This is a genomic window from Spiroplasma kunkelii CR2-3x, from assembly GCF_001274875.1.
Classification (GTDB): Bacteria; Bacillota_I; Bacilli_A; order Mycoplasmatales; family Mycoplasmataceae; genus Spiroplasma; species Spiroplasma kunkelii.
In genome coordinates this window covers 922,741-980,411 of the sequence record NZ_CP010899.1, presented here as the reverse complement: position 1 = coordinate 980,411, position 57,671 = coordinate 922,741, and the positions used below count along the sequence as shown (strand labels likewise).

Below are 57,671 nucleotides of genomic sequence, written 5' to 3'. Positions count from 1 at the left end.
AAAAGATAAATCTTTATATAAAAAATTACCTAATAAGGAGGTGAAATAAATGAGTGATATTGTAAAAAATACAGTAAATAATATTACATTTCATTTTCCTTTAAAAGTAGATGATTTTAAAAATGAAAGTATTTTAGCATATAATGTTCAAAAATTTAAAGAAGAAAATAAACAAGAATTAACTGAGTATATTTTTAGACATATTAATCATTATGCTTTAAATGGTTATCAAAATGTACATTTAAAAGATATTCCAAGTGCTATTACTAAAAATAATTTTGTTTTTAAAGAATGATTAGAACTTATTCAAAAATTATTAGATGAACATAATAGAATTGGAAAAATAATTACTAATTATAGAAATTATATTGAAAGATATAGAGTTGAAATTAATAATAATATGACGCAAATTCTACTCATTTTTTAATCCTCCTTAATTTCTGTTCTACCTTGTAAGGCATTTTGATTATTACCAGTTTCATCATATTCTAGTAATTTATTATTATGTTCTATTTCTTTGGTTTGCATTTTATCTTGTCATTTTTCAATTTTTTCATAATATTTAGTTGCTTCTAATTCATCAATATTATCATATTCAGTAATTGCTCTTATTGGTTCCATTGTTCCATTGTCTAATCTAGCAGTAATTAATTCATTTTGTCGCATTTGGTCAACTAAACTAGCACTAACAAAATCAAAACCATAAGGCCGTTCACCATTACCATCTTATAAACCATAATATTTTAAAACAATATCAAACATCTTAGTATAATATTGTTTACGATATGATTGTAAATATGCTTGTTTTTCTAAGTCTTTTGTTTTTTTTATTAATGATTGTGTTTTATTTTCTTCACTATATGAAGCATCGCCAAAAGGACTAGAAAAATTACATGCTATATATACTTGTTCAATAATAGATTTTTGGTCTTGTGTATATGTTTCTAAAATTGGTGTACCTGGATAACCTCTAAGCATCAATTCATTTAATTTATTAATAATTTTTTTATTTAACTTTTTCATATTCCACATCCTTACTAGGTAATTTTTTATATAAAGATTTACACCTTCTAAATTAGCATCTTCTAAATCTAATCTTTCACTTTCTAAATATTGATTTAATTTTTCTTTTTCAACAGTAACTCCTGTTAAATCTTTAATCATATCTTTTAATGTTTTCATTTAATTTTTTTCCTTTCTGTAAAAAAAAACATAATATTCCTTTATTAGTTAATATTTTTATATTTAGTAAATAATTTATTTTATTATTTACTTACTTCGCCGCCCGCTTCACTTTGTGGGTGAGCGGGGGCGGTAGAATATTTTTATAGAGTTTACCCCTCCACGGAAATAAACAAACAATTTACCCAGTTATTAATTACGCTTCATCCATCCCTACACAACTTTATATAAAGAAAATAACCTTTTGGAGCTCCTCCCTCTTGTTTTTTTAGTGTCCGATATTGTTTTTTTAGGTTTAACAGCACTCTTTTTATGAAACAAGCAAAAACACACGCTCTGACATTTCGCGGGCGACTAACCCCGCTGAGAATTAAAAAAATAAATATGGGTAAATCCAATCGCTTTCACACTTTCTTTAAGGCTTCGTGCCATAGATGAGTTATTCATCTTTAAGCATTCAAAATATTAATTTTTAGTATTGCATTATTCATCAGATAGTACCTTTATTAAAAATGATATTATTAGTTGTTAAACCAAAAAAATATAATAAATCACAGAAAGGAAATTATAAAAATTAACTAATTGATGGAGAAAATAGGTTAATTTTTAATTTTAAAGATACTATCTGATGAATAATGCAATTAAAAAAAAATCGCTCTAATAAGCGATTACTTTAATTTGTATTTAATTACTTTATTTATAATTTTTATAAAAAATAAGCTTTTTTCCGACTATCATTAAATACTTAATTTATTTTTTGTTGAATAACATTATTAAAATCAGTTCCCTGAGGAAATCAGTGTCTTAATTCAATATTCATATATTCAATTAAAGGTTTTTGGCGATATTTACCAGCGTCACAAAAATATACTTGTGTTTCAGCCTTGTGTTTCAGCAAAGATTTCCATTTCTCTTCATTTATAAAATTATCTTCCTCTATCATTTATTATTACTTTAATTTTCCCAATTAAATTATTATTTATAACTTAATATGGATAAAATAAAAGAAAAATTAAAATATTTAATGTTAGCATGATATTAATTCTTTTTAACACTTTTTAATTTTATCATTTTTTTCCTTTGAATCAAAATATATGAAATACACAAAACAATATTTTAAATTTTTTTTATTTTTTTGATATAATTAAAATAGTTTATGTAAAAATATCAATAAATATTCTTATATAGGAAACGAAACATAAAAAGATGAGGAGTTTATTTATGGAAATAAAAAAGAAAATTGTTATGCAAGAAGAATTACCAGTAGTTGATTTAATAAATCAAATTATTGATGAAGGAAAAGAGTTAACTACTAAAACTGATATAAAAGCAGCAAAAGAAAAACTAATGCATGAAGAATGAATTAAAAAAAATAATGAAGCATGTGCTATTGCAGCAAAAAAATGAGAAGAAAAAATTAAATTAGCAAAGGAAAAAGAACTTAAAGCAGCATCAAAACTTAAAAATGTTGATAAGATTGAACAAGAAAAAATTGCTTTATTAGAACAAAAAAGGAAAGAAGAAATTGCTAAAAATAATGTTTTATATGAAGAACGTGCTAAAAAACAAGCTCGTTTGACAAATATTTCACGTGTTAAAAAAGCAATGCGTGAGAGAAAAATGATTTTATCAAAAGAATCATGAGAAAAAGAGTCACAAAAATGACAAAAATTATTAGATCAAGTTTCACGTTAATTAAATAACTTGCACTGATTTTATCAGTGTTTTTTTAAAATAAAATTGTTAAGTCACTTAATTTAGTTTTAAATAAAAATAAAATTAACTTAAACTTGGCAAATAAATTGTTAAAAACTCATGTCAAAATTCTCATGCTTTGGTTTTTAATGTATCATTTGTTAAAAATCAGTATGAAAATCCTTCGGCAAAAAATTCAAAAGAACTTTTAAAAGAATATTCGCTAAGATGAAATAATTGAAAAATTTTTTCTCTATCCAAATTGCGGGAATTATTAATTTTTTTTACTAAAAATTCTTTTAGATGTTCAATAGGATTAATTTTCCTAGAAAGAGAATAAAAGTGAATAATATGACCAATTTCATGAAATAAAGTTTTAAAAATACTATTTGATGTTTTAAACCCACTTGTTCATTCATAAATTGCTGTGTTTGCATAGTTACATTTTAAAGTGGTCGAATTAAGAACAACTTGTTTATTACCTGAATTAGCATATCCTCAAACATTATTTAAATTTTCAACTTTAATTTGTCTTAAAATATCATTTACATTATTTTTGTTAAAAATATTTGCAAGAATATTATAGAATAATAATATTAGTTCTTTTAGTTGTTCTTTATAAGTATTACAAAAATTCTTAATAATGTATTCTCAGGAAGCTTTAATATTTTGGTTTAAAAAAGTTAATAGTTCTTGAAAAGAAGTAAATTCTTGGTTTTCATAAAATGGTAAAGCAGAATTTTGTGTTTGACTTAAGAATGCATTAGTTAAGTTTTCCTCATTTGCTGTAATTTGTTTATTATTAATTCATAAACCATTATAATGGCGTTGTTGCATTCAAATTTGATTTGGGATATATTGTTGATTTAAATTAATTTGATTAGCAATGGATTTATCAAGAATATAATTAATTATAACTGATCCATTATAAAATTTATAGTCATTAGAAATAATTGTAGCATTAGTAGCACTAATATTGTCTCTAATTTTAATTTTATTGACATTTAAATTTGGAAATTGTTGTTTTAATGTTGTTTTAATTTGAACTGCGGTTGGAACATGATAACCATTGGTTTTAATTATTTGCACATTAGGATTATTAATAATTGAATTTAATAAAATTGGTTTTTGGTTTAAATAAACACAGTATAGAACATATAAAATAAAACTTAATAGAAATAATACTACCCAAATTAGTGATATATTAACTATTAAAATTAGTTTTTTTCGTTTTTTCATTAATATATAATAACCTTACTATTTAATAATTTTTAAGTGCGGAATTAAATCGTTGACTATTCCTTATTTATTATAATAAAAATTTAATTAACAAAAATAAATTTAAAATTTATCAAATTATTTTCAGAATTATTAAAATAATTGGCAAATAATTTGATTATTTTTTTTATTTTGTATCGTGTATATTCAAGTTCCAAATTTATCTCTTGTTATTTGGTAGTAATAAAAAAGCTTAGGTTTTGTATTGTAAAGATGCAAGTAGGTAATTCAAACCTTGTTAATTTGATAATATACTTTTTATTTTAAAATGTAATATTTTTCAAAAAAAATTATTTTTTTTAAATATAAGTTAATATTTAAGCACGACAAAAAAAGTTTGCTACAAATATATAATTCATATTTAAAAAAATTAAATATTAATATTTTGTAAAAATTGTAGAAACCACACATATTTTGTATTTTTGGTTTTTACAGTTTTGGAAAGTAAATTTTTTTTTAATATTTTTAATTATAGGAGGTTGAAATTATGCAAACAAAGCAATATTTTATTTTGCGGTCGCTAGTGAAAAAGTATGGTAAAGATAATGTTATTAATAATGCTAATAAGATTGCAAAAGATATTGAAATTAAAAAGTAAAAGAATAAATTATCCGCTAATAAATTACGCGGAATAATTTATTCAATAATGTTTTTTAATGGAGTGGAGCTAGTTTGTAAATTTCAATTTTTTAATTTTTAGAAAGGAGATATATTATGCCAACTTGATTAACAACAATACTTAGTATTATTATTTTATTGGCGATTTTTGCTTGAATTGGTTTATCAATTTATCAAAAAATTAAACAAATTCAAGGAAAGAAAAAAGAAAAAAAAGAACTTGAAAGAAAGGAGGATAAAAAATAATGTTAGGTATGTATTTAACAACAGCAGTTAATTTTTTAGCAAATACACCTAAAACTATGACTGAGGGCATGACTAGTATTTGAACTGGTTTAATTAGTGTATTATGAAAAGTTAAAGAAGGTATAACAAATATTTTACCTGAGATAATGGTTTTTTTAGGTGATACGTGAATTATTTTAATTCCGCCCCGCCTTATGATAGTGTTATTTTATTTGATTAAAGTTATTTGTATATTGATGGAACTAGTCCTCACGATGAGAAAAAAGTTAATAGTGGTAAAATACCGTGAATTGTTTTAGCGAGACATTTTGGTAATCGTGCGTTGTTTACTGCTCAGCGTGAGGGTATGATTTGAAATAATATTAACCAGTTAGCAAGTGGAATTATTATTCCAATTTCATTGAAAAAACCTGTTGCTAAAAAAGGATTTAATTTTTTTAATCGTTTCTTTATTATGCGAATTGGAATTTTCCAAGATATAACCGATTATGAAATTTGAAAAACAAAATCAGTAGAACGAACAGCAGAAGGTAAACGAGTAAAACATAAGTTGGATGTTGGATTAGGAATTCGGTTTTTTAAAATAATTATTCCGCTTGAATTTGCCAATAAGTATGATAGTCAATGATTAAAATTTGTGCGTGATTTCAAAAATGATGAAATTGTTAATAAAAAAGAATATTATTGGTCATAAATTACAAAATTAAGTGTTAAAGAACGATTGGAGTTATTTGATATTGATATTTTGAAAAAGAATTTAAAACCTAAAAAAGAGAAAGGAAATAGGAAAGATGATTAATTTATTAGTTGAAAATAATAATAGTAATTGAGACAAGATTTTTAGTTTTGTTTTTGATATATTTTTGTTTATTTTTGATGTAGTTTGAAATACAAAATTACCGATGACAAATACGTCAATTTCTTATTTTTTAATCTTTTTTATGGTTATTAAGTTATCAATTTACGCAATTCACGGCACATCAACACAATATAATAATTTAGGTTCAACAGTACAAACGGGGGTGTCAAATATTTATTCTGCTACTGTTCGTGGTGTTTTTGATACTAAACAAGGTATGCGAAAACATATTAAAGAGCGTAAACAATTTAAAATTAATCGTAATAAAAAACAATTATCAAGTTTAGCAAAACAAGCAAAAACAAGAGAACAAGGATGTTTATATTTTTTCTTTTTCACAAGATTTAGCCAACCTTTCTGAAAATATTTTTATCATAAAAATAAAATTTTGTTGACATTTTTTTAAAAGATGTTAAGATGGTGATGTAATTTAATACAAGTAAGATTTTCCAACCTTAAATCTCTTGTTTAAAAATTACTAAGAATAAAGACTTGCAAAAGTCTTTTTTTATTTTACTTTTTGATATTTTTTTGTAGAATGGTGATGACAAAAGAGGTAAAAAAGATGGCAAAAGTGGGAATTAATTGGTGAAAAGATGAAAAAAAGCGGAATATTGATGTAAAAATAAGTAAATTTGATGATTATTGTATACAAAATAATTACAAACTTGCTACAAAAGAAACCTTATTTGTGAATTAGAAGAAGATGAATATGAAAACCTTAAAAATAGCAATATTATTGCTTATAATACCTTAAAAAGAAAATACGAATATTAGAAAATAATATAAAATTACATCTCTTAAACGAAACTAAGGGTATCCTCCCCTTATCGTCATCATCATATCATATTATTTTAATTAAATATTATTTACATATTTTTTCTTTACATATTCAACAAATATTATAATTTTTAACAAAATTATTATCATTAAAAATTAAATGATTTAAATCTAAAAAGGCAGTCCGCCTTGATGACTGTAGAAACCACACACATTTTGTATTTTTGGTTTTTACAGTTTTGGAAAGTAAATTTTTTTTAATATTTTTAATTAAGGAGTTGAAATTATGAAAACAAAGCAATATTTTATTTTGTGGTCCTTAGTAATTAAGTATGGAAAATATAATGTTATTAATACTGTTAATAAGATTGCAAAAGATATTGAAATTAAAAAGTAAAAGAATAAATTATTCCGCGTAATTTATTAGCGGATAATTTATTCAATAATGTTTTTTAATGGAGCGAAGCGACAACGAGCGGAGCGAGTTTGCAAATTTCAATTTTTTAATTTTTTAGAAGGGAGTTATATTGTGCCAACTTGATTAACAATAATATTTAGATGGACGCTAAATATTTTGTACCAAGTAAATTTCCAGTTGATAAAAAGTATTATGTTTATGATTTTATTGATGAAAAAAAAGATTAGCATTAGGATATGTTTATGATAAATTAAGTATTGATAATGCTATTGATTCTGTTAAAAAAGCAATTAGTGATTTTAAAAATATATTTGGTGTTAAAATAACACGGATTAGAACTGATAACGGTTCTGAATTTATTAATAATTATCGGAATAATCAAAAAAATAATGTTAAAGAAACTAATTTTACTCAATTTTTAACAGATAAAAATATTTTTCATCAGACAACACCCGTTCGTTCTCCACAGTCAAACGGCAAGATTGAAAGATTTTATCAAAATTATACTAAATTATTTGTATTTGAAGAAAAAATATTAAATGTCGTTAGTTTACAGAATAAATTAAATGATTATTATTATTTTTATAATTTTGAAATAGTTCATAAGTCTTTAAATTTTCAGACACCATTTAACTTTTTGAATAGTTTAATTAAATAATTTTAAATTATTAAGTTTTTGTATTTAAACTAATTTTTAGTTTGTTTAATTTTATATTTTTTATTTATTTATTTTATGATATTTTTATATTATAAATAAATATTTTTATTATTTTTGTTATTTTCTTGTAATCTTTAAAATGTATGTGGTATACTACAGTTGTTATTATAATAGTAATATTGATTGATGATAATCCGAATGAAACCATTTACTATGTTAGTGGTGATGCTTTTGATTGCACTACTAATAAAACTTTTACAGGCCATAATTTAATAAATATGTTTACAATAACATCTGCTAATCTTGACGCCATTGTCACTCCTCTATAAATTTAATAAGTTTTATGTTAAATTTTTTATGATAACATTAAAACTAGCCAAAATATGATAATTATTGTTCTTTTAAAAATGTTTTAATTTTTTCTTGTAAAGTTGTTCGCCGTTTTTGTGGTAAATTATTAACACCATATAAAAATGCTGATGGTTCACCAATTAAATATAATTTAGTTTTAGCACGAGTAATTGCTGTATAAATTAGATTTCGTTTTAACATCATTCAAAAACTTTTTGTTATTACAAAAATAATATTATCATATTCACTACCCTGCAATTTATGAACACTACAAGCATAAGCCAAAGTAATATCATAATAAAGTTCTTTACTATATGGAATTACATTATCGTATTTTACTAAGATTACATCATTTAAATTTTTATCTTTTTTAATATCAACAATAATGCCAACATCACCATTATAAATTTCTAATTCAGGTCGATTTTTAAGTTGCATAACTTTATCATTAACTCGGAAAAAACGATGCCCAATCTTAATTTCTTTTTGACCACTTGCATGATTCATTCGATTTTGTAAATAAGTATTTAATGCATTAATTCCAACTGGACCATTATACATTGGGGCAATTACTTGAATAGCATTATAATCTGCTTCATATTCATCACTAAGTTTTTGATATAAATTACCAACAATTGTTAATAATGTTTGTGAATCAGTTTCATTAATAAAAGTAAAATCTTTTTTGTCAAATAAATTATTACCTTCAAAATGTTCTTGTTCAATTGCATAAGATAGTTCTAAAATGTCATTTCCAGCTTCTTGACGATAAACTTCTTCTAATTTAATAACATTAAAAACATCACTTTGAATAATATCTCGTAACAAATCGCCACAAGCAACTGACGGTAATTGATTTGGGTCACCAATTAAAATTAATTTACGCGAATTAACAGTAGCTTTTGCAATTTGTGATAATAACAAACTATCAACCATACTAACTTCATCTAAAATTAAAATATCATTTTCCAAAGGATTATTTTCATTATAAAAAAATTTATTAGTTAAAGCATCATATTTTAATAATTTATGAATTGTTAAAGCTTTTTGCCCAGTTTTTTCTCATAATCGTTTGGCTGCTTTTCCTGTTGGTGCTGCTAATACAATTTTTGATTGTTGGTAAACTTTTTTTAAAAGACTAACAATACCATCAACAACTGTTGTTTTACCCGTACCAGGTCCTCCAATAATAACTAAAAAATTAGAATGCACAGCAGCCTTAATTGCTTTTGTTTGATTAATATTATAAGTAATTTGTTTTTTATTCTTTAACTTTTCTAACTCTTCTGTTAATTTTTGATCATCATATTGATCAATCGTATTCAAACCAACTAACATTGCAGCAATATTAATTTCACTATGATATATTTCTGCAACATAAATTTTATCATCCTTAAAAATTAATAATTTAATTTCTTTACTATATTTTAATCCGACTAACAACTGTTCTTTTGTTAAAAAAGGAAAATTCTTTTGTAATATTTTTGTTAATTCATTTAACGTTAAATAAGTATCACCATTATTATTACAAAATTCTTTTGCTAAATATCAGGCATAATAACCTATTCGAATGTTAGTAAAAGGCTCTTGTTTAAATGCTAAATAAATCTTATCAATTGTTTTAAAAGCAATATTATCTTTTAATAGTAATGAATAAGGGTCTTTTTTTAATAAAGTATAAATCTGATCAACATTATATTTTGTTTTTAATAAAGATAAAACTTCTAATGATAATCCTTTTTGATTAAATTGATGATTTAATTCATCATCACGGCTCATTGACTTAAATACCTTCGCAATAATATTAGTTTGTTTAACACTAATACCTGGAATTTCATGTAAGACTGATAAATTTTCTTTAATCTTGGTAATCACATCGGTTTGATAATAATCAATAATTATTTGTGCTGCTTTTTCACCAATTGTGGGAAATAAACTACTAGTTAAATATTTTAAAACCTCATCATTACTTAGTGGGGAAAGTTTATGAATTTCCTTAACTTCAAAATTTTCACCATAGCGTTCATTATAGACAAAGTCTCCTTGTAATTCATATAATTGTTCTGGCTGTAAAGTTGATAAAAATCCCTTAATAAAAATAAAATGTGTTTTATCATTTTCTAATTGAAATTTGCAAATCCGATAACCATTATTGGACTCAAAAACAATTAATTTTAAATAACCCCGTATTTTTTCAGCCATTTTAGTGATCCTTTCTTATAAATATCATAATTTTTGATTATCTAAATAAACATCATTAATAACTCCGCCCCCAAGGCAAACTTCATCATCATAAAAAACAGCAGCTTGTCCTGGCGTAATCTCTTTTACTTTTGTTGCAAATTGCACAAGACATTTATTATCACTTAAAACTGTTACTTTAACAGGAATATCTTTTTGACGATAACGAAATTTAGCTGTACAATTAAATTCTTTTTCATGTAAAGTATGAATTCAATTAACATCAGTAATAATACAACTCGTTGAATATAGTCATTTTTCTTCACTACTTTTTGCAACATATAAAATATTGTTTTCTACATTTTTACCAGCCACAAAATATGGTTCATTCATCCCACCTAAATTTAAACCACGACGTTGACCAATTGTATAATATATCACCCCATTATGATGACCAACAACTTCTTTTCTTTCAATATCAACAATATTACCATTTTGATTTGGAATATAATTTTGTAAAAAGTTTTTAAAATCACGTTCTCCAATAAAACAAATTCCTGTTGAATCTTTTTTATTAGCTGTGCTTAAATTTTGTGCACTTGCAATTTCTCTAACTTCTTTTTTTGTTAAATTTCCTAATGGAAAAAATGTTTTTGATAATTGTCCTTGGTTCAATTGACTTAAAAAATAAGTTTGATCTTTATCCCGGTCAATTCCCCGTAATAATTGATATTCTTGTAATTTTTCATTAAATCGTATTTGAGCATAATGTCCCATAGCAATAAAATCAGCATGATAGTTATTAATTGCATAGTTTAAAAAATAGTCAAATTTAATATACTTATTACATAAAATATCTGGATTAGGAGTTCGCCCTTTTTTATATTCATTAATAAAATGTTTAAACACATATTCTCAATATTCTTTAATAAAATCAACACGGTGCAATGGTACTTGTAATGTTTTGCTAACATTAACAGCATCATTATAATCAAGTTCTTGTGGACAAATTACATTATTAATTGTTTTATTTCCTAAAATATCATTATTTAATTGACTATCTCAATTACGCATAAAAAGACCTTCTACATCATAGCCTGCTTGTTGTAATAAATATAAACTAACTGAAGAATCAACTCCTCCAGATAATCCGACAACAACTTTTTTCATTGTACATAACTTCCTTTTTTATAAATAAATAATAATTAATTATTAGTTAATGACTTTTTAAATTTTTCTTGATATTTTTGCATTTGCATTATTTTTTGAGCAACAGCACGAGCTTGTATTTTAACTTTTGTATGATCAATTTTAACTTCAACATGTTCATTGTTAAATTGAGGATCATTATTTTTCTTATTAAAATTTAATAAATCAATGTTTTTTGTAATAGTAGGTCGCTCATATAAATGTTCTTCATTATCCAATTGAATTTTTTCATCAAAAGTTGATTTAATTTTATTTAATCGGTGATGAAAACTTGTTTTTTCTTGTTGTAACTTTTCAGTTTGATGATGTAAAATTTTTAATGCATTTGGATTATCTAAATTTAAAATCATTTTTCGTGGTTGTACAAATGAATTTAAAGTACTATTTTGATTAATATTTTGGGTTTTAGTAAAAAAATAATTATTTTTAAAAAAATGACTATTTTCTTGTAGAAAAAAAGTTGCATCATTATTTAAAGTAAACTCTTGCTGTTCAATGCTTTGATCATTATGCGCACTTTGCTTAATTGGTTTAATTTTTAAAATTTTAATATCATTACTCTTCATTATCAACACCCATTTCAAGAAAGCTCAAAACTAATATATATTAATTATATCCTAAAACAGTTAAAAAACAAAAGAAATATTGGGTATTTTTCGTAATAACAAAGAAACAATAAAAAGCAATTAAAATTTTAATTGCTTTTTATATTTGTATCATGTATATTCAAGTTCCAAATTTATATCTCTTGTTAATTTAATGATAACATCATTTAAAATAAATGCAACTCTTTTTTAAAAAATTAAAATATTTTATAAATATAGTTTAATTTAACCATATTTAAGCACACTAAAAAGGATTTATTAAATTTAATTAATAAATACATATTTTATTATTTTAATGACATATTTTATGAATTAATGTACATTTTTAAATATTTGTTGTTTTTAAATAATAGCAATTTTAATATGCAAAAAGGAGTAAAAAATGAAAGAATTTAATCCAAAAACAGCAAGTTTAGCAACTTTTTATCGTAAAATAGAGCAATTTTGAGAAAATAAATCATCTGATAAACCATATACTTTAAATGATTTAACCAATGAATTCAATCTTTCTCGCAAGTGAAGATATGATACTTATGCGAGCGAAAAGATAGTTCCTTTACTTGAACGACAAGTTGATAAAATTGAAAGTGAATTAATTAAAGCAATGGTTAAAACACCTGATGGAGTAAAAACATATTGACAACGAGCATTTAATTATAAATATTCACTACAAGAAAAACAATTAGAACAAGAATTAAACTTAAATAATCAACAGCCAATAATAGTTAATTTACAAACTGATATTAGAGATATTAAAAAAGAGAGTGATAATGAATGTGACCAATTTCAACAAAAAGATTTAAGTGATTTAGAATTTGCTATTCGTGGTTATCAAAATAAAATAACAATTAATACTTGTAATCCTGAAAGTTTAAAAAGATATATTGTTGGTTATTGTAATGAATTATTACCTTTTAATGAAGAAATAATGCGTAGTAAATATGAACAAATTAAATACATCGAAAAATGAAATATGAAGATTATTATTCATTATTCTAGTTGAAGACTTAATTATGAATTACCACAAGATAAAGTTAATGAACAATTAAGATTAGAACAATTAGATATTGAAAGAGCAAGAGTATGAAGTTGAGGTTTACCAGGTAATACTAGTGGTTCAATTTTTGCAAGATATATTTATATTATGCAAGCAACAGATATTATTCAACCAACAAAATTATTGGGTGGAGTTGACTTAGCAAACTCTACTAGTCCAAAAGGACATACAACAGCAGCTAGTTTTTGACTATATAATTTATTTGATAAAAAAGCATATAAAGTCGCAGAATATACTCATTCAAATGCTACACAACAATTTAAAGGACCATTAGAACAAGTAAAAGATATTTTAGAGTTTTATAATAATCAATTAAATCAATATTTTAATTTAATACAACAAGGTATATCAATTAATGTTGATGATAGTGCTTATGCAATATTAGAAAGTTTAAATCGAGAAAAATATAATTATAGTTTTGGTCAATATATGACATTTAAACCAGCACAAAAACAAAAATTTAAAGTAAAGCATCGTATTGAAGCATTTACAATGTTAATAAATACTAATCAATTAAAATGATTATGAGAAAAATGTCCTGTAAGTAAAAATCAATATGAATTAATTCAATGAGAAGATAAAGAAGATTCAAGGGAAGAAAGAATGCTAGACTTATATTTTGTTATTGGAAATGGAGTAGCAAACTTAACAAAAGAAGGACATTTATTATTATCAGCACAAGAAATGAGAGTAAAAGATATTTTATCAAATCCTGATTATTATACTTTTCATCGCTTAACAGCAACAGCACAATCAAGTCCTAATATGGAAAGTGCACCACCTTACTTAAAAGGGCAAAAGTCGCGGAGCGACTTAGAGGAGCGAATTCCCTGTCCCAAATAGTTTTTAAAAAAAATTGACAAAAGAAAAATAATAAAATATAGTTAAATTATGTATAGAAAATACATATAAATAAAAAAAAGAAAGGAATAATATATTATGAATATAAAAAAATTATTAAGTTTAATCGGCGCAACAGCAATAACAACAAGTGGAGCAGCCCCATTAATGGCAATGAGTCCAAATCAATCTGAATATAAATTAAAATTAGAAAATGAAGCACTTAAAACAGAAAATGAAAAATTAAAATTAGAAAAAATATTTTCAATAAGTAAATTAGAAAAAATAATTAAAAATTTAAAAAAAACAGGAAAAGATTTATTTTTAGAGTTTTGTGATGTTTTTCCAATTTTTATTGGACTTAAAACACCAGATTTTGACAAAAGAGAATATGAAGAATTTCATAGAAATATAATTGAAAGATTTAAAACCGTTAGAAAAATTGAAAGAGAAGAAAAATTAAAAAATGAAAATATTTTTAATGAACAAGGAATTACAATTGAAGATTTTATAAAACAAAAAAAAGCATCATTTCTTGTTTAAGATTAAATAAAAAAAATATTAAATAAATTATAATAAAAAACATTTATCAAATGTTTAATGTATTCAAACAAAAATAAAGGTTTTCAGGTGGGAAACTTTAAATATAAGTAAATGTTTTTTTATTTATATTTACATTCATTTTTTAAAATAAGTTTTTATAATTTTCAAAAAATAGCTTTTGTTCTTTTCAATGTTTCTAATATTTTTAGTTGTTTTAATTTTATTCAATTTATTCAACATTTATAATTATTTAAAGTTTTAAATTATATGAAACCTTTATTTTATAATATTAGAGAAGAAAAGAAATGTTAATTATGTTTAAAGTATATTTAAGTTAAATTAAATATAATTAAGTTATTAAAGATAAATAAAATAAAGAAAATTATTATGATGTATATACATTTTACGAGTTAAAGGTAAAAAAATAGTTGGTAAAGAATACCAAGATAAATGAGTTCGTAAAGATAGTTAATTTCAAAATAGTTTGCCCGAAATTATTGAAGGTATTTTTTATAATGTAGAAATTGGTTTTAAAGGTAAAATATAAAAAATATTGCCTTTTGAAATATAACAAGATTTTATTAACAAATATTTTAGTAATTCATCAATAACAGAAATCAATAGTTAATATGCAACAAAAGAGATAATGGTTTAATATTTAAGTTGATAAACAACTTTAAACATTCACAAATAATTAAATAATTTTCTCTTTTTTTAATTTACTTTTATTTTGTAAATTAAATTATAATTTTTTGTTATTTAAGTTTGTTTATCAGTAGAACAGATAATATTTTTTATTAATTTTATTAAAAACAAATAATTTATATAAATGTGTGCGTCTTAGCAAATTATTTGTATTGTAAAAAACAATAAACACTATTTATAAGTCTGATTATTATATTATTCAAAAATAGAAATGTGGTGAATAAATAATATGAACGACCGTAGCAAAAAGATTAATATTGATGAATATGAAGAAATTTTTAAAATTGATTAAAACTTTAAAGACAAAAATATTATATCGTTTTACTTACCAATGTCTTTAAAGCATTATTCTAAAATAATTCAAATAAGAGATAAGATTAAAACTTGGTCTTTTTCTGAAGCAGTAAGATATTTAATTGATAATTGAGATATTAACGATGTCTTAGAAATTGATAAGTCATTTTATAAAAAATTAGTTTCTAAAACAATAAAAATAACTCCTATTCAATATAATAAATTGCTGCATTTACAAGATACTTATAATTTACAATCTTTATCTAGTGTAATGTGTAAATTAGTAAACAATTACAATATATAATTTAACATAAAAATTAAACAAAATAATAATGGTTAGAATAATATAAAAATTTTGCTTCTCTATCACTGTTAAATATTGGCGTGTTAAATGATATTTAATAAAGCAAAATGTAGGATAAATAAATGTGTGTGAATCTTAGTGAATGTGATTTTTTTAATTATTGATTAAATAAATGTAAATTAATTTAATGAATAGTTGGAAAAAGGAAAATATGATATATAATAAAATCATAAAAACTAAATTATGCTTTGTACTAGTCCTATAAAGTGTTATAATTTTCACGATAATAAACATCAAAAAAATATCAATATTAAGACATAGATTATTAATCATCTAATCTATGTCTTTTTTGTTTATATAAAGCGTTTTAAGGGGCAAATTAGACCTTAAAAGTAAGCAGTGATAAAAAAATCTCTCTCTCTTTAAAAACTTACCTACCCTAAAAGTAAAAGCAGATACAAATACAAGTAGAACAAAGACAGACACAGACAAATAAACAAGTAGCAAACACCACGGTGCAAAAAGTTTATCTTTGCCCGTGTGTTGTTTGCTGGGTGAATGTTGAAAATGTCCAAGATATTAAAAAAGCAAACCATCATTTTAGATTATTTATTAGGAGATTAAATTATTATTTTTCTAAATATAAAAAAAGTAAATATAAAGACTTAAAATATTTAGTTGCTTATGAATATCAAAAAAAGGAAGAATACATTTTCATATAATATTTAGTGAATATATCCCTAATAAAGTAGTTAGAAAGTGTTGACCTTATGGATATAATAAAAATTTATCAGTTAAAACTGGTACAAATTAATTTGTTAGTAAATATGTTGTTAAATATATTGTAAAAGCACAAAGTGAAGAAAAAAGTAAAAATATTTATGACTTAAATACCAAAGCATATCGTTTTAGTGCCAATTGTGTTGACATAATTATTAAAGTTGGTGTTATTTAAATATGTGAAATGGAATTAATCTCTTCATTAAAAGGGACAAAACATAATTTTATGTTTAATAATAAAGATGGTTATTTAATGGGTGTTAGCATTGATAGTTATTGAAATAAAGACTATTTTTGACAAATGGAAAAATTAAATCTCTTTTTTATTTAATTAAATTAAAATAATATGGTATGATGGTGACAACAAGGGGGATAATTCTACAATGAAAAAATGATTAAGTTTATTATGTGCAATTACATTAATAGGAGCAAGTACAACAAGTCTAGTTGCTTGTAATACACCACAATATAGCGAAGAAGAATTAACAAAACTTAAAGCAGAAAATAAAATAAACACCGTTAATCAACAAATTAAAGACAATTTAGAATGAATAGCACCACAAGAACAACCATTTAATAAGGTTGATAATAAGTATTATTTTGTTGTGTGTCGTATTAATAAAATTGATAATTGAGAAATTTTTAAATTTCAAAATAAAGAAATTAAACCTGGATATATTATGAAAACATCAAATCCTAAAATAAATATGTCATATTGATTAGCATCGAATTATTATACCATTGGAATTAATAAAGATGATGACTGGTCAACATTTCAAGGTTGAATAAAAGAAAATAAAAACTTTAATTCAGTTTATTGTTGAAATCAATTAGATAAACCAGAGCCTGATTTAGTTATTGATGATAAAGGTATTTTAAAAGTTAAAGGAGAGTAAAAAAAGAGATAATTAAATTTCTTTTTTTTATCTGGGTTTAAATATAATTTTAATAGGATTATTACTATTATTTTTAATTCCTAATGAGCTCAGTTAGAAACATTTAATTTTATATCTTAAATATTACCGAAAGAATTAAAAGATGTTTCGAGAAGACTAAACAATAATTTAGGTAGTAGTGTTTTTGAAAATCTAATTTTTAATTTTAAATCATTAGTTAGTTTTGTCAAAAGATTTAAACAAATTATCTATATGTTATCAAATTATACATATAGAAAATATGCAATTAATAAAGGTTATAATGATGATGTTAAATTATTTGCACCTTATTATTTAGAATTAGTTTCTAATCCAAGAGAGGTAGAAACTGGATATTGAGTTTTTGAAAGTTGCAAAGTTGAATTAAATTCATCATATTTTAATTTTAGTGGCAGTGTCCCTTTTTCACCAAAACCAGTAAATTATTGACAAGAAGTATATGAAGATGATAAACCATTTAAAAATAATGTTTATACCGTCAAATTATTATCGTTATTTACAAGCAAAAACTTCATTAATAAAAGCCGAAGAAATTAATAATTCATTTATATCAAGGCTCAATTTATACTGCTACAGAATAGTGTGAAACCTTCTATAACAATTATAATACGCAAAATAAAAGACATAATTATTATTAAAAAATATATTAAATTTTATAATACAACTAGGGTATCATTAAATAAATAAAATTTTGTCCTATTTAATGGGTACACTCCCTAATAAAAATTATTTTCTCATAATAGATTTAATTGTTCCATCTACTGTTGATTTTAAAGTTAATTCATAAATTATAGTATCATTTTGCTGATGAGGAACAACTAATATAATTTCATATTCAATTCTATTATCTATAATTCGATCACCAACTTGATAAATAGATTTTATTTCAAGGGAATTATTTTGTTCATTATTGGTATAATCATAATTATTTAGATTAAAACCAACCTTTTCACGAAATGTTTGATTTTCTATTATTGTTGGGTCATCAAATTTTATCGAAAAAGTATTAATTTCTTCATTATTTTGTTCTTCATCTTCAATTTTATCTTGTTCTAATTCAGTTTGAATTTTTTTTCGATCAAAAATTGCACTTAATGAAAGTTTCTTTTCATTTTTTGATTCATATAACATTTCTGTTGACAAAAATTGTTGCGTTGGAAAATTATTAACAAAATTTTCATCACGTTTTGGCATAATATACTCTGTAGGATTAACTAAACTCTTTGGGCGTTCAATACCACTAGTTATTTGATGCCGTGATGTTTGCTTTGCTTGAATAAGGTCTAAATCTTGGCTTTGATAATAAAATGGATTATCGTTCATTTGAGTCAAACTTGGAGCAACTGGTTTTGGCGTAATTATTCCAGTAATTTTTTTTAATGTCTTAACATCTTTATGCAAATTAATTAAATATTCTTGAATTTGATTCATATTTGTTTTTAAATCATCTAAGAATTGCCCTTCATTATTACCTGATGAACTTTCTGATTTTAATGTTGGTATTTTTTGTTTTAATAAAAACACTAAAATACTAATAAAAAAACCTAAACCACAAACTGGAATCATTACTACTAAGAAAAAATAACCAATTTGATATAAAAGAATAACATTTACGGAAAAAACTTCGCCAGCAGCATTTTTAATTTGCATTGTAAAAATAAAATTAAAACCATATTGTATGATAAAAAACACGTATGGAAAATTTTGAACACCTTTTTCAACACCAAAACCACTAGTACCAACTAATCCTAATTGATGATTATTTGAAAGAATATAATAAATTTCTTTATTGGCAATAATAATTAGTAACAATGATAAGAATAGAAACAAAAGCATGAAAATAAAAAAGATAATAATAAAAATTTGTGTTTTTGTTAATTTTGTTTTCATTAGCTTAAATTAAAATTAATTCACGTTTTGCTTCTGTTAAAAGATGAAATCCATTTTCGGTGACTAAAATATCATCTTCAATACGAACACCACCTAAATCAGGAATATAAATTCCTGGCTCAACAGTAATAACCATTCCTGGTTCTAATAAGACATCGCAAAATGGTGATACGCGAGGAAATTCATGGATTTCAATCCCAATCCCATGTCCTGTTGAATGTGTAAAATATTCGCCATAACCTTTACTTATGATATAATCACGACAAATTTTATCAATCATTACTGTTGTAACGCCCGGTTTAATTGCATGAATTCCTAAACTTTGTGCTTCATAAACAACATCATAAATTTCTAACATTTTAGATGATGGTGTTACCAACCCAATTGTTCGTGTTGTATCAGAACAATAACCATTATAAATACAACCAAAATCAATTGTAATTAATTCATTATTCGCAATTTTTTTATCAGTTGCACGTCCATGTGGCAATGCTCCTCGTCATCCAGAAGCAACAATTGTATCAAAACTAGGTTTATCAGCACCAGCTTCAACAAAACTATTAATAATAATTTGTTCAACTTGGCGTTCTGTCATTCCAACTTTAATTTTGTTAATAACATTATTAATTGCAATATCACCAATTGCACATGCTTGCTTTAAAGCTTTAATTTCAGAATTTGTTTTAATTGCTCGTAATTCTGAGAAATCAACTGGTTTTAAAGTAACGGATGATAAATTTGTTGTTAAATTTTGATAAGTCAAATATGTTAAGTAATCACTTTCAAAAGCTAAAGTTTTGACCTTATTTTTAACCAAATCACTTTGCAATATTCCAAAAAATCCACCAGGATGATTGGTTTTAATTTCAATAACATTTGTAACATTTTTTGTTTCCTTCTTACCAGCAGTAATATATCGTCCATCTAAATACAAGATTGATTCAGTTTTTGTGAATAACAAATAACCTTCGGAAGAAGCAAATTCAGATAATCAAAAACGGTTAACAGTTGAATGAAATAAAATCCCATCAACTTGATATTTTTCTAAATATTGCTTTAATTTTGCTTTTTTATCTAATTTTACTTTAACATATTCCATTAGCATTATTCTCCTTTTCTTATATATAAATTTAACTCTTATTTTTTCATAATACAAGGATATTTCTTAATTAATTAAGTTTCTTAAAATTTCTTCAAGATTATTCATCTCTTTTTTAATTAAACCAGTTTCATAACCATAATGTGAAATTGTTGCATTATGATTAATTAATAAATCAATAATCTTTGCATATAAACCAGTTTCTTTGATAACTTCTTCAAAAATAATAATTTGTTTATATTTTTCCATGTTAATTTGTTTTATAATTTCTCTATCAACTGGATTAATAAAGCGAGCATTAATAACATTAATTTTTTTTGTTTCTAATTTTGTGATAACTGTTTTTGCTTTAATTACATTATTCCCATATGTTATTAATAAAATTCGCGCTTTAGGATTTTTAATAACATATTCTCACTGTCCAACTGAGAATGCTACTGACAAAACTTGCCGCGTAATTCCCACTTTTGGATAACGAATAAAAAAAGGATCTTTTTTATTAATTAAAGCTAACTTTAATAACTGATCAAACTCACTACTAGTTGCTGGTTGACTAATAATTGGTAAATCACCCATACTATTTAAAAACCCAATATCATAAATTCCATGGTGACTATCCCCATCTGCAAGTGCTAAACTAGCTCGATCAATTAAAAAAACAACTGGCAAATGATTACGAACAACATCATGTAAAACTTGATCATAAGTTCGTTGTAAAAAACTAGCATACATATTCACAATTACTTTTTGATGATCTAAAGCAAAACCAGCAGCTAAGGTCACAGCGTGTTCCTCTGCTAAACCAACATCCAAACAATATTGCGGATTTTGAAGCATAAATTCTTCTAAATGAACTGAAGCTTGCATTGCGGCAGAAATCAAATAAAATTTTTCTGATGCTGTTTGAAATACTTTTTCCAACGTTTTTGCAACATAATAACTTCATTCATTATGTTTATTATCAGTTAAACTATAAGAATGATATTTTTCTTGTTCTGCTTGGGTTAACCCATAACCATAACCTTTTTTTGTTTTAAGGTGCAGAACAACACTTGTATTTTGTTTTTTTGCTTGACGAAGACTTTTTGCTAATTTACGAAAATTATGGCCATCCACTGTCCCAATATAATCTAAATTAAAACCAGCAAATAATCCTGGAATTGCAAAACTACGAATAATTTTTTCAACTAATAGGTGGCCTAATCATAATAATGTTAATGGGGGAATATAACGTAAAGCTTTTACAACTTTACTAGCACTACGATATAGTCATCTAGTTCGAACTTTACTAACTGTTTTATGTAAAATATTAACATTTTTAGAAATACTCATTCCATTATCATTTAAAATAACAATAATTTTATTGGAAATTGTTCCTAAATAAGTTAAAGCTTCTAAAGTTAAACCATTAGTAAATGTTGCATCCCCAATCACACAAATAATATTATTATATTTTTGATTATAACTATAAGCAATTGCTGTAGATAAACCAGTTCCCGCATGGCCATTAGAAAGATGATCATATTTACTTTCGTTAATATGTTGAAAAGCCGCTAAGCCATCAGGTAAGCGAATCGTTGAAAAATGTGCTTTACGATCAGTTAAAATTTTATAAGCATAAGTTTGATGACCAGTATCAAAAATAATCAAATCATTATTGTCAATGTCAAAAGTTTTTAATAAACTAATTGTTAATTCAACTGCCCCTAAATTACTAGCTAAATGCCCCCCATTTTTGGTAACTGTTTCAATAATAAGACGACGAACATCCGCTGCTAATTCAATTAAAGCTTTTGTTTTTAATTTTTTTAAATCAGTATGATGCTGATAATCTTGTAATTTCATCTTTTAACCCCACTTAATACTTTTGTAAAAAATAATTAATTTGTTGAACAAAATTATTAAAATATAATGGTGTAATTTTTCCAATCAAATAATGACAGTAAGCTGTTACATCTAATTTTATTTTATAAATTTCAACATTACTACTATCCTTTAATAACTTTATCATTACTGTTAAATAAATTAAAAAAACAAGATAATAACCATAATTAAAATATAATTCATGATTTGGAAGGTTAACAAAAGGTTGATAAAAAACATTAGCAATAAAATTATAAAGTAAATTAAAATTATAATACATCTTAATTTTTGAATTTATAATTTCATTATTTGCAAAAATTATTTCCTCATAATTATCATCTAGGTAATTAACAAAAATTTTGTTTTTTAATTCCTTAATTACTTTTAAAATTTGTTCTTGTTCACGTTTTACACCAGTATGACGAATATATTGAATATGATAATAAATTAAAACTAATTTAATTAAAATAATACTATCAAAATATTCTTGCTCATCTAAATTATTTAATCGTAATAAATAAACAAAATTTTTAATTAAAATATCTTTTTTATCAAAAGTTTTAAAATCTTTTAAAATCACCCGACTTAATTTTAACTCATGAAATTTTTTTCAAATTTTAATATTATTTTTTTTAACTCAGCCACTACGTTCAAAAATTTGCCCTGCCATAATAAATTATTCTTCATCAACTTTAAAATCAGTTGTGTTATTATCCTTAACAATTTTAGTGACTTTATCTTTAATATCTTGTAATTTAGTTTCCGCTAATTTTGTTAATTTAATGCCCGTTTCAAAAGCATCAATTGCTTCATCTAATGGCAATTGATTATTTTCTAAATCATTAACAATTTGCTTTAATTGTTCTAAAATTTGTTCAAATGATTTATTATTTGTCATTTTTTTCACCATCCTTATTAATTGCTTGTACAATTGATTGAATAATTCCATCTTGCACACGTGTCGTTATTATATCATTATTCTGAACATCATTGGTTGCTAATATCACATTTTTATTTTCATTGTAAGTAATACTATAACCACGAGTTAATGTTTTTAAAGGACTTAATAAGTCTAATTTACTTATTAAATTATTTTTATTATGTTCAATTGTTAAAATTTGTTGTTGAATTGTTCTTACTAATTTTTTATAATAATTTTGAATCATATTTTTATTTGCTATAAAGAATTTTTCTTGTAAAACATTAAACTGCTTTAATAATAATTGATAAGACTGTTCAGATTGTGTATATAATGCTTGGGGTTTTGTTAAAACATAACTATTTTTTAATTCGCTTAGTTTATTTTGCATCTTATCAACTTTGCCTTTAATAAAATTAATTAAATGACGGCTTTGTTGTTGCAAATAATTAACTAATTCTTTCTGATCAGGTGTTGCTAATTCAGCCGCCGCCGTTGGTGTCGGTGCTTGTAAATCACTAACAAAATCAGCTAAAGTAAAATCAATTTCATGACCAACAGCTGAAATAATTGGGATAGTTGCTTGATAAATTGCTTCAACAACTTCAAGTTCATTAAAAGCTCATAAATCTTCAATGCTGCCCCCACCACGACCAACAATTAATGTATCAAGCTGCGGAGTAAATGCCTGTGCTGCCTTAATTTTTGCTCTAATATCATGTTTTGCGTCACTTCCTTGCACTAAACTTGGAAATAAATAAATGTTTGCTTGGGAAAAACGACGATGAATTGTAGTAATAATATCACGAATGGCAGCACCAGTTGGAGCTGTTATTACACCAATATTATTTGGAAAACGTGGAATTGGTTTTTTTAAAGATTGATCAAACCAACCTTTTTTAATTAATTCTTGTTTTAAGGTTTCATATTTTAAAAACAAAGTACCAACACCTTGTAAAGATAAAGTAACTACTTGTAAACTATATGTTCCTTTCGGCTCATATAGTTTAATAGAACCTGTTGCAATAATTTTTAAACCTTCTTTTAATTTAAATTGTAAGTTTTTTGCATTAAACGCAAACATAATTGCCCGAATTTGGGCTTTTTCATCTTTGATTGTAAAATAAACATGTCCTGAAGAGTGATTTGTAATATTAGAAATTTCTCCTTGTAGAGAAATATTAATTAAATTTGGTTCTTGTTCAATTATTGTTTTTAAATAATAATTAATCTCACTAACTGTATAAATATTTTTACTCATTTTCCCCTCCATTATCAATATCCTCCAATTAATAATATCATTGAAACAATAAAATAATTAAAAAAGAAATGTTATTAAAATAACAACATTTCTTTTCTTCAAAAGCAATTAAAGTGTTAATTTTTCTTTTACATCTTTTTTATAAATAAAATAATATAAAAATGGTAAGAAAATCCCTCCACTTAAGAAATTTCCAATTAAAGTTGGTAATTGAACATTGTAAGCAAATTTTCCAAAATCTGCTAAACCACCACCACTTGTTCCAAAAATTTTTAAAAATGGTTGTAAAAATCATAAATATGAATTAGCAACTACATGCGAAAATCCAGAAATTGCAAAAGCCATAATAATTAAATTTACAACAAAGAATTTAGCAACGGCTGTTTTAGTTGTATGTGCAGCATAAATCGAACCAGCAACTAAAAAGTTACATAAAATGGCACTCCCAAAGTTTTCTCATCATTTGTGCTCTAATTTTCCATTAATTAAGATTACCGCATTATTATAAAAATCAGTTTCAGAACCAGGCATATGATTTAAAAAACCACTTCACGCTGTTAAACCAGCCATCACTAAACAACCTAGGAAATTACCACTTAAAACAATAAATAAATTACTAACAAATCTTCCAATATTTAATTGTTTTTTAAAAACAACAATTAATGCTAAAGAATTTGATGTAAACATTTCTCCTCCAAGAAAAACAATCATTGTAATTGCAACAGTAAAGACAAGACCAAATACTAAACTTTTTAAACCAATTGGGATATTATCTCATTTTCCCTTTATTGCCGTAATTGCAGCAATATAACCAAATCCAATAAATAAACCAGCGGCTAAACCCATTAAAAATGTTTTATAAAATGGACTATTTCCTTTTTTTAACGCATACTTATAAATATTTACAAAACTATCCTCATTGCTATAACTATCGGAATTATCTACTTTTTCTTCTTTTTTAATTTCGTCCCTCATTTTTTCTCCTCTTTTTCACATTTTATTTCTCTATAAATAATACTTTATTATTCTATCATAAAAAATAAAAACCTAAATATAATCTAAACTTAAAATAATTAATAACCAGTATTTTTAAATAAGAAACTTTTTAATGTCATTTATCTTACAATAATTGTTTTTATCATCCACCATATTAAACAAGATTCAAAATTTTTAATATATAAAAATTAGGTAAGACAAAAAGTAAATTACATAAATCCTTCTTATTTTCTTACAAATCGTTTTTTATTACCCTAAGGCAAATGTTTTACAATTTCATTATAAAAAAATTGATATAATTTACCTGTTAAGGTAATGAATGATAAATTTTACAACTTAGAAAGGGTAAAAAAAACTATGTTATTTTTAACAAATATAACAAAATCACAAGAAATTTTAAACAAAATTATTTCAATTGGAATGCCATCAACAATTGCTGTTATTATAATTATTTTATTATGTTTAATTATTAAATATCTTAAAATTAAACGAATTATTTATACAATTATTTTATTAGTAATTATTACTTTAATTTGTATTGCAATTTGATATTTTAAAGATGATATCTTAGGAATTGTTTCAGAATATATTAAAGTTGAAAACATAAAAACATTATAAAGCTAATAAAATAAAAATAAATTTATAAAAAGACTGATTGAAATCAGTCTTTTTATAATGTTTCTTTAATTAAATTTCTAAGTCAGGATAACTTGGTGCTTTTGGTTGTTTGTCTTCATCATTATTTACTACAACAGCTTCCGTTGTTAACAACAAAGCACTAACACTACCAGCATGTTGTAAAGCATAACGTGTTACTTTAACTGGATCAACAATTCCTGCCTCAATCATATTTTCTCATGTATTTGTTGCAGCATTATAACCAAAATTGTCATTTTGTTCTTTTAATTTATTAACAATAATTGAACCATCAACGCCAGCGTTAGCAGCAATTTGACGAACTGGTTCTTCAATTGCTCGTAACACAATATTTAATCCTAATTTTTCTTCATCATTTAATTTTAAATTTCCTAATTTTTTCCCAACTTGTACTAATGCCGTTCCACCACCAGCAACAATACCTTCTTCAACAGCAGCTTTAGTTGAATTTAAGGCATCTTCAATTCGTAATTTTTTTTCTTTCATTTCTGTTTCAGTTGGTGCACCAACTTTAATGATTCCAACACCATTTGCAAGTTTAGCTAATCTTTTTTTCAATTTATCTTGCTCAAATGTTGATTTTTCATTTTTAATTTGATTACGAATAAATTCTTTACGATCTTCAATTTCTGCACGTGTTGCTTTTCCTTCAATAATTGTTGTCGTATCTTTTGAAACAATTACTTTTTTTGCCGTTCCTAAATCATCTAAAGTTAAAGTTTTGAAATCCATTTTTAAATCACTATTAATAAATTTACCTTTTACTAGCATAGCAATATCTTCCAATAAATCTTTACGGTTATTCCCAAATTCTGGCGCTTTAACAACACAAATATTGAAAGCACCACGCATTTTGTTTAGTAATAATGTCGGTAAAACATCACCATCAACATCATCAGCAATAATTAATAATGGACGTCCTTCTTCAACAATTTTTTCTAAAATTGGTAGAATTTCTTTCATATTACTAATTTTTTTATCAGTAATTAAAATATATGGATTTTCAAATTCTGTTAACATTTTTTCACTATCAGTTACCATGTATTGTGATAAATATCCCTTATCAAATTGTAATCCTTTAGTAACACTTGTTTCAGTATTGATTGTTTTTGATTCTTCAATCGTAATAACCCCATCATTACCAACTTTAGTCATAATTTCAGCAATTAAGGCACCAATTTCAGGATCTTTTGAACTAACACTCGCAACTTGTGCAATTTCTTCTTTTGACTTAATTTCTTTTGCTGATTCTTTTAATAAAGCCACAATTGCTTTAACTGTTTTTTCAATTCCATTACGAATAGCTACAGCATTTGCACCAGCAGTAATATTTTTTAATCCTTCTTTAACAATTGCTTGAGTTAAAACAATTGCCGTTGTTGTTCCATCACCAGCAACATCATTTGTTTTATTAGCAACTTCAGCAACTAACTTAGCTCCCATATTTTCAAAATAATTTCTTAATTCAATTTCCTTTGAAATTGTAACACCATCATTCGTAATTAATGGTGAACCATAAGTTTTTTCTAATAAAACATATTTTCCTTTTGGTCCTAAAGTCACTTTTACTGTATCAGTTAATTTATTAATTCCATTAAGTAATTTCATTCTTGCTTCTTCAGCAAATTTAATTGATTTTGACATATTTCTATTCCCCCTTTAATTTTATTATTCAATTACGCCTAAAATATCTTCATTAGAAATTAATACTAATTTTTTATTATTAAATTCAATTTCAGTTCCAGCATATTCGCGATAAAGAACTTTATTATTTATTTTTCCTTCAAAGGTCCCATCTTTATTAACTTCAGTACTAATTGCAATTATTTTTCCAATATGGCTTTTGCTTTTTTCATCTTCTGGTAAATAAATTCCATTAATAAATGTTTCTTTTTTTTCTTCTTTTTCTAAGACAATATTTTTTCCTAGTGGTTTAATCATATAACTTTCCTCCTTATTAACATAACTATTAGCAAATGGCATATTTAACTGCCAATAATATATTTAACAAATTTTATTAAAAAATGCAAGTATTTTTATAGTAATATAAATCAACTTTTTGCTAATTTTATTTTAATAAACCATTTCATCTTAATCATATATAATATTAGTTGAAAGATACTCATATAAGATTCTTTTTTCATGTTTTCTATGATAAGTTTCTCAAACAATAATGTTTGATAATATTTTTGCAACAATTCGTATACGATGTTTTTTGTCACTATCATTTCAAATCGCATTAATTTTTATTTCAATTATTTCAGATCAAATTAGCGAATGATGATATATATTCTAATCTTCTAATTCTTCCATCAATGGAAACATTTCTTGCTTCATAAAATATCTCTGCAATAAAAAAAATAATAAACTCTTTTTTTGTTTGTACAATAGTACGATAAATAATAATTTAAGTTTATAATATTGGTCGAAATGAAGCATATAAAATTTTAGTATCTGTAAAAATACTTTCTAATGACGCTTCAATTTCATCTTGATTATCATTGAAACTTCTTTTAACCCTAGTTTCTTGTTTAACATTATTTGCTATATTTCCGTGGTTGTCTTGATTCATAAAATGGACATTTATTAATAACTAACCGATATTAGTAATACCAACTAAAATTAGCCATAATGTACTTTTTTTCATTACCAATTTTCCTTTTTCTATATGTTTTTAATTGATATATTTAAATCTTATAGTATTAACTAATTTTAAGGTAAATTAAAAAATAAAAATCTCTCAGATTGAGAGAGATTTTTGTTCTAAAAAATTTTTATGCTTGTCAACGTAATTTTCATCCAGCAACACTAACATATGTTCCAATTAAAGCAAGTGAAACTCCTAAGTATATCCCATATGTTGGTGTAAAGACAAAGTTTTGACCACTTCATGCTTTTAAAAATGGATACATAGTATATTCATCCTGTACGATGAACCCGTAAAAAAAACAACTCTTGTTAGAGTTGTTTTTTATTTGAAATAAAACAACTCCTAAAAGTAGGTAATGATAATTAAAGAACAAGAAATATGTGATGTTAATGATTGTTATCAAGTAATATCATTCATTACTGAAGAATTTTTATCAAATAAAGTTTTATGAACTTGTGAAAAACATAGAAATTTATTGAATAAAGTAAAATATAAAACACAAAAGCGGTTTTATAAACGCTTAAAAAATTCAAAAATTATCTTTGATTTGTATACTGTAAAACTAAACGATAAAAAGTTAATAATATTTAAACAAATTAAAAATAAAAATCAATAATTACAAAAAAAATAACAAAATAAAAATATTATTTTTAATATTTATTTTCAAAATTATAAAATTAAACATAACAAAAAAATAGATTTTATTAATCATATACAAATATTAATTTAATTTGAAAAAATTTTTTTAAAATGTTGTCTTGATGTAAAATTTTCCAAACAAGGTCTAATCAATGCTGGATTAAATTTTCATACCTCGAATATTTGACTAAAAAAACTATATACTGTCTCAAAAACCTTGCCAACACCACTCGCTAACTCGTTAACTTGTTTAACTCCCGGAATAGTGTTAACAATTCAAATCATCGCATTTTTAATATGAGCACCAAAATCTCACCAACCCTCATGCATTACATATTGCACTTGTCAGATATTGTTATAAATAATAATTTAATTGGGAAAATAAAAGGAATAATAACAGATCGAGGGAAATAATTTAGTAAATGACGAGAAATGGAAATATTTGTTGAAACACAAGTGTATTTTTGTGATACTGGTTCACCACAACAAAAACCTTTAATTGAATATATGAATAGTGAATTAAGATATTGATTTCCTAAAGGGACAGATTTTAATAATGTTAGTCAGAAAAGAATATATTGAGTAGTTAATGTTATAAATAATAAAATCCGACCGTGTTTAAATTGAATAAGTGCAAAAGAAATGTTTTTGCAGAATATTAAATAAATTTATTAATTAAAATTTAATAAATGTTTTTTTAGTGTGCTTAAATATGATTAAATTAAGCTATATTTATAAAATATTTTATTTTTTTTAAAAAAGAGTTGCATTTGTTAAAAATGATGTTATCATCAAATTAACAAGAGACAGAATTTGCTGCTTATATTTACAGGTTTCCAATTTATATATTAAAACCTAAGACCCTATTCTTTTTTACTGGTAGTTTATTAAAAATAAAAATAAAACTTAAAAATAACATCCCAATGATAATACTATAAATAATTATATAAGTTAATATATTTGTATAAAAAGTAATTATTACTGGAATAATAATAATGCCTAACAATAAACTAAAGATAGCATGCCCGAAGACATGTTCAATCATTAGACCTAAAGTTAAATGCTCAGTTCCAACTAAATTAATTATATTATTTTTTTGAATACGACTTAAATGCCCAAGACAACATCCTATTAAGATTTGACTTCCACCTAAACCAATTGTTAAATATAAAATATGTGATAATTGGGTTTGAAAGGGAAAGAAGGCAATTGTTAATCCTAATAATAATGCAATCGCAATTATAGCAATAATTGTATTACAAATAATTTGGTGTTTAATATTATTATTGTTTATTAGTAAATATCCAAATAAATAACTTATTTTTCGAATAACATATAAACTACCTATCATTATAATTATAATTGCGGTGTTATTAAAAATTAAAATAGGAAGAATATAACCAAATACTTCATTAATACTGTATAAAAAACTTGATGAATATAAATAACTTCAAAATTGTTTGTTTTTTTGAAGTACTTTTCAACTATTAGGATTAATTTTAAAAGTAATTTCTTTTGTTTGAATATCATGGTTGAAAAAAATTAAACTAAAGTTAATTAATGCCAATAGACTAAAATATCCTTGTAAGGAAATTTTAGCTGTTAATTCTGTTAAAAAGTATTGTATTAAAAAAGAAATTATAATTGTAACAACACTTCCTAAAATAAAATAAAGAGTAGGGTTTGTTTTTAACTGATGTTCACTGGTATAACTACGGATAATTTCCATTGAAAAAGGAACCATTCCAGCAACAAACATTCCTGTACAAAAAAGCAGTAAGGGATAAAAATAAATAATTAATTTATTATTATCAAAAAAATTAACAGTCATTAATAACGATAGAAAAATAAAAAGAAAAAAACTATTAATTTTAAGGATAAAGGTATTACTTTTTTTCTTTTTAACTTTAGCCCATAATGGGGTAAAAAAGAACATTGAAGTGGGAACTAATAAGAAGAATCAAATTTTTGTTAAACCAAATTTATCAAAAATTGCAAAAGGAATAAATGAAAATAGTGCTCCTATCAAGATTGCCTGAATAATTATTATTATTTTTCAATTTCGTAATTTATTTGTCATTTTTATTATCACATCCTTTGCTTTATGGTATTTATCATATTATTGTTTTTTAGTGTATGGTTTAAAAAAAACTTTTCTTTTTTAATTTACTTTTTTAAAAAATTAGAGGGCGTTATTACGACTTTTAAATAAATATTTAACCATTCAAGAGACCACTCTTTTTCTATTAATTTTTTCATTTCAACTTCATTAATTATAAATGAATAATTCAAAAAAAGTAAGAATTAATGGAATATTTTTCAAATTATTAAGTTCTTTCTTTTAATTCGTTGTACAATCATACTATGAGTATTAATTTATTAGTGTATAAAAAGGAGATAAATAAAATGAAAAAATCAATTGATACAATCAAAATGTTGGGAATTGAAGCAATTAATAAAGCAAATTCAGGCCATTCAGGAATTGTTCTTGGTGCTGCGCCAATGGCATATACTTTATTCACAAGACACTTAGTTGTTAACCCACAAGTGGATAAATGAACAAATCGTGATCGTTTTGTTTTAGCAGCAGGACATGGTAGTGCTTTATTATATTCGTTATTGCATTTATCAGGATTTGATCTTAATATTGATGATTTACGAAATTTTCGTCAAGTTGATTCAATTACTCCTGGTCATCCGGAATCACATTTAACGCCCGGAGTGGATGTGACAACGGGTCCTCTTGGCCAAGGACTTGCAGAAGCAGTTGGTTTAGCGTTAGCAGAAACGCATTTAGCAGCAAGATACAATACCAATAAATATAATCTTTATGATCATTATACTTATGTTTTATGTGGTGATGGTGATTTACAAGAAGGAGTTACACAAGAAGCAATATCTTTAGCAGGACATTGAAAATTAAATAAATTAATTGTATTATTTGATTCTAATGATGTGCAATTAGATAATATGGTTAATGTTGCACAAAGTGAAAACATTGCTGATCGTTTTAAAGCAGCAAATTGAAATTATATTTTTGTCAAAGATGGTAATGATATTGAAGCAATTGATCAAGCTATTATAAAAGCAAAAAAAAGTGATAAACCAACATTAATAGAAGTAAAAACAATAATTGGTGATGGGGCAACAAAACAAGGTACACCAGCAGTACATGGGGCGCCGTTAGGAAGTGATATTGAAACAGTTCGTAAAATGTTAAAATGAGATTATAAACCATTTGAAGTTCCTAGTGAAGTTTATAAGGATTTTGAAATTAATGTTAAACAACGAGGAATTAAAAAATATCAGGAATGATTAGAAATGTATCAAGGTCTTTGCAAAGAAAATTCTACTTTAGCTAAAGAACTTGATGATGCCGTTTATGGTAATTTTAATTTTAATCCACAAGATTTTTGTGATTTAAAACCAATTAAGCCACAAGCAACACGAATTAGTAGTGGGGCAATCCTTGACCGTCTTTCTAATATTATTCCAGCTTTAATTGGTGGTAGTGCTGATTTAAGTGGTAGTACAAAAGCAAAGGGAACTGATGGTGTTTATAGTCCTGAAAATCGATTAGGCCGTAATTTAGCTTATGGAGTGCGTGAATTTGCAATGGCAGCCATTAATAATGGAATTTGTTTACACCGTGGATTAATTCCTTTTGCAAGTGGTTTTTTTGTTTTTGCTGATTATATGAAGCCAGCTATTCGTTTAAGTTCATTAATGGAAATTCCAGCTATTTATATTTTATCGCATGATTCAATCGCTGTTGGTGAAGATGGTCCAACGCACCAACCAATTGAACAATTAGCAATGTTACGTAGTCAGCCAAACTTAAATGTTTTTCGTCCAGCTGATTTTAATGAAACATTAGGAGCTTATCATATCGCTTTACAATCAAAACATACTCCAAGTGTTATTTTAATTACACGACAAGATTTACCAGAATTAGAACATTCAAGTGTTGAGGCAGTTAAAAAAGGAGCTTATCAAGTTTATGGACAAGAAGATAATAATGATGTTGTATTGTTAGCAACTGGTAGTGAAGTTAACATGGCGATTGCTGTTGCAAACAAATTAGAACATGATAAAAAAATTAAAGTAAAAGTAGTATCAATGCCTTGTTGAGAATTATTTGAGCAGCAAGATGCTTCTTTCTATAAACAAAAATTGTTAGAACCAACAGCTTTAATTGCGTCAATTGAATTAGGAGCAACCTTTGGTTGAGAACGTTATACTTCTAATGGTTTAAATTTTGGAATTAACGCTTTTGGACAATCAGGACCATTTCAAGATGTATTAGAATATTTTGGTTTTAATGTAGAAAACATTGTTAATGCTATTAATAAAAAAATGCAATTATCATAAAAATGATAATTGCATTTTTTTATTGTTCTTTTGTTTATTTATTTAACTATCATATTTTAAATAACGTTGTCAAAAAATGGGAGCTAAACTACGTAAAATAAAAGGAACAACAATTTGAATAATTGGATATGTAAAAAGAAAACTATGAATAAAGTTATAAACAATGGCATATAATCAATTACTATAACCTGGTCAAACTGAATCAGGGAATAAAGTTGTTCAAATTAAAACACCAACTAATACTTGTGACAAGTAAATAAGAGTAATAATACTAAAACAAATAATAATATAATTAACATAAGTAATATATTTTTTGTCATTATTAACTTTAAAACGTATAAAACCCGCAATTGTTGGAATAATCATTGGAACAAAATAATCTAATAAATATGATCATGGTGAAACAATAAAATTTGAAGCAATAAATAGAAATGACATCAGGGCACTAATACTCCCAGTTATAAGACCAGCGATTGCTGAGTGTAAAAAAGCAATAACGATAAGTGGAAGATATTTTAAACCAATGCCACCACCATATGGTAAGTTAGGCAATAATGTTTCTAAATATGCTAAAGCTAAGGTTACTGCTACAAACATCGCAATAATAACAATATCAAATGTTTTTCATTTTCAAATTCCTAAATTAATTAAAAATCGTTTTCGTTTCATAGTATTAGTAAATAATAAATAACTAACCTTTATTTCATAACTATAAATTATAATATTACTAATTAAATTAAGAATATTCAAACTAATAATATTTAAAATAATAAACTGAAACTTATAATTAATATATTCTTCATAATTTGTTAATCAAACACTTATTGCAGATATGATACTAAATATTAAACCAAGTCCACAAGTCATTAAACAAAAAAATCATATATTTTTAAAATATTGGTCATTATTTAAATGAAATAGTTTATTTAATCTTGATAGTGGTAAAATACTAAGCGTTATTAAAATACCAAGGTATAAACTTATGACAATAAAAATTGTTACTTTATTGTATCATAAAATAATGTTTTGTTGGTTTAACTTAATCTTAAAAGATGGTGGTGTAACCATATAAAAAATCTCCTTACACAAATAATTTTGTAATTAACTTCTGTAAAAGTGAGCATCAAATTAAATTTATTAAATTAAATAAATAACAAATTTGAACTCCCTACGCTAGTGTTAACTAGATCAGGTTCTAAGAGTATTTCTCAAACTTATGTTTTATAAGTTACCTCTGTCAATTACAATATTATCTTAACATTGTTGGAAAAAACTGCAAGAAATTTTAATAATTTATTATATAATTTATTATATAATAATGTATATGGAATTAGAGGCAAAAATATGTTTAAATGATGAAGACGAAAAAAAACTGAACAAAAAATAGTAAATTTAAAAACAGCTAGTGCTTTTGATAATGAAATTGAAGCATTTAGTGGGGTTAATTTTAGTGATGAAACAGTTGACTTTAAAGTGCAACAATCAACACAAGTGATGGTAAATAAATCAGAAAATTCTGAAATTAGAAATACTGAACAACACATCAAACCATCGAACCAAAAGAATGTTAATAATATTCATAGCCTTGTTCAAAATGCACATCATCAAATTAATAAATACAAAGAAGAATATAATGTTAATGAATATGAAAATTTTTTAGAACGTTTAGAACAATTAAAAAAATTACGTGATAGTTCACAAGTTCAACCAAATGAATTTCAACAAATGCTAAATCAAATTAAAGAACGGAATTTTAATGATCGAATGGCATATATTATGGATCGCATTAAAATTTCTCATCGTGATGATGATAAGTTAGAGTTAAACCATAATTGTGAATCATTAGAAGAGAATATCCCAAAAGGGGTAAAAAAAAATAAAGTTACAATTACTGGTAATAAAAATGAAATTAATAATTTTAAACAAAACTTACAAAAAAAAAATGCTAATTATTTAAGTGAAAAAGAAAATGCTACCATTACATTATCTATTAAACAATTTCAAGAAGTTGTGCGTGATACTGTCGAAGATGTTTTAGTTGAATTAGGAATTAAAAATAAAGATGAATAATTTTTATTTTGTTTGAATTTGCTGTTATTTTTGGATTGGGAGGAAGAATAAATGAAGATAGCATTATTTGGTGGTAGTTTTGACCCATTTCATACTGACCATTTAGCAATGATTAATCTTGTTAAAACAAAAACAGATATTGATGAAATTTGAATTATTCCAACAAATCAGAATCCTTTTAAAACACGAAAATTATCCCCCCCTACGGATCGTATCGCAATGATTAATTTAGCAATCGCTGATTTAGTGGATGTTAAAATTAATTTAATTGAATTAAAAAATGTAAAGCCTAGTACAACATATGAAACTGTTTTAAAATTGCAACAGCAATTTCCTCATCATAAGTTTTATTTTATGATTGGTTCTGATCAACTAGCATCATTAAATAAATGAAACAATATTAATGAATTAGCAAAAATGCAAACTTTTATTGTTTTCCAACGAAATGAACCAATTGATCAAACAATTTTAAAACAATATCAAGCAATGTTAATTCCATTTTATAATAATTTACATTTATCATCAACAATGTTACGAGAAGGAAAAAACATTGCATTACAATTGCCAAATATTACGAATTATATTAATAATAATTTATTATATTTCCCAGAACGACTATGCCAAAATATGGATAAGGAACGCTTTCAACATTGTTTAAATGTTGGTCAAAAAGCGCGGGAATTAGCATTAGTTCATAAGTTAAATCCGCAAAAAGCTTTAATTGCTGGGACTTATCATGATATTACAAAACAATGATTAGAACAAAAACAAAAAGCATATCTAACAAAATATTTACCAACGTTTTTATCAGAGCCAATTGCTACTTGGCATGCCTATACTGGTTATTGCCATTTAAAATATGATTTATTATTTAATGATGAATATATTTTATCAGCAATTAAATGGCATACTGTTGGTCGACCAGAAATGACTTTATTTGAAATGCTAATTTTTGTTGCGGATAAAATTAGTAATGAACGAAATTATTTAAAAGTTGATTATTATCGAACATTAGCTCAAAAAGATTTAGTAAAGGCATTTCAAGAATTATTAATAGTTCAATTTGAACGAGCAGTCGCGAAGCAAAGCATTGATCATTTAGGAAAAAATATACAATTGACTTATCAGCAGTGAAAAGAGGATAAATAACGTTATGAATTTAATTATTAGTGCAATGAAAGAGGAATTGGCAGCAACTTTAAATGTTTTAAAACCAACAATAGTTGATAAATATACCCAGATTGAAGTATATCAAAAAGATAATTTATTATTCGCAATTAGCAAAATTGGATTAGTTAATGCCGCTATGACTTTAACAACCTTACTTAAAGATTATGCAATTAAAACAGTTTATAATCTTGGAACAGTTGGGACTTTAAAACCAAATTTTAAACCATTATCAGTTTTAGCAATTACGGAAGCTTACTATACTTTTGCTGATGCCCAAGAGTTTGGTTATGCAATGGGGCAAATCCCTGGCGAATTACCTAGTTATTATAGTGATAAAAAATTAATAGCTACAATTACAACAAAAATGCCGCACATTCAAACAGCAGTTTTAGGCAGTAGTGATATTTTTATTGATAAAATAGAATATTTTGAGCATATTAAAACTAAATTTAAAAATAAGATTGATGTAGTTGATATGGAAGGTTGTACTTTTTTTCAAGTTGCTTTAAATTATCAGATCCCAATTGTTAGTATTAAAATTGTTACAGATTATTTACAAGCAAATAAGAAAAGTTCAACAATACAATTTAAACAAAATTTATCACAGGCAGGAATTTTAATTTGTGAATTAATTTCAGGAGAATTATTTAATAATCAAGAATAAAAAATTAAAAATTAAGATATAATTTAATCAATGTTATCAATTAGAAAGAGGGATTAAATGCAAAACTTTATCAAATATTATTGTCGTGACTGACGGTTTTGATTCAAAATAATTATTGCATTAGTTGCTTTATTTGGATTACTAACTAATTATTTAACTAATTTACTTCATTTAGACAAAATGATTGTGACGGACAGTAATAACCAAGTAACATATTTATGAGCTGTTTATGATCAAACAGGCACAATTAATCATTGAAATTATGCTGGTTACACAATATGATGAATTTCATTTTTTACAACACAATCAAATTTTTTAGTATTAATTTGATTTGTAATTGCAATTATTTGCCATCGGCAAGAAGGGATTATTAAACCATTAAAAACTTATTTCTCATTATCAGTTGTTGTGTATATTACCGTTACTTGTTTAATTTACAATTTCGTATTATTACCAGCAATCTTAAAAAATAAAGATTTAATGTGAGGGCCTCTACAGTGAACAGAGCAAATTATTCTGCATGCTGTTTTACCAGTATTAACAATTATTTATATTGTTATCTTTGCTAAGCAGTCTCCATTAGTTTCAACAAAGCAATTTTATCGACAAAAATTAGGGTGATATTTTATTTATCCAATTTTATATGGTATTTATGGAGTTATTAAAGGAATATTATGTGAATATAGTGGAATGCATCTAAAGATTGCATATCAATATTTCTTTTTACAAATTACAAATCCAAAAGTACAAGGTCTATCTGGTATTGTTTGATTTATAATTGCTATTATTTTAATTTCAGGGATTATTTCTGCTTTTGGAGGCTTATATCATTTTAGTATGGTAAAAGTTACAAAACGTTGTCAACAAGCAAAAAATTTTTAATAAATATTTTACTCAGCAATTAAGTTATTAAAAGTACTTATGTGCTTTTTTATTAAATATAATAATAAAATATTAATTTATATGGTATTAATTGTTTTAATTTAAAAAATAGACAGGAATGAGAGATATGGAAATAATATCATTAAAAAATATTACAAAGAAATATAACCCTAATATTGGTTGTTTTAATATTAATATAGACGTTAAAAAAGGAGAAGTTTATGGATTTATTGGCCCCAATGGTGCTGGTAAAACAACTGTTATTCGTCAAATGGTAGGATTTATTAAATCTGATAATGGTACAGGTACTATTTTAGGTTATGATGTATGAAAAAATACTAAAAATATTATGAAAGATTTAGGTTATTTAGCTGGTGAAGTTAATTTACCAAATTATATGACAGGAATTAGTTATTTAAAAACAATTTCTGAAATTAGAGGAAATGTTGATTGGGAATATGTAGAAAAACTAATTGAATATTTTGATTTTAATCCTAAACAGAAAATTAAAAAAATGTCAAAAGGAATGAAACAAAAAGTAGCTATAATTAGTGCTTTTATGCATAAGCCAAAAGTATTAATTTTAGATGAACCAACTTCAGGATTAGACCCTTTAATGCAACAAAAATTTGATACATTAGTTAAAAATTCACAAAAACAAGATGCAACCATTTTTATGAGTTCCCATATTTTTAGCGAAATTGATAATACTTGTGATAAAGTAGCAATTATTAAAAAAGGTAAAATTGTATCAGAAGTTAATATTATAGAACTTAAAAATAATGCTGATAAAATTTATGAATTAAAATTTATAACTATTAATGATTATGATAATTTTATGAAGAAAAAATGAAAAATAATTGATACTAATAAAGTAACAAAAATAATAAAAGTTGAAATCAGTCAAAATAATATAAATAATTTTTTAAAAGAAATAACAGATTATCAACTAGAATATTTTAAAGAATTACCATTTAATTTAGAACAACATTTTATTAAATTTTATGAAAAAGAGGTAAATTTCAATGATTAATTTAAAATTTGTAAAATTACAGTTTAAAAATATAAAAATAGTTTTAATTACATGATCTATTTTTCTTTTATTATTAACAATTTTTTCCTGCAACTCTAAAATGTTTTAATCCAACTACTAAAGATATTTTTACAGGTGCAATTTGTCTTAAATATTTTACTTATGGTATTTATTGTGGGGTTATTTTAATTTTTCCATATTCAATAATTGCAGCTTATATATTATTAAAGAAAGAAATTAATAAAGGCTATTTCGCTTGTTGATTAGTATTACCTATGTCAAGAAAAACAATTTTAAACTCAAAAATTTTTACATTAATTTTATCAATTATAATTTTAAATATTGGATCTTTAATTTTACAGTTAATTTTTTTCTCTTTGGTTTACCAAAAAGATTTTAATCAACAAAATCAAATAAACTTAGTTCTTACAAGTTTTTCATTTTTATTATTATGAATATTATGAACTTCTATTGTTTGAGTTATTAATTGTTGTTTTGATAACTCTGTACTATGTTTAACAATATTATCATTTATTTCAATATTATTTTTAATATTATATGTTTTAGCTTATTATTTAAATAATTTAAATTTCCATAATTTAAAATTTTTAACAATTATTTCATTATTTAAATCAGCATTAAATTTTACTGAGTTACCATCAGCTTATAAAGGTCTTATTATTGCTGAACCAGTAAAACCTAAAAGTTTGGATTTTTCTTGACAATTACCAACTATGTTTATTTTAGGAACTAGTTTATTTTTTTTAGGAAATTGAATATTTAATAAAAAAAGTTTATCATTATAAATTATTTTAAAAAATATAAATAATAAAAACAGTAACTAAATTTGCTGTTTTTTATTTTGTTAAAATAGAAAGGAAAAATAAAAATGTTATAAAAAAGTGTTTTTGATATTTATATTGAATTTATACAGATTATATTTGCTGTAGATATGCTGCCCGCGTTGGTTTATATTTGTTTTACTTTGTTTTTAACTTTTATTATTGCTATTATTTTTTGAATATTTAGATTGATATTTAGGGGGTTTTGTTAATTACTTGAAATCAGTTTTTAGATAAAGTTTATCAAGGTTTATATAAGTTTGTAGTATACCACATACATTTTAAAGATTACAAGAAAATAACAAAAATAATAAAAATATTTATTTATAATATAAAAATATCATAAAATAAATAAATAAAAAATATAAAATTAAACAAACTAAAAATTAGTTTAAATACAAAAACTTAATAATTTAAAATTATTTAATTAAACTATTCAAAAAGTTAAATGGTGTCTGAAAATTTAAAGACTTATGAGATCTTTCAAAATTATAAAAATAATAATAATCATTTAATTTATTCTGTAAACTAACGACATTTAATATTTTTTCTTCAAATACAAATAATTTAGTATAATTTTGATGAAATCTTTCAATCTTGCCGTTTGACTGTGGAGAACGAACGGGTGTTGTCTGATGAAAAATATTTTTATCTGTTAAAAATTGAGTAAAATTAGTTTCTTTAACATTATTTTTTTGATTATTCCGATAATTATTAATAAATTCAGAACTGTTATCAGTTCTAATCCGTGTTATTTTAACACCAAATATATTTTAAAATCACTAATTGCTTTTTTAACAGAATCAATAGCATTATCAATACTTAATTTATCATAAACATATCCTAATGCTAATCTTTTTTTTCATCAATAAAATCATAAACATAATACTTTTTATCAACTGAAAATTTACTTGGTACAAAATATTTAGCGTCCATCTGTAATAAACCTATTTCTTTAACTTCATATCTTGGATGTTGTTTTTTAATTTCTTTAATTTTATTTTTTATTTTTAATCATCTTTCATCTTTTTTAAGTCAACGAAAAAATGTTTTTAAATTTTTTGGTGCTTTATTTTTTAATTCTTCTCCATGAATCCCTTTTTTTAAATTATAAAACAAAGATAAAACACCACCAGCACACTTATTACAATATTCAAAATATAAATTACAAATATTTTGACGAACATCTTTACTATATTGATAATTAATATTATTAGGAATTGTTGACTTTAATAACAATTTATTAAAATCATTATTTTTATATGCAATTAAAATTCTATTCGCTCAATAATAAAAAGTTGAAAACTTATTTTTAAAATATTTTTTAATTAAATCTTTCAACAAAAATTTATCATTATTAATATAATTAATATAATAATCATTACACAAATTAATATATGAAAATATTTTTTGTTTTATTTTTTTATAATATTTATTTTTATAATTTTTACTTAAAAAATTTTTAAATTTTGCTTGTAAATCAAACAAATTAAAATTATTAATAATATATTTCATTAATTTACACCTACCATCAAAAATATATAAAATTAATATTTAATACAAAATAATTAATATATAATTGATATATAATAAAATCGATTATATATAAAACAATAAAAAGGAGCAATATATATGAAAAAATGAATAAGTATTTTAGGAACAATCGGATTAACAGCAACAAGTACAACAACACTAATCAGGTGTGAAAAATCTGAAAAACCAAATAATAATAAAGAAGAAAATAAACCGATAATACCAACACCAGAAGCACAACAACCACCAGAAAATAGTAATTGAAAATTAATTACTAATAAATATATTCCACGAGATACTGGGTGATACATTATGATTCATCGAGCGTCTACAGATGGTACATGATTGTTAGAAAAAATTAATAGTTCAAAATTTTTTGGAAATGTTACTGTTGATTTTGGATTTCCAACTGGTATCATTTATAAATGAGAATTAAATAATCAACCTATACACTCTCAATTACCAACCATCAACGAAAAAACTGGTGAAATTACTGATTGAAAAGAACAAAAAGGAACTGAATAACAGTTCCTTTTTTATATTAATCGTACAAATTTCATAAAGATAATTAATAAAAAAATATTTGTTATTGTACTATACAATGCAGGATTAAATTTTCATACCTCAAATATTTGACTAAAAAAACTATATACTGTCTCAAAAACCTTGCCAACACCACTCGCTAACTCGTTAACTTGTTTAACTCCCGGAATAGTATTAACAATCCAAATCACCGCATTTTTAATATGAGCACCAAAATCTCATCAACCTTTAGGAGTTATATATTGAACTTGTCATCATTGTTTATCAGGGAATAAACCACCACTATTTATCTCTTGTCAATTATAAATCCCAAAATTAAAATCATAATAACGGTACATATCATTTTCTTTTTGTGCTTGCAATTCAAAAACATTATAACCAATTTTTTGTTCTTCAATTTTCTTATATTGCAAACCATATTTTGATTGTAAATCACCACCAAAAACATAACCAGAATTTAACTTAATATCATAATTATTAACAACCGAAAAATCATAATTAAAAACACTACCATAATTATTAATGGTATAAAACCGATTTTTAAATGCTGAATATAATTTAATATCTAATTGCTTATATTTATCTGAAAAATAAAAATATCGTGGATAAATTTTAAAACCATTATTTACTAATAAACCATATTTTTTATTATATCCTTGTACATAAGTATTATTTTCTAAATCAAAAATCGTTCGTAAATAATTAGTATAAAATTTCTGTGAAATCTTAAACATACTATTTAATAATTTATCAAATTGTAATTTATCGTTAATATTTTCACTCAACAAAATATTATTAAAATTTTGCAATTTCAACGCAAAAAAGTTAACTAAAACAGTATCATACTGTAAATTATTAATATATCCATTTTCAATAAACGAACTACGATTTTGGAACACTGGCACCAAAGCACTTGCAAAAAACGACTGTAAAAACTTAGATAAATCAAATTGACCGTTAAACTGTTGATAATATCTTAAATCTTTATTATTTAATGATGAATAAATTGAACTATTAAAATTAAAAACTTCACCCGTTACCGTTCGCATAAAACTAAAATTAAAACTTAAATCATCACTATTAACATTATTTAACTCCAAACTACCCGAAATAATTAAATTTGCTTCATCAACAGTCAAAATCATCCGATAAATTGCTTTTTTAATATTTTTAACATTTAATTCATCAACCGTCTCAAAATAAAAAATTATCCGCTTTGTTCCAACCTTATTCGGATTTTCATAATCCGCACTACCACCTTGTTGAACTCTAATATTTTCTTGCAAAACAGCAGTTAAAGAATAATTAATAAATTCTTTTACGAAATTTTGTTGATAAGTATTTCAGTCAGTAATTTCACCAGTGTTTTCGTTGATGGTTGGTAATTGAGAGTGTATAGGTTGATTATTTAATTCTCATTTATAAATGATACCAATTGGAAATCCAAAATCAACAATAACATTTCCAAAAAATTTTGAACTATTAATTTTTTCTAACAATCATGTACCATCTGTAGACGCTCGATGAATCATAATGTATCACCCAGTATCTCGTGGAATATATTTATTAGTAATTAATTTTCAATTATCTTGTTTTAACTTAACTCTTGGATAATGATTTTCTTTATAACGCTCAACATTATCCACAATTTTTTTAGACACATCATACATATTATATTTTACGGCAAAAGCATAAATAAAATCAGTTAAATCATTTAAAAAATTTCCCTTTTTAACATCATAAAATTTTTCAACCATATATGTATTTTTTCAACTATCTCACATGTGATAAAAACTAAAAAAAGATGAACTTGGTTTATCATAAACAACTCCTGTTGAATAACTATCTTGTAAAAAATCCAAATACCATTTATCATTAAACAATAATTTTTTTGATGTTTTTAAAGTTGGATTAATAAAATAATTTGTTTCAGACCAATTTTCAAAAAAACTGCTGCGTAAAAACATTGTATTAATAAAATCAGTTTCATTAATACCTTTACCAGTACTATTCTCTTGTTTAAGCGTATAATACTTCTCATTTAACGGTCTAAACGCCGTTAAAGTAATAAATGGAATAACCAAACCTAAAAAACTTAAAATAAATATGGCAAATAAAGATAACGATTTTTTCATAAACTTAACTCCTAACTATACAATGTTTTTGAAACAATAAACCCAACAATATATAAACTCGATATTATTAACATTAACGGATGACTAAACAAAACTGCCATTCTACCAAATAATCAAATTAACCACGTATCAGAATTATATAAATCCATAATAATATTTTTTGCTGATGTAAATTGATTAATAATAACAGTAATAAAACCAGTTCCAAATATAGCGATTGCCGCCACCAATAAAACTAATTTAATCATTATTTAACACCTCTTTTAATTTTTGCTTGTTGTCTAATATTTTGACGTTTAATTTCTCGTTTAACTTGTTGCTTATTACTATTCTGATAAACATTTTTACCAACATTAATACCTTTTCGTACAGTTGACGAATATATTTGCGAAACACCATTATTAACTGTTGAACCTAAATTATTATACTGTGTTGATGTGCCGTGAATTGCGTAAATTGATAACTTAATAACCATAAAAAAAATTAAAAAATAAGCAATCGACGTATTTGTCATAGGTAACTTTGTATTTCAAATTACATCAAAAATAAACAAAAATATATCAAAAACAAAACTAAAAATCTTGTCTCAATTACTATTATTATTTTCAACTAATAAATTAATCATCTTTCCTATTTCCTTTCTCTTTTTTAGGTTTTAAATTCTTTTTCAAAATATCAATATCAAATAACTCCAATCGTTCTTTAACACTTAATTTTGTAATTTCCGACCAATAATATTCTTTTTTATTAATAATTTCATCATTTTTTAAATCACGCACAAATTTTAATCATTGACTATCATACTTATTGGCAAATTCAAGCGGAATAATTATTTTAAAAAACCGAATTCCTAATCCAACATCCGACTTATGTTTTACTCGTTTACCTTCTGCTGTTCGTTCTACTGATTTTGTTTTTCAAATTTCATAATCTGTTATATCTTGAAAAATTCCAATTCGCATAATAAAGAAACGATTAAAAAAATTAAATTCCTTTTTAGCAACAAGTTTTTTCAATGAAATTGGAATAATAATTCCACTTGCTAACTGGCGAATATTATTTCAAATCATACCCTCACGCTGAGCAGTAAACAACGCACGATTACCAAAATGTCTCGCTAAAAAAATTCACGGTATTTTAATATATAATGCTTCTCATTTAACGGTCTAAACGCCGTTAAAGTAATAAATGGAATAACCAAACCTAAAAAACTTAAAATAAATATGGCAAATAAAGATAACGATTTTTTCATAAACTTAACTCCTAACTATACAATGTTTTTGAAACAATAAACCCAACAATATATAAACTCGATATTGTTAACATTAACGGATGACTAAACAAAACTGCCATTCTGCCAAATAATCAAATCAACCAAGTATCAGAATTATATAAATCCATAATAATATTTTTTGCTGATGTAAATTGATTAATAATAACAGTAATAAAACCAGTTCCAAATATAGCGATTGCCGCCACCAATAAAACTAATTTAATCATTATTTATGCACTCTCCTATACGCTTGTTCTCTTGTTTTTGCTTGTTTTGCTAAACTTGATAATTGTTTTTTATTACGATTAATTTTAAATTGTTTACGCTCTTTAATATGTTTTTGCATACCTTGTTTAGTATCAGAAACACCGTGAACTGTTGAATAATAAATATTTGACACCCCCGTTTGTACTGTTTAACCTAAATTATTATATTGTGTTTATGTGCCGTGAATTGCATAAATAGATAGCTTAATAACCATAAAAAAGACTAAAAAAATAAGCAATCGATGTATTTGTCATCAGTAATTTTGTATTTCAAATTACATCAAAAATAAACAAAAATATATCAAAAACAAAACTAAAAATCTTGTCTCAATTACTATTATTATTTTCAACTCTGAATGTTTTTCACTCGAATAAATAAACTTATTACTCAACCAAAAACCAATATGGCGATTATGATTGGGTAAATTAATAAAACTTGCTTTATCTGTTGTAAAAGGGATAAATTCCTTACTAATAAAATAATTTTCTACATTCTGATTTTTATTAACAAAATTACTCAATTTTATCAACTCCTAACTAAATTATTTGTTTAATAAACAATGTTATGAATAATGTTAATATATTGTTTATTTAATGTTTAATAAACACTGTTAATAAACATTGTTAAATACATAAAATAATAAAAATTGGCACACTGAAAAATACTATTTAATTTTTAACAATAGTTATTAAAATATAAAATTAATCATTTATAATTAAATTGATATTTTTACATTATATACTGTTTACAAATTTTAAAATAGAAATATTTTTTACAACATTATTTATATTAATTCCTACTAAAAAAATATTTTTCATAATAGATTCAATATTATGAATAATAAACAATATAAATTTATCAACCATAGAAAATATAGTTAAGCTTATATATATAATAGGAATTTTTATTATTCCAATATTAACGATAGTAATAAAGTTTATTAAAAAATAAATTTGTAAACAGTATATAGTGTAAAAATAAACAATAAAATTATTTAATCAAATCACATATAAAAACTAGTGTTACACAGTTAAAATACATGATAAATAATAAATACTAAAATCCTTTAACCATAAGACGGAAAAAGTTTAATACTTTAATAATTAAAAAAATTGCAAACGGAATTAAAATAATTCACGCATCGCCTAAAAAAACCATTATCTCAGGTAAAATATTTGTTATACCTTCTTTAACTTTTCATAATGTACTAGTTAAACCAGTTCAAATACCAGCCATACCCTCAGTCATAGTTTTAGGTGTATTTGTTAAAAAATTAACTGCTGTTGTTAAATACATACCTAACATTATTTTTTATCATCCTTTCTTTCAATTTCTTTTTTATCTTTTTTATTTCGTTCAATTTGACGAATTTTTTGATAAATTGATAAACCAATTCAAGCAAAAATCCCTAATATAATAACAACACTAAATATTGTCGTTAATCAAGTTGGCATAATATAACTCCCTTCTAATGGAAAAAAAATAATTCAATTTTCATCTAAAAATAACATATTAAATCTTCTTTCTAAAAATTAAAAAATTGAAATTTGCAAACTCGCTCCGCTCGTTGTCGCTTCGCTCCATTAAAAAACATTATTGAATAAATTATTCCGCGTAATTTATTAGCGGAATAATTTATTCTTTTACTTTTTAATTTCAATATCTTTTGCAATCTTATTAACAGTATTAATAACATTATCTTTACCATACTTTTTCACTAGAGACCGCAAAATAAAATATTGCTTTATTTTCATAATTTCAACCTCATATAATTAACTTTAAAAAGTTAACTAAATTAATAGTTAACTTTTTATCGGTTGGCATTTACAATTTACAAATTTATTATATAATGAAAAGTAGGATTTAAAGGAGTAATAAAAATGACTAATAATGATAATGTTTATAATAATTCTAAAAGAACATGATATGAGTTAAAACCAACATTAGTTGATTGTGCTGCTCCCTTTGATTTTAATTTAGTTAAACTTAAAAATACTGGTTATATTTTTTTAGGAACAGCTATTTTTGCTCCCTTTTTTATTAATATTCTAATTTCATATATGTTTAAACATAATGAATATGCTTTAGCAGGGATGAACTTTATTAGTTGGATTATTGTTGCAGTTGGTTCATATTTTGTTATTAGTGGTGCACAAAGTGAAATTATGCGGTCAGGTGCTATTTACTTTTATTATTTTTATTTTATTCCAAATATTATTGGTTTAGTAATTGGAACCATTGTAAATCAGTTTCACCCATCTTATAGTATTCAAACAACAATTAATTTATTAACATTAATAATTTCGGGATTGGTGACAATTTTTATTTTTTATCGGTCATCACCATTAATTTTTGAAAAAATTAAATTAACTTTAAAACAAGATTGCAAACGTCTTTTTGTTGTTTGCTCAATTAGTATTATTGCTGTTTTTTCAATTCATTTATTTTTTGTTTATTTACAATTATTAATAACAGCAACAACTTCAAACAATCAAAATAATTTAATTAAAGGACTAGATAAATGATGAAATATCGCTTTCTTATTTATCTATACAATTTTAATTGCTCCAGTTATTGAAGAATTAGCAACTAGACACGGAATTTTTAGTTTAAGTGGTAACAAATGACTTGGATTTGTTGCATCAACAATTTTCTTTGCTGGCATGCATGTCTCTGGAACCGGTGATTGAGAACATTTTATTGGATATATTGGAGCATCATTAACACTAGGAATGCTATTTCTTATTGTTAATGGGAATGTTACATATACCATAATTCCGCATGCCGGTTATAATTGCATTGTTGCGATTTTAATTCTTGCTGCACCAAAATTTTTAGCATAATTAATTTTAAAAAAGCATTTTAATGCTTTTTATTTTTTTGAAACAAACTTATGCATATATATATTTAATTAGTTATATTCTAAGACAATGAATGATTTTATAAAAAAGATTCTTTAGAGATTTATTTATAGTAATATTATTATTAATCATTATATAATCTAATGACGTCAACAATCTTAGCATTAATCATTTTTTTGCAAGTTTCATTATTACTATAAAAATTATTATATTTATTTAACTTATCACCGTAATATTCAATATTTCCTCAGCTAATTTTTGAAAAAAATCACTTTCTTGATCTAAAAACATAATTATTTGTAATTTATAGGGTTAATTAAGTGAATATTAAATGTATGTCACAATTGTCATCCATCTTTTTTTAAATCTCAATCATTAAAAACAATATCACCTTTATTATCATTGTTTTTATATATAAATCTAAATTTGATTGTCCCTCTATTATTAATGGTTCTCTTTGCTGGTCTAATAATGAACTAGTGGCAATGATTTTAGACATAGTTCCAAAACCAAAAATAATGGGTGCTAATAAACTAAATATTTTTTTTATTTCACTTGTTTCCTTTCTCTTTTTTATTTTTAACAGATTTTTTCATAATTTATAAAATACTATCTTATTTATTTTGAGAGTTATTTTAATTAAATTAATACACTTTTTGATTTATTTACCATTTATAATTATTTTTATATATAACAAAATAATTAATATTAAATATTATGGAAAGAATTAAATATATAAATAATTTTAATAAAAGATACTAATTATGCATTTTGTAATTGAAGTGCAACAAATCAACTTCTTTCTGAGTTGATTTTTTAATGGAAAGAAAATATTATTTTATTTTGCAGTCGCTAGTGAAAAAGTATGGTAAAGATAATGTTATTAATACTGTAAATAAAATATTAATTAATAATGTAAAAGAAAATGAATAAATTATCCGCGTAATTTATTAGCGGTAATTTATTTAATATTGTTTATTTTGAGCGTAGCAAACACGCAGAGCGTAACACGATATTTTTATAGAGAAGATATATTATGCCAACTTGATTAACGACAATATTTAGTGTTGTTATTATATTAGGGATTTTTGCTTGAATTGGTTTATTAATTTATCAAAAAATTAAACAAATTCGAGGAAAGAAAAAAGAAAAAAAATAAATTGAAAGAAAGGAGGATAAAAATAATGTTAGGTATGTATTTAACAACAGCAGTTAATTTTTTAGCAAATACACCTAAAACTATGTCTGAGGGTATGAATGGTATTTGAACTGGATTAACTAGTGCATTATGAAAAGTTAAAGAAGGTATAACAAATATTTTACCTGAGATAATGGTTTTTTTAGGCAATGCGTGAATTATTTTAATTCCGTTTGCAATTTTTTTAATTATTAAAGTATTAAACTTTTTCTGTGTTATGGTTAAAGGATTTTAGTATTTATTATTTATCATGTATTTTAACTGTGTAACACTAGTTTTTATATGTGATTTGATTAAATAATTTTATTGTTTATTTTTACACTATATACTGTTTACAAATTTATTTTTTAATAAACTTTATTACTATTGTTAATATTGGAATAATAAAAATTCCTATTATATATATAAGATTAACTATATTTTCTATGGTTGATAAATTTATATTGTTTATTATTCATAATATTGAGTCTATTATGAAAAATATTTTTTTAGTAAGAATTAATATAAATAATGTTGTAAAAAATATTTCTATTTTAAAATTTGTAAACAGTATATAGTGTTAAAAATATCAATTTAATTATAAATGTGTAGAAACCACACACATTTTGTATTTTTGGTTTTTACAGTTTTGGAAAGTAAATTTTTTTAATATTTTTAATTAAGGAGTTGAAATTATGCAAACAAAGCAATATTTTATTTTGCGGTCGCTAGTGAAAAAGTATGGTAAAGATAATGTTATTAATACTGTTAATAAGATTGCAAAAGATATTGAAATTAAAAAGTAAAAGAATAAATTATTCCGCTAATAAATTACGCGGAATAATTTATTCAATAATGTTTTTTAATGGAGCGAAGCGACAACGAGCGGAGCGAGTTTGCAAATTTCAATTTTTTAATTTTTTAGAAGGGAGTTATATTATGCCAATTTGATTAACGACAATATTTAGTGTTCTTATTGTATTGGGGATTTTTCTTTATATTGGTTTAGGAATTTATCAAAAAATTCGTCAAATTGAACGAAATAAAAAAGATAAAAAAGAAATTGAAAGAAAGGAGGATAAAAAATAATGTTAGGTATGTATTTAACAACGGCGGTTAATTTTTTAATAACAACAGCACCTACACCTAAAACTATGACTGAGGGTATGACTGGTATTTGAACTGGATTAACTAGTGCATTATGAAAATTTAAAGATGGTGTAACAAATATTTTACCTGAGATAATGGTTTTTTTAGGCGATGCGTGAATTATTTTAATTCCGTTTGCTATATTTTGTATTATAAAAATATTAAATTTTTTCCGTATTATGGTTAAAGGAGTTTAGTATTTATTATTTATCATATATTTTAACTGTGGCACACTAGTTTTTATATGTGATTTGATGTAAAAAATGAATTTATTAAATAGAAAAATGAACTTATTATATTTACTATTAAAGTTCTTAATAGTTATTTTCAGTGTGCCAATTTTTATTATTTTATATATTTAACAATGTTTATTAACAGTGTTTATTAAACATTAAATAAACAATATATTAACATTTTTTATAACATTGTTAATAATCAGTGTTTATTACAATAAATAAACATTATACGAACATTATTTATAACATTGTTTATTAAGCTGTAAATGTTTTCTAAATAAGTGTTTAATTTTTTTAGTTAAGTTGTGAGCTGTTAATTTACAACAAATATTTAGTTAGGAGATTATATTATGGATATGAAATTTAAAACAACTAAGGAATATAAAAAAATAAAGAGAGATTTTATTAAAGATATTTTTTGATTAAATTTGATTTGTTTTTTGGACATATTATTAATTTATTTATTTTAAGTTTATTTATTTATCTTTCAATATTAAGTTATGGTAAAGATTTTCCATTCTTTGAAATTATTATGTCTGTATTTGCTTTTATATCATTTATTTTTATGATTATTATGCATATAAAATATATTTTTGAAATTAAGGTGGATTTTGATGTTGAAAAAGAAAAATTAATTCAATATTGACAAATTGAAGGAGTTGATAAAATTGAGTAATTATATTAAGAAAAATCAGAATATAGAAAATTATTTTATTAGTAAGGAATTTATCCCTTTTACAACAGATAAAGCAAGTTTTATTAATTTACCCAATCATAATCGCCATATTGGTTTTTGGTTGAGTAATAAGTTTATTTATCCGAGTGAAAAACATTCAGAGCAAGTAGCAATTGGTTTGATTTATGATAATTCTTATCCTATTATAAAGTATGATGAAAATTTAAAGCGAAATATTTGAAAATATTTAACTGGAACAGAATTAATCAATTTATATAATCAATATAAACAAAATTATTTTACTAAAATGAAAGAAGCGTTATTTTCAAGTGAACCTAAAAAAGTAAAAGCAAATAATAACAATAATAATTTAATAAATTGAACTGTTGAAAAAGAGCAACAATTAATTAAAGATTTGGAAGATTTAAATTAAATGAGTTTATATGATTATTGAGTTCAATTTGTTAGTTATATTATTGGTTCAAATGCTCCTGAGTTTTTATATCTTATATAGTTTGTGTTATTTATTGTTTTGTTTTTTGGAATGTTTTTTAAACTTATTCAAAAAATGTGGAGTTTTTAAATATGCAAAATGATTGAATTAAATTAAAAGAGTTTTTTATTCATATATTTTTGTTTATAGATAAAATGAATGTTGAAAGTATTACAATGTGGAATTTAACACAAAATGAATATTTAACTTTAATGGTTGGTATTTGAATTGTGATTTGGTCTTTTACTTGGTTTTTAATGTGAATGGTTTTTAAGATAGTTGGGTATTTTAAATAATGAAAAAGTTTATATTTTTCTTTAAAAACTATTGTTATATTAGTGGTTCAATGCTTTTGTTTAGTTTGGTTAATTTATTATTTTGGATAATTTCTTGGTATTGTGTTGGTTTTGGTATAAATTATCTTTTTTTGGTTAATTCAATTAGCAAAATAACTTTCTGTTACTTCTTTATTTGTTGAAAATTGTATTCGAACTTTCTTTTTATCAACTCAACAATCTCAAATTTCAAAAAAATTAATTTCTTTTAAGTTATTAACATGGGTTCCACCACATAATTCAATTGTTGCAGTTGGAAATTAAACAACACGAACAATTGGATCATATTCAAAATTTGGATGACCAATTTTTAATTCTCTTGCTTGGTCAATTGGCATTTGATGTTCAATTTTAGAAATGCTATGAGAAATTTGACCCCCGCCAAGGGAAGGGCATAAAAAACAGTGTGATCAAAAGCAATAAATCCAATTTCATTTAATGTGATAACTGGATAACCATTTGCATCAAATAATGCTAAAACTGTTCCAATGTCAGTTTTTTTGTTATAACCAAGAAAAGTGGTAAGGGGAAGATTAACACTATTATTTTGTTTTTTCAAGGTATTTCATAATAATTCAATTTGTTCATTAGTCATAATATATTGGTTCCTCTCTTAATATTAAATTATATGTTATATTTGTAAATTGTAAATAAAGGAAAAGAAAAATTTATTAGGTGAATTAAAAATGATTTTCATAATATATTAAAAAATAAAAGAATATTTTTACATATTCTTTTATTTTTTATTTAAAATTACTGGAATAATCAATGGATTACGACGTTTATAACGGTAAATGAAAGGAGATAATGATTGCTTAATAGCATTTTTAAGAGCGCCAAAAGTTGGTTTTTGGGTTTTTAAAACTTCATTAACTGCTTCGGTTGCTAAACGAATTGATTCATTAATAATATTTCCAGATTCTTTAACATAGAAACTTCCTCTTGAAATAATGCGTGGTGGTGTTAGTAATTGATTATTTTGCGAATCAATTGAAATAACAACAGCAATTAACCCATCTTTTGATAAAATTTCACGGTCACGAACAACAGCGGTTGTTTGACCTGATAAATCTTTTCCATCAACATAAACAGCTTCAGCTTCAATTCTTTTACCAATTGCTGCTGTTCCATTTAATAGTTCAATTTGATCACCATTAGCACAAATAAAGACATTATCTTTTGGGACATTGACACTAATTGCTGTTTCACCATGTTGGCGAAGCATACGATAGTCACCATGCATGGGCATAAAGTATTTTGGCTTCAATAGGGTAAATAATAATTTTTGTTCTTCTTGTGAAGCATGACCAGACGTATGGATTTGATTTAAATGACTATTTTCTTGCACAATAGCACCAGCACGAACTAGTTTATTAATAACTCGTTCAACATCAGCTTGATTGCCGGGAATTGGTGATGATGAAAAAATAACAGTATCACCAGGAATAATAGAAATATGTTGATGTTGATTATTTGCAATTCGGGATAATGCTGCCATTGGTTCACCTTGGCTTCCAGTACAAATAATTAATATCTCATTATATTTATAGTTTTTAGCATCATTAGCTTTAATAAATGCCTTATCAGAAATTTTTAAATGTCCCATTTGACGAATAATTTTAATAATGCGATCTAAACTGCGACCAAACACTAAAATTTTTCGTCCATATTTATTTGCAATTTCAACAATATGTTGAATTCGATGAACATTTGAAGCAAAAGTTGAAATTAAAATTCGCCCCTTAGCTTTAATAAATAATTCACCAATATTTTTAATAATTTTTGTTTCAGTTTGAGTGTAACCCTCAACTTCAGCATTGGTACTATCAGCCATTAATAACATAACACCTTCTTGCCCCATATTTGCCATTCGTTCAATATCAGCACGATGTCCTAATGGTGTTCAGTCAAATTTATAATCACCAGTTGAAACAACTTTTCCGTTTGGAGTAACTATTGAAATTCCAAAGGCATCAGGAATACTATGGTTAACAGCAAAAAAATTAATTTTAAAGTTTTTTGTTTTAATAACACTCATATTATCAACTTCTTTAACAATTGTTGTTTGTTCCAATTTTGCTTCTTTTAGACGATCACGAATTAAAGCAGCTGCTAATCGTGGTGCATAAATAATTGGAATATTAACTTCCCGTAATAAATAGGGAATTCCACCAATATGATCTTCATGGCCGTGTGTAATAAATAATGCTTTTATTTTTCGTTGGTTTTCTTTTAAATAATTATAATTCGGAATAACAGCATCAACTCCAAGCATTGTTGAACTTGGAAATTTAACTCCTGCATCAAGCATAATTAACTCTTCATCATGCTCGATACAATATGTATTTTTTCCAACTTCTTCTAATCCACCTAAAGCAAACACTTTTGTTGGAATTTTATTTTTAACAACATTTTGGATTGGTTGTTTTGCTACTATATTAGTTGGTTTTGTAACTATTGTTTTGTTTTTACTTGTTTCTTTCTTTTCTTCATTCATTGAAATTATCACCTCATAATTCTAAAATTAACGCATAGTTTTTTCTTTATTAAATTGGATATTATTAAAAAGAAAAAAATTAATTTACTAGTATCCAATAAATTATAACATAAAGATTAGTAAGATTACCAAAAAAATTTTGTTTTAAAAAAGTTAAATATTATTTTTATACAATAATTCAATCACTAAATTTAATCACTTTTTTTCATTTAAGGTTCGTTTTTATTAATTAAATCATAATATAATTTACCTTCTAAATTTGCTTGTTCATGTTGAAAAACAATTGCTTCATAACTACAGGCAGTAATTGTTACTTGTTATTGTTTTGAATAATCATAACTTTCAACAATAATCTCAAAACTACGGGGAACAAAACCTTCTTTATCACCATTAACGCCTAAACAACCTTCGCCTTCTTCTATACAAGCTATTTGTTCACTTTTTCCGATAATTTTAGGATTAATCATTGCATGTTCAATTATTTTTTTTATCTCCTGTTTCGTCATCTGTCTCTTCAATTCGAATATAATACATTTTAAGATTATGTCAAATTTGAGGAGAGGCTAAACCAACAGCTGGTTTAATCTTATTGGCATTATTTTTTTTTGGGGGGGGAGTATGCGAATATCTTACAAAATCAATTAATTTTTGCATTACAAGTTTATTTTCGGGTGTTAAGGATACAGACACATCAATTAATGGTTGCTGAATTGATGGAGTGTCATCCAATACTAATCAGTCATGAGTTGGTACTTCATTTTGTAGCATTAAAAATAACCTCTGATGGGATTTTATCATAAGAATTAAAATAAGAAAATATAATTAGTATTTAAAACTAAATAAAAACTGGTATTACCAGTTTTTATTTTTTATAAAATAATTCAATCACTTTTTTTCATTCAAGGTTCGGTTTTATTAATTAAATCATAATATAATTTACCTTCTAAATGTGCTTGTTCATGTTGAAAAACAATTGCTTCATAACTACGGGCAGTAATTGTTATTTGTTGTTGTTTTAAATAATCATAACCTTTAATAATAATTCGAAAACTACGAGGGACAAAACCTTCTTTATCACCATTAACGCTTAAACAACCTTCGCCTTCTTTTATACAAGCTATTTGTTCACTTTTTCCAATAATTTTAGGATTAATCATTGCATGTTCAATTATTTTTTTATCTCCTGTTTCTTTATCTGTCTCTTCAATTCTAATATAATACATTTTAATATTATGTCCAATTTGAGGAGCAGCTAAACCAACAGCTGGTATAATTGTATGACCACTATTTTTTTGCGGATCTTGGGAATATCTTACAAAATCAATTAATTTTTGCATTACAAGTTCATTTTCAGGTGCTAATGTTAAAGAGACATCAATTGATGGTTGTCGAATTGACGGTGTATTATCAAATACTAGTCAGTCTTTAGTTGGTATTTCATTTTGAAACACTAAAAATCACCTCTTAAAAAATTATAACATATTTAGCAATTATTAAAGAAAATTCTAAAGTTTTAGTATAATAAAAAAAAGAAAAGAAAAGGGTTAAGAAGATGCGCGTAATTAGTGGAAAATATAAGGGTTATCAAATTAAAACATTAGATGGAATAAATACCCGGCCAATGACGGCACGTGTTAAAGAAGATACATTTAATATTTTAGATAATTATTTTATTTATGAAAATAAAATTGGATTAGATATTTTTGCTGGAAGTGGTCAATTAGGAATTGAAGGGTTATCACGTGGGTTACAACAATGTTATTTTAATGATTCACACCAAGGTGCCTCCAAAATTATTGAAACTAATTTAAATAACTTAAAAATAAATAATGCAAAAGTATTAAATTATGATTATAAAGTTTTATTAAATTGAATGATACAACATAAAGTATTAATTGATATTTTATTTTTAGACCCACCTTTTAAGCAAATTGATTATTATTATGATATTA

67 protein-coding genes, 9 pseudogenes and 1 riboswitch (2 of these 77 only partly in view) are annotated in these 57,671 nt (G+C 24.1%); of the genes and pseudogenes, 37 read left to right on the top strand and 39 right to left on the bottom strand.

Features of this window, described 5'->3' with window-relative positions:
* Both SKUN_RS05345 and SKUN_RS05340 read left to right on the top strand, forming a co-directional pair.
* Nucleotides 1-49 carry the 3' portion of a hypothetical protein gene (locus SKUN_RS05345; RefSeq protein WP_053391165.1) on the top strand. The gene continues 140 nt to the left of window position 1, outside the view, so only the last 49 of its 189 coding nucleotides appear in the window; its start codon lies beyond the left edge, outside the window; its stop codon occupies nucleotides 47-49.
* Nucleotides 50-427, top strand: coding sequence for a hypothetical protein (locus SKUN_RS05340; protein WP_053391164.1), 378 nt, complete (start codon nucleotides 50-52; stop codon nucleotides 425-427).
* Here the strand turns inward: SKUN_RS05340 and SKUN_RS05335 are convergent.
* The 3 genes and pseudogenes from SKUN_RS05335 to SKUN_RS05325 form a co-directional block, all read right to left on the bottom strand.
* Nucleotides 424-666, bottom strand: a complete 243-nt coding sequence (locus SKUN_RS05335; RefSeq protein WP_053391163.1) for a hypothetical protein — start codon at nucleotides 664-666, stop codon at nucleotides 424-426. The two genes, SKUN_RS05340 and SKUN_RS05335, sit on opposite strands and share 4 nt — an antisense overlap.
* Nucleotides 667-726: 60 nt before the next feature.
* On the bottom strand, nucleotides 727-1,182 hold the full coding sequence (locus SKUN_RS05330; protein WP_053391162.1) for a hypothetical protein: 456 nt from the start codon (nucleotides 1,180-1,182) through the stop codon (nucleotides 727-729).
* Between the two features lie 748 nt (nucleotides 1,183-1,930).
* Nucleotides 1,931-2,168 (bottom strand): annotated as a pseudogene (locus SKUN_RS05325) (IS30 family transposase); the annotation flags it as partial.
* 235 nt (nucleotides 2,169-2,403) lie between these two features.
* On the opposite strand from SKUN_RS05325, the gene SKUN_RS05320 reads away from it, so the two are divergent.
* Entirely contained in the window at nucleotides 2,404-2,877 is a 474-nt protein-coding gene (locus SKUN_RS05320; RefSeq protein ID WP_053391160.1) for a hypothetical protein, read from the top strand.
* 84 nt (nucleotides 2,878-2,961) lie between these two features.
* Here the strand turns inward: SKUN_RS05320 and SKUN_RS05315 are convergent, their stop codons facing one another.
* Nucleotides 2,962-4,116, bottom strand: coding sequence for a hypothetical protein (locus SKUN_RS05315; protein ID WP_053391159.1), 1,155 nt, complete (start codon nucleotides 4,114-4,116; stop codon nucleotides 2,962-2,964).
* Between the two features lie 753 nt (nucleotides 4,117-4,869).
* Here SKUN_RS05315 and SKUN_RS08485 point away from each other — a divergent pair.
* The 7 genes and pseudogenes from SKUN_RS08485 to SKUN_RS11805 all read left to right on the top strand — a co-directional run bounded on the left by SKUN_RS08485 (nucleotide 4,870) and on the right by SKUN_RS11805 (nucleotide 7,734).
* Nucleotides 4,870-5,019 (top strand): hypothetical protein, encoded by a 150-nt coding sequence (locus SKUN_RS08485; protein ID WP_083436112.1) that lies wholly within the window; start codon nucleotides 4,870-4,872, stop codon nucleotides 5,017-5,019.
* Nucleotides 5,019-5,318 (top strand): hypothetical protein, encoded by a 300-nt coding sequence (locus SKUN_RS09670; protein WP_162489922.1) that lies wholly within the window; start codon nucleotides 5,019-5,021, stop codon nucleotides 5,316-5,318. The genes SKUN_RS08485 and SKUN_RS09670 overlap by 1 nt, the downstream gene beginning before the upstream one ends.
* Nucleotides 5,207-5,818 (top strand): annotated as a pseudogene (locus tag SKUN_RS05310) (hypothetical protein); the annotation flags it as partial. The gene SKUN_RS09670 and the pseudogene SKUN_RS05310, both read left to right, overlap by 112 nt.
* Nucleotides 5,811-6,284: a hypothetical protein gene (locus tag SKUN_RS05305; protein WP_235510972.1), complete on the top strand. Its 474-nt coding sequence runs from the start codon at nucleotides 5,811-5,813 to the stop codon at nucleotides 6,282-6,284. The pseudogene SKUN_RS05310 and the gene SKUN_RS05305, both read left to right, overlap by 8 nt.
* 159 nt (nucleotides 6,285-6,443) lie before the next feature.
* The gene (locus SKUN_RS11370) at nucleotides 6,444-6,578 is read left to right on the top strand and encodes a hypothetical protein (protein WP_268794806.1); all 135 of its coding nucleotides are present in this window, start codon (nucleotides 6,444-6,446) and stop codon (nucleotides 6,576-6,578) included.
* A gap of 525 nt (nucleotides 6,579-7,103) precedes the next feature.
* Nucleotides 7,104-7,325: a hypothetical protein gene (locus SKUN_RS09665; RefSeq protein WP_162489921.1), complete on the top strand. Its 222-nt coding sequence runs from the start codon at nucleotides 7,104-7,106 to the stop codon at nucleotides 7,323-7,325.
* On the top strand, nucleotides 7,267-7,734 hold the full coding sequence (locus tag SKUN_RS11805) for an integrase core domain-containing protein (RefSeq protein WP_200903032.1): 468 nt from the start codon (nucleotides 7,267-7,269) through the stop codon (nucleotides 7,732-7,734). Before SKUN_RS09665 ends, SKUN_RS11805 begins: the two co-directional genes overlap by 59 nt.
* Before the next feature lie 390 nt (nucleotides 7,735-8,124).
* On the opposite strand, the gene recD2 is transcribed toward SKUN_RS11805, so the two are convergent.
* From recD2 to SKUN_RS05285, 3 genes are read right to left on the bottom strand one after another with little or no spacing between them, the layout of a single operon-like run.
* Complete coding sequence (gene recD2 / locus SKUN_RS05295; protein WP_053391158.1) at nucleotides 8,125-10,287, bottom strand: SF1B family DNA helicase RecD2; 2,163 nt, start codon at nucleotides 10,285-10,287, stop codon at nucleotides 8,125-8,127.
* 15 nt (nucleotides 10,288-10,302) lie between these two features.
* Nucleotides 10,303-11,436, bottom strand: coding sequence for a tRNA 2-thiouridine(34) synthase MnmA (mnmA, locus tag SKUN_RS05290; protein ID WP_053391157.1), 1,134 nt, complete (start codon nucleotides 11,434-11,436; stop codon nucleotides 10,303-10,305).
* A 35-nt stretch (nucleotides 11,437-11,471) separates the two neighbouring features.
* The gene (locus SKUN_RS05285; protein WP_053391156.1) at nucleotides 11,472-12,041 is read right to left on the bottom strand and encodes a hypothetical protein; all 570 of its coding nucleotides are present in this window, start codon (nucleotides 12,039-12,041) and stop codon (nucleotides 11,472-11,474) included.
* A 421-nt stretch (nucleotides 12,042-12,462) separates the two neighbouring features.
* Here SKUN_RS05285 and SKUN_RS05280 point away from each other — a divergent pair, with 421 nt between their 5' ends.
* The 7 genes from SKUN_RS05280 (at nucleotide 12,463) to SKUN_RS05265 (ending at nucleotide 18,075) form a co-directional block, all read left to right on the top strand.
* Nucleotides 12,463-13,980, top strand: a complete 1,518-nt coding sequence (locus SKUN_RS05280) for a PBSX family phage terminase large subunit (RefSeq protein ID WP_053391155.1) — start codon at nucleotides 12,463-12,465, stop codon at nucleotides 13,978-13,980.
* 96 nt (nucleotides 13,981-14,076) lie between these two features.
* Complete coding sequence (locus SKUN_RS05275) at nucleotides 14,077-14,520, top strand: aldo-keto reductase family protein (RefSeq protein WP_053391154.1); 444 nt, start codon at nucleotides 14,077-14,079, stop codon at nucleotides 14,518-14,520.
* A gap of 1,036 nt (nucleotides 14,521-15,556) precedes the next feature.
* The gene (locus SKUN_RS08865) at nucleotides 15,557-15,823 is read left to right on the top strand and encodes a hypothetical protein (protein ID WP_144416773.1); all 267 of its coding nucleotides are present in this window, start codon (nucleotides 15,557-15,559) and stop codon (nucleotides 15,821-15,823) included.
* A gap of 515 nt (nucleotides 15,824-16,338) precedes the next feature.
* Nucleotides 16,339-16,545 (top strand): hypothetical protein, encoded by a 207-nt coding sequence (locus SKUN_RS09375; protein WP_158500795.1) that lies wholly within the window; start codon nucleotides 16,339-16,341, stop codon nucleotides 16,543-16,545.
* A gap of 242 nt (nucleotides 16,546-16,787) precedes the next feature.
* On the top strand, nucleotides 16,788-16,934 hold the full coding sequence (locus SKUN_RS09370; RefSeq protein WP_158500794.1) for a hypothetical protein: 147 nt from the start codon (nucleotides 16,788-16,790) through the stop codon (nucleotides 16,932-16,934).
* A 52-nt stretch (nucleotides 16,935-16,986) separates the two neighbouring features.
* Nucleotides 16,987-17,499, top strand: a complete 513-nt coding sequence (locus SKUN_RS05270; RefSeq protein WP_053391153.1) for a hypothetical protein — start codon at nucleotides 16,987-16,989, stop codon at nucleotides 17,497-17,499.
* 252 nt (nucleotides 17,500-17,751) lie between these two features.
* Nucleotides 17,752-18,075: a hypothetical protein gene (locus tag SKUN_RS05265; protein ID WP_053391152.1), complete on the top strand. Its 324-nt coding sequence runs from the start codon at nucleotides 17,752-17,754 to the stop codon at nucleotides 18,073-18,075.
* A 189-nt stretch (nucleotides 18,076-18,264) separates the two neighbouring features.
* Here the strand turns inward: SKUN_RS05265 and SKUN_RS05260 are convergent, their stop codons facing one another.
* From SKUN_RS05260 to SKUN_RS05230, 7 genes are all read right to left on the bottom strand, one after another.
* Nucleotides 18,265-19,428 carry a hypothetical protein gene (locus tag SKUN_RS05260; protein ID WP_053391151.1) on the bottom strand — a complete coding sequence of 388 codons (1,164 nt, stop codon included), beginning with the start codon at nucleotides 19,426-19,428 and terminating at the stop codon, nucleotides 18,265-18,267.
* A gap of 4 nt (nucleotides 19,429-19,432) precedes the next feature.
* The gene (locus SKUN_RS05255; protein WP_053391150.1) at nucleotides 19,433-20,527 is read right to left on the bottom strand and encodes an aminopeptidase P family protein; all 1,095 of its coding nucleotides are present in this window, start codon (nucleotides 20,525-20,527) and stop codon (nucleotides 19,433-19,435) included.
* A 66-nt stretch (nucleotides 20,528-20,593) separates the two neighbouring features.
* Nucleotides 20,594-22,372 carry a 1-deoxy-D-xylulose-5-phosphate synthase gene (locus tag SKUN_RS05250; RefSeq protein WP_053391149.1) on the bottom strand — a complete coding sequence of 593 codons (1,779 nt, stop codon included), beginning with the start codon at nucleotides 22,370-22,372 and terminating at the stop codon, nucleotides 20,594-20,596.
* Nucleotides 22,373-22,385: 13 nt separating this feature from the next.
* A complete protein-coding gene (locus SKUN_RS05245) occupies nucleotides 22,386-23,060 on the bottom strand; it encodes a hypothetical protein (RefSeq protein WP_053391148.1) in 675 nt (224 codons plus the stop codon).
* A 6-nt stretch (nucleotides 23,061-23,066) separates the two neighbouring features.
* Entirely contained in the window at nucleotides 23,067-23,288 is a 222-nt protein-coding gene (xseB, locus tag SKUN_RS05240; RefSeq protein ID WP_053391581.1) for an exodeoxyribonuclease VII small subunit, read from the bottom strand.
* Nucleotides 23,278-24,570 (bottom strand): exodeoxyribonuclease VII large subunit, encoded by a 1,293-nt coding sequence (xseA, locus tag SKUN_RS05235; RefSeq protein WP_053391147.1) that lies wholly within the window; start codon nucleotides 24,568-24,570, stop codon nucleotides 23,278-23,280. The genes xseB and xseA overlap by 11 nt, the downstream gene beginning before the upstream one ends.
* 108 nt (nucleotides 24,571-24,678) lie before the next feature.
* The gene (locus tag SKUN_RS05230) at nucleotides 24,679-25,545 is read right to left on the bottom strand and encodes a formate/nitrite transporter family protein (RefSeq protein WP_144416772.1); all 867 of its coding nucleotides are present in this window, start codon (nucleotides 25,543-25,545) and stop codon (nucleotides 24,679-24,681) included.
* A gap of 378 nt (nucleotides 25,546-25,923) precedes the next feature.
* Between SKUN_RS05230 and SKUN_RS05225 the strand changes: the two genes are divergently transcribed.
* Complete coding sequence (locus SKUN_RS05225) at nucleotides 25,924-26,184, top strand: hypothetical protein (protein WP_053391145.1); 261 nt, start codon at nucleotides 25,924-25,926, stop codon at nucleotides 26,182-26,184.
* Between the two features lie 69 nt (nucleotides 26,185-26,253).
* Here SKUN_RS05225 and groL read toward each other — a convergent pair whose 3' ends face one another.
* From groL to SKUN_RS09360, 4 genes are all read right to left on the bottom strand, one after another.
* Nucleotides 26,254-27,867 (bottom strand): chaperonin GroEL, encoded by a 1,614-nt coding sequence (gene groL / locus SKUN_RS05220; protein WP_053391144.1) that lies wholly within the window; start codon nucleotides 27,865-27,867, stop codon nucleotides 26,254-26,256.
* A gap of 24 nt (nucleotides 27,868-27,891) precedes the next feature.
* The gene (locus tag SKUN_RS05215; protein ID WP_053391143.1) at nucleotides 27,892-28,164 is read right to left on the bottom strand and encodes a hypothetical protein; all 273 of its coding nucleotides are present in this window, start codon (nucleotides 28,162-28,164) and stop codon (nucleotides 27,892-27,894) included.
* A 472-nt stretch (nucleotides 28,165-28,636) separates the two neighbouring features.
* Complete coding sequence (locus SKUN_RS09365; protein WP_158500793.1) at nucleotides 28,637-28,795, bottom strand: hypothetical protein; 159 nt, start codon at nucleotides 28,793-28,795, stop codon at nucleotides 28,637-28,639.
* 202 nt (nucleotides 28,796-28,997) lie between these two features.
* A complete protein-coding gene (locus SKUN_RS09360) occupies nucleotides 28,998-29,135 on the bottom strand; it encodes a hypothetical protein (protein WP_158500792.1) in 138 nt (45 codons plus the stop codon).
* A 93-nt stretch (nucleotides 29,136-29,228) separates the two neighbouring features.
* Between SKUN_RS09360 and SKUN_RS05210 the strand changes: the two genes are divergently transcribed.
* Nucleotides 29,229-29,489 (top strand): hypothetical protein, encoded by a 261-nt coding sequence (locus tag SKUN_RS05210; RefSeq protein WP_053391142.1) that lies wholly within the window; start codon nucleotides 29,229-29,231, stop codon nucleotides 29,487-29,489.
* A gap of 110 nt (nucleotides 29,490-29,599) precedes the next feature.
* Here SKUN_RS05210 and SKUN_RS05205 read toward each other — a convergent pair.
* A pseudogene (locus SKUN_RS05205) lies at nucleotides 29,600-29,812 on the bottom strand (spiroplasma phage ORF1-like family protein); the annotation flags it as partial.
* Nucleotides 29,813-29,860: 48 nt separating this feature from the next.
* On the opposite strand from SKUN_RS05205, the pseudogene SKUN_RS05200 reads away from it, so the two are divergent.
* Nucleotides 29,861-30,178, top strand: a pseudogene (locus tag SKUN_RS05200) (transposase); the annotation flags it as partial.
* A 175-nt stretch (nucleotides 30,179-30,353) separates the two neighbouring features.
* Here SKUN_RS05200 and SKUN_RS05195 read toward each other — a convergent pair.
* Nucleotides 30,354-31,592, bottom strand: a complete 1,239-nt coding sequence (locus SKUN_RS05195) for a hypothetical protein (protein ID WP_053391139.1) — start codon at nucleotides 31,590-31,592, stop codon at nucleotides 30,354-30,356.
* Nucleotides 31,593-31,918: 326 nt separating this feature from the next.
* Here SKUN_RS05195 and tkt point away from each other — a divergent pair, with 326 nt between their 5' ends.
* On the top strand, nucleotides 31,919-33,883 hold the full coding sequence (tkt, locus tag SKUN_RS05190; RefSeq protein ID WP_053391138.1) for a transketolase: 1,965 nt from the start codon (nucleotides 31,919-31,921) through the stop codon (nucleotides 33,881-33,883).
* 42 nt (nucleotides 33,884-33,925) lie between these two features.
* Here tkt and SKUN_RS05185 read toward each other — a convergent pair whose 3' ends face one another.
* Nucleotides 33,926-34,951, bottom strand: a complete 1,026-nt coding sequence (locus SKUN_RS05185; RefSeq protein ID WP_053391137.1) for an energy-coupled thiamine transporter ThiT — start codon at nucleotides 34,949-34,951, stop codon at nucleotides 33,926-33,928.
* A 79-nt stretch (nucleotides 34,952-35,030) separates the two neighbouring features.
* Nucleotides 35,031-35,129: riboswitch (TPP riboswitch) on the bottom strand.
* Nucleotides 35,130-35,227: 98 nt separating this feature from the next.
* Between SKUN_RS05185 and SKUN_RS05180 the strand changes: the two genes are divergently transcribed.
* The 6 genes from SKUN_RS05180 to SKUN_RS05155 all read left to right on the top strand — a co-directional run bounded on the left by SKUN_RS05180 (nucleotide 35,228) and on the right by SKUN_RS05155 (nucleotide 40,508).
* Nucleotides 35,228-35,953: a hypothetical protein gene (locus tag SKUN_RS05180; protein WP_053391580.1), complete on the top strand. Its 726-nt coding sequence runs from the start codon at nucleotides 35,228-35,230 to the stop codon at nucleotides 35,951-35,953.
* 51 nt (nucleotides 35,954-36,004) lie between these two features.
* Nucleotides 36,005-37,102, top strand: a complete 1,098-nt coding sequence (locus SKUN_RS05175; RefSeq protein WP_053391136.1) for a nicotinate-nucleotide adenylyltransferase — start codon at nucleotides 36,005-36,007, stop codon at nucleotides 37,100-37,102.
* A 4-nt stretch (nucleotides 37,103-37,106) separates the two neighbouring features.
* Entirely contained in the window at nucleotides 37,107-37,787 is a 681-nt protein-coding gene (gene mtnN / locus SKUN_RS05170) for a 5'-methylthioadenosine/S-adenosylhomocysteine nucleosidase (protein WP_053391135.1), read from the top strand.
* Nucleotides 37,788-37,844: 57 nt separating this feature from the next.
* Entirely contained in the window at nucleotides 37,845-38,669 is an 825-nt protein-coding gene (locus tag SKUN_RS05165; protein ID WP_053391134.1) for a Pr6Pr family membrane protein, read from the top strand.
* 127 nt (nucleotides 38,670-38,796) lie between these two features.
* Nucleotides 38,797-39,702, top strand: coding sequence for an ABC transporter ATP-binding protein (locus SKUN_RS05160; protein ID WP_053391133.1), 906 nt, complete (start codon nucleotides 38,797-38,799; stop codon nucleotides 39,700-39,702).
* Between the two features lie 275 nt (nucleotides 39,703-39,977).
* Nucleotides 39,978-40,508 carry a hypothetical protein gene (locus SKUN_RS05155; RefSeq protein ID WP_053391132.1) on the top strand — a complete coding sequence of 177 codons (531 nt, stop codon included), beginning with the start codon at nucleotides 39,978-39,980 and terminating at the stop codon, nucleotides 40,506-40,508.
* Nucleotides 40,509-40,963: 455 nt separating this feature from the next.
* Here SKUN_RS05155 and SKUN_RS11800 read toward each other — a convergent pair whose 3' ends face one another.
* Both SKUN_RS11800 and SKUN_RS09855 read right to left on the bottom strand, forming a co-directional pair.
* On the bottom strand, nucleotides 40,964-41,140 hold the full coding sequence (locus SKUN_RS11800) for an integrase core domain-containing protein (protein WP_408640748.1): 177 nt from the start codon (nucleotides 41,138-41,140) through the stop codon (nucleotides 40,964-40,966).
* 253 nt (nucleotides 41,141-41,393) lie between these two features.
* Nucleotides 41,394-42,059 (bottom strand): hypothetical protein, encoded by a 666-nt coding sequence (locus SKUN_RS09855; protein WP_200902980.1) that lies wholly within the window; start codon nucleotides 42,057-42,059, stop codon nucleotides 41,394-41,396.
* Nucleotides 42,060-42,176: 117 nt separating this feature from the next.
* On the opposite strand from SKUN_RS09855, the gene SKUN_RS05145 reads away from it, so the two are divergent.
* Nucleotides 42,177-42,602, top strand: coding sequence for a lipoprotein (locus SKUN_RS05145; protein WP_053391131.1), 426 nt, complete (start codon nucleotides 42,177-42,179; stop codon nucleotides 42,600-42,602).
* An 11-nt stretch (nucleotides 42,603-42,613) separates the two neighbouring features.
* On the opposite strand, the gene SKUN_RS05140 is transcribed toward SKUN_RS05145, so the two are convergent.
* From SKUN_RS05140 to SKUN_RS05100, 10 genes and pseudogenes are all read right to left on the bottom strand, one after another.
* The gene (locus SKUN_RS05140; RefSeq protein WP_053391130.1) at nucleotides 42,614-44,755 is read right to left on the bottom strand and encodes a spiroplasma phage ORF1-like family protein; all 2,142 of its coding nucleotides are present in this window, start codon (nucleotides 44,753-44,755) and stop codon (nucleotides 42,614-42,616) included.
* Between the two features lie 11 nt (nucleotides 44,756-44,766).
* Nucleotides 44,767-45,003, bottom strand: a complete 237-nt coding sequence (locus SKUN_RS05135; RefSeq protein ID WP_053391129.1) for a hypothetical protein — start codon at nucleotides 45,001-45,003, stop codon at nucleotides 44,767-44,769.
* Nucleotides 45,003-45,380 carry a hypothetical protein gene (locus tag SKUN_RS05130; protein ID WP_015988083.1) on the bottom strand — a complete coding sequence of 126 codons (378 nt, stop codon included), beginning with the start codon at nucleotides 45,378-45,380 and terminating at the stop codon, nucleotides 45,003-45,005. The genes SKUN_RS05135 and SKUN_RS05130 overlap by 1 nt, the downstream gene beginning before the upstream one ends.
* Nucleotides 45,373-45,894: pseudogene (locus SKUN_RS05125) on the bottom strand (hypothetical protein); the annotation flags it as partial. The pseudogene SKUN_RS05125 and the gene SKUN_RS05130, both read right to left, overlap by 8 nt.
* The gene (locus SKUN_RS08480; RefSeq protein WP_083436110.1) at nucleotides 45,873-46,007 is read right to left on the bottom strand and encodes a DUF3688 family protein; all 135 of its coding nucleotides are present in this window, start codon (nucleotides 46,005-46,007) and stop codon (nucleotides 45,873-45,875) included. The pseudogene SKUN_RS05125 and the gene SKUN_RS08480, both read right to left, overlap by 22 nt.
* Nucleotides 46,008-46,018: 11 nt before the next feature.
* Nucleotides 46,019-46,255: a hypothetical protein gene (locus SKUN_RS05120; protein ID WP_015967964.1), complete on the bottom strand. Its 237-nt coding sequence runs from the start codon at nucleotides 46,253-46,255 to the stop codon at nucleotides 46,019-46,021.
* Nucleotides 46,255-46,669: pseudogene (locus SKUN_RS05115) on the bottom strand (hypothetical protein). Before SKUN_RS05115 ends, SKUN_RS05120 begins: the two are co-directional and overlap by 1 nt.
* Nucleotides 46,645-46,815: pseudogene (locus SKUN_RS05110) on the bottom strand (DUF3627 domain-containing protein); the annotation flags it as partial. The pseudogenes SKUN_RS05115 and SKUN_RS05110, both read right to left, overlap by 25 nt.
* A 536-nt stretch (nucleotides 46,816-47,351) precedes the next feature.
* Nucleotides 47,352-47,600: a hypothetical protein gene (locus SKUN_RS05105; RefSeq protein WP_053391127.1), complete on the bottom strand. Its 249-nt coding sequence runs from the start codon at nucleotides 47,598-47,600 to the stop codon at nucleotides 47,352-47,354.
* Nucleotides 47,600-47,806 carry a hypothetical protein gene (locus tag SKUN_RS05100; protein WP_053391126.1) on the bottom strand — a complete coding sequence of 69 codons (207 nt, stop codon included), beginning with the start codon at nucleotides 47,804-47,806 and terminating at the stop codon, nucleotides 47,600-47,602. The genes SKUN_RS05105 and SKUN_RS05100 overlap by 1 nt, the downstream gene beginning before the upstream one ends.
* A 369-nt stretch (nucleotides 47,807-48,175) precedes the next feature.
* Here SKUN_RS05100 and SKUN_RS05095 point away from each other — a divergent pair, with 369 nt between their 5' ends.
* From SKUN_RS05095 to SKUN_RS05065, 8 genes are all read left to right on the top strand, one after another.
* Nucleotides 48,176-49,138 carry a CPBP family intramembrane glutamic endopeptidase gene (locus SKUN_RS05095; RefSeq protein WP_053391125.1) on the top strand — a complete coding sequence of 321 codons (963 nt, stop codon included), beginning with the start codon at nucleotides 48,176-48,178 and terminating at the stop codon, nucleotides 49,136-49,138.
* A 1,054-nt stretch (nucleotides 49,139-50,192) separates the two neighbouring features.
* Complete coding sequence (locus tag SKUN_RS08475) at nucleotides 50,193-50,315, top strand: hypothetical protein (RefSeq protein WP_083436109.1); 123 nt, start codon at nucleotides 50,193-50,195, stop codon at nucleotides 50,313-50,315.
* A 25-nt stretch (nucleotides 50,316-50,340) separates the two neighbouring features.
* Nucleotides 50,341-50,589, top strand: a complete 249-nt coding sequence (locus SKUN_RS05090) for a hypothetical protein (protein WP_053391124.1) — start codon at nucleotides 50,341-50,343, stop codon at nucleotides 50,587-50,589.
* A gap of 599 nt (nucleotides 50,590-51,188) precedes the next feature.
* Complete coding sequence (locus SKUN_RS10775) at nucleotides 51,189-51,422, top strand: hypothetical protein (protein WP_053390782.1); 234 nt, start codon at nucleotides 51,189-51,191, stop codon at nucleotides 51,420-51,422.
* The gene (locus tag SKUN_RS05080; RefSeq protein ID WP_053391122.1) at nucleotides 51,422-51,679 is read left to right on the top strand and encodes a hypothetical protein; all 258 of its coding nucleotides are present in this window, start codon (nucleotides 51,422-51,424) and stop codon (nucleotides 51,677-51,679) included. Before SKUN_RS10775 ends, SKUN_RS05080 begins: the two co-directional genes overlap by 1 nt.
* A gap of 457 nt (nucleotides 51,680-52,136) precedes the next feature.
* A complete protein-coding gene (locus tag SKUN_RS05075; protein ID WP_053391121.1) occupies nucleotides 52,137-52,394 on the top strand; it encodes a hypothetical protein in 258 nt (85 codons plus the stop codon).
* Nucleotides 52,387-52,827: a DUF3627 domain-containing protein gene (locus SKUN_RS05070; RefSeq protein WP_083436093.1), complete on the top strand. Its 441-nt coding sequence runs from the start codon at nucleotides 52,387-52,389 to the stop codon at nucleotides 52,825-52,827. The genes SKUN_RS05075 and SKUN_RS05070 overlap by 8 nt, the downstream gene beginning before the upstream one ends.
* 152 nt (nucleotides 52,828-52,979) lie before the next feature.
* Nucleotides 52,980-53,183 carry a DUF2649 family protein gene (locus tag SKUN_RS05065; protein ID WP_053391120.1) on the top strand — a complete coding sequence of 68 codons (204 nt, stop codon included), beginning with the start codon at nucleotides 52,980-52,982 and terminating at the stop codon, nucleotides 53,181-53,183.
* Between the two features lie 77 nt (nucleotides 53,184-53,260).
* On the opposite strand, the gene SKUN_RS10770 is transcribed toward SKUN_RS05065, so the two are convergent.
* From SKUN_RS10770 to def, 6 genes and pseudogenes are all read right to left on the bottom strand, one after another.
* Nucleotides 53,261-53,461: a hypothetical protein gene (locus SKUN_RS10770; RefSeq protein ID WP_235511381.1), complete on the bottom strand. Its 201-nt coding sequence runs from the start codon at nucleotides 53,459-53,461 to the stop codon at nucleotides 53,261-53,263.
* Between the two features lie 71 nt (nucleotides 53,462-53,532).
* Entirely contained in the window at nucleotides 53,533-53,817 is a 285-nt protein-coding gene (locus tag SKUN_RS10765) for a hypothetical protein (protein ID WP_053391119.1), read from the bottom strand.
* Between the two features lie 141 nt (nucleotides 53,818-53,958).
* The gene (rnjA, locus tag SKUN_RS05055) at nucleotides 53,959-55,719 is read right to left on the bottom strand and encodes a ribonuclease J1 (RefSeq protein ID WP_053391118.1); all 1,761 of its coding nucleotides are present in this window, start codon (nucleotides 55,717-55,719) and stop codon (nucleotides 53,959-53,961) included.
* A 209-nt stretch (nucleotides 55,720-55,928) separates the two neighbouring features.
* Nucleotides 55,929-56,225: pseudogene (locus tag SKUN_RS10760) on the bottom strand (peptide deformylase).
* Nucleotides 56,179-56,487 carry a hypothetical protein gene (locus SKUN_RS10755; RefSeq protein WP_235510971.1) on the bottom strand — a complete coding sequence of 103 codons (309 nt, stop codon included), beginning with the start codon at nucleotides 56,485-56,487 and terminating at the stop codon, nucleotides 56,179-56,181. Before SKUN_RS10755 ends, SKUN_RS10760 begins: the two are co-directional and overlap by 47 nt.
* Before the next feature lie 101 nt (nucleotides 56,488-56,588).
* Nucleotides 56,589-57,170, bottom strand: coding sequence for a peptide deformylase (gene def / locus SKUN_RS05045; RefSeq protein WP_053391117.1), 582 nt, complete (start codon nucleotides 57,168-57,170; stop codon nucleotides 56,589-56,591).
* A 95-nt stretch (nucleotides 57,171-57,265) separates the two neighbouring features.
* Between def and rsmD the strand changes: the two are divergent.
* A pseudogene (rsmD, locus tag SKUN_RS05040) lies at nucleotides 57,266-57,671 on the top strand (16S rRNA (guanine(966)-N(2))-methyltransferase RsmD) (its annotated part continues 164 nt past the right edge of the window); the annotation flags it as partial.